The sequence below is a fragment of the Streptomyces sp. NPDC048353 genome (genome assembly GCF_055587165.1).
In genome coordinates this window covers 1,057,760-1,115,430 of the sequence record NZ_JBVJGU010000003.1, presented here as the reverse complement: position 1 = coordinate 1,115,430, position 57,671 = coordinate 1,057,760, and the positions used below count along the sequence as shown (strand labels likewise).

Genomic DNA, 57,671 nt, shown 5'->3' with positions numbered 1-57,671 from the left:
GCTTCTGCGGGAGTTTCGGCGGGTGATGCGCCTGATCATCAGGGTGATCGCGGCCCAGGTGATGAGCGATTCCGAGTGCTGGATGAAGCTCTTCCGCGGTTCGGGGCAGGTTTCGCAGCCCTTCGTACACCCGATACTCGGCTGCCCTGTACTGCGCCTGCAACCCTTCCCACCACGGCGCGCCAGGATGGCACGGTCCCAGGAATTCATGGAGGTCTCGTTGCCGCCGGTCTTCCTCGTCGCCGGTGTCCGTGGCGATGAGATTCCCCACCGACGGCCAGTCAGTGGGGAGCTATCTGGCCGTCAGGGATGACGCATAGTGATCGCCACGTGTCTGGCGACGAGCTGACTGTGCTGCTGGGATAGGCGTGGTGGCAGGCCGCCGATTGACCGGGCGGTGGGCCGGGCGTTGCGGGATCACTCCGGTGCCGCAGCTGACTGTGTCTGGGCGTTGAACACCAGCTCCCACAGGTGCCCGTCAGGGTCGGTGAAGTAGCCCATGTAGGCCCCGTCATAGGTGCCCGCGGCCTCGGGCACCGCCCCACCTGCCGTGCCGACTCGGGCGAGGATGTCGTCGACCTCCGCCCTGCTGCCGATGGCGCAGGAGATGACGCACGCGCCCGGCACGGCAGCGTGGGGAGTGGCAACGCCGGCACGGTCGAGGTACGTCGCGTACTCCCCGCGCTGGATCAGGAACAGCGACAGGTTCGGCAGCTCGAAGAGGATGGCGTCATCATCGACGGCTGCCGTGGACAGCCCCAGTCCATCCCGGTAGAAACCCAGGGAGCTGTCCAGGTCGGCGACCGGAAGCGAGACGACGACGGTTTTCGGCTTCATGGCTTCTCCTGGCGTCGCGGTGAAAGATGCCTATCTGGCGGATATGCAGAGTAACGGCGCATCTGACCGTACACGGGGAATCCGAGGTGGCCGCTGTCAGGCCGGCAACTGGGCCACCCAGCTGATGTCCCGGCGGGCCGTCTCCCTTGCCTGACAGTCACGAAGGGGCGTCCGGGATGAACGGTGAGGTTGAAACCCGGCCCGGAGGTCCGCGGATCACCGTCGCTCTGGTACTTGTGTGGCGGTGGCCAAGGCGGTCGGTCGACAGGTCTGGGAGGCGTGGGGCGGCCGGTACGGCGTCGAGATCGAACACCACCACATCGACCAGCCCGTCCTGTCATCCTCCGCCGCCTCCGTCTGACCCGTACGAGCCGGCGCGCCCTGGACGTGCTCGCCGCCGATGCGGGGGGTGCGCGTCCGTCGGCTCACCGCCCCCGCCACGTCCCGCTCGCGGTACCGGGCGGGGTGCGGGTGATCGAGCGGTTCCGGTGGAGGTGCGGGTGGTCTGCGCGTCACCCTCGGCCGGCCTGCCGGTCCGCGCCGAGGATGTCGACGGCGATGTCGGAGGGCCCGGTCCGTCACGGCGTCCCCTACGCCGCCCCGGGGGAGGCGTGCTCGTGCGCGCGGCAGGCCCTTAGGCCGTCGTAGGTGGCTGCGCCGATGTTGGCAGGCTGGCTACGGAGGTGTGAGCGGGGAGGTGTCCGCTGTCCGGCGGCTGGTGTATGAACCGCCGGACAGCGCCTGAAGCCGGGCTGATTGTGAGGTCAGCCGTTGGCCTTGTCTACGGCAGGCTTGATCTTGTTGGCCTGGTCGACCATGTCCTGCGTGATCGTCCCGCCCGCACCCGCGCTGGTGATGCCGCGAACGAGGCTGCCGATGGAGCCCACGACGCCGCCAAGGCTATCTCCGACGGTGTCACCGAGGCCGCCGGGGAGGTCGCTAGGGGACATGACCATTCCTTTCGCTGTCTTAGTACGTGCGCCTCGAATGAGGCGGCACGGTCGATCAATCCCGGCCTACCCCGCAATCCGCATCCGCCTGCAAGGAGGAAACCGAAGCCACCCATCTGGCCAAGCGCACACCGGAGCACACCCGCGCCCCGTGGCAGGGCACTCCTGAGCGCGCTCGCCGCCGGCTCCGACCCGGTCGCCATCTCCGGCCCAGCGGCGCCAGTCTCGCCACCCTGCGGCGGATCCGGCCTGGCAGGAACATCACCGTCTCCCGGCCCGACGAGTACGGGCAGCGGATCAAGTACAACATCGGTGGTGCTCTTCGCGCAGGCGGAGGTGGGTCGGTCGCGCACCACGCCTGCCAGTCGCTCGACGCGTGCTCTTCGCGCAGGCGGAGGGAACGCCCGGACCGGCTGGAGGCCGCGCTCGCCCCGGAGAAGGTGCACCGACGGTCGGCTGACCCGTGTTCTGGGGCCGCAGGGTCTCATGTGGGGGCGTGCAGTCGATATGCGGTGCACGGTTGATGCATGTCGCTGTTCTGGGAGTACTTGCTGCCTCGATGAACTGGCGGGGCGCGGTGCTGGGGGCCGCGGACCCGGCAAGGTCCGGAGGGACGCCCTACGCGGGGCCGGTAACGGTGCGGGGGTGGACCCAGCCCGGGAGCAGGTCCCAGGAGTCGCGGCCGAGCCACTGCGCGAAGGTGGCTGGTTGGCTGGCGTTCACGGGGTCGAGGCAGAGCGGGACGATGAGGTCGCAAGAGGCGCGTCCGCTCTTGCCTACCTTTCCGACCTGCCGGACGCCGAACTGCACCTGTTCGACACCGGTCACTTCGCCCTGGAGGACCACTTGCCCGAAATCGCCCCGCTGATTGCCGACTTCCTCACCCGCACCTGGGCCTGACTGTCGTTTGCACTCGTCGAACCGCGGCAGCCGCGGCAGTGCGGCCGGCGCTACGGGCCGATACCGATGCTCAGCCGGGCCAACTCAAAATACGCACGGGCTGACCCCGACGCTCAGTCACAGGTGGAGGCGGTGCGGAGGGGCGCGGCCACCGTTGATCATCGTAGTTGTGTGGACTGGCGAAGAGACGGTAGCCGCAGGTCACCACATAGGTCCCGCCCGATGGCGGGAAGCGTCCGAGGTCGCCATCGGCCGAATCGCGGGCCGGTTCGCCCGGTCGAGCCTCGCCTGCGGGCCGGGCAGCTGGTGCTAGGTCGTGTCCGGAAAGTCCCGCCTGGCCCGCGTCGCCTGGCACGCCCTCCCCCGTAGCCCTTCGGGCACGGGAGGTGCCCCCACGCTGCGTTGTCGGGATCACCCGAGTACGCCCCGTACGAGGGCGCCCCTCCGCCTTGCGATCGCACGCACCAGACGCCGCGGGCCCTGCCCTGCGGGCAGACGGCGCTACTTTCCGGACACGACCTAGGCCTGCTGTCGGACCTGCCACGCAAGAACCTGCTGGACGATCGCCGAGCGGTCCGGAGAGGCCACCCCGCACGGCATGCAGCACCCGCTGTGCCGGGCGCCGGAATCAGCTACGCGCTCTTGGTCAGCAGACCGGCGTCGATGACCTCAGCGATAAGGGTGGCGCCGCGGCTGTTCTGGTGGATCTGGTCGGTCGTGAGCACGAGACCTCGCCGCCGCGAGATCGTGTCGAGGCTGCGGCGCAGCACTGCGTGCTGGACGAGGACGCCGATGACTGCTGCGGGCGTCACCTCGCGGTAGGGAGTCGGCAGCGGGTCCGCTTGGCGCAGTTCCTCGATTTGGCGTTCGTGGAGCGGGAGGTAGGCCACCTCGTTGGTGGCGGCGACCTCGGCGATCATCCGGCTGTACGCCTGCGATGCCTGTGCCGCTGCCCCGTCGAGTTGTTGGCCGAGTACCGGGAGCGACAGCAGACCGATCCTCGCGTCGGTCTCCGCTCGCAGCCGTGCGACGACGGTTCCCAGGCACTGTTGGAACCAGCCGGCCGACGGGCGATCGGGGAGCTGTTTGCGCTTCATGGCCTGCTCGACGGGGTAGTCGGCAAGGCTCGCTCGGGCGTCGTTGGTCCCGATCAGCACGGTGATCACATCGGGCGGGTTCTCGACGACAGCATCGAGACGCTGCAAGAGGTTGTAGGCGAAGTCGCCGTTGGCGCCGAAACGGGCAAGCTGCAGGTCACCGGGAGGGTGGCGTCGTCCGAGAAGATCCAGGTAGTCGACGCTGAACTGCGCGCGGGTGAGGCTGTCGCCGAGGCACGCGATGCGTGTCGTCACGGCGCTTCCTCCGGGCCGGGTGTGTCGACGCGTTCGGTGGGGCGGGTGTCGGCCCGAGGACGGTGGTCAGTGCCGAGGGTCGCAGTGATGGCCAGGATGGACGTCGGCCCCTCCGTGTCGACCACGTGCCATACCCCGGCCGGGTTGATGGTGGCCTCGCCCGGCCCGAGCAGAACACGGTCGGGCACCCCGTCCACGTCGCGGGTGACCGTCACGGATCCACTGAGGCAAACGATCAGTTCGTCGCCGGCAGGGTGGCTCTCCCAATGGTCGCCGAGCCCGTCGCCGTCGAAGATCATCACCATCCGGCCCTCGGCGCCGTCTGCCGCGACCGCAGCGCTGTAGGCCTGGAGCACTTCCGGGTCCCAGGTGAAACCCTCGACGGGTTTCGCTCTCGATCCCAGTCCGAGGTGCACGGGGGTGGTCCGCAGGTCCGTGGCGTCGCGTTCGTTGTTGACGAGTCTCATGCCGACGATCGTCCATGGCGGGGTTCGGGCGGTCTTGAAGAAAAGGGAAGAGAAGCCGAAGCGAAGGGCAGACGGTCGGCGTCCTACCCGGCTCCGAGGAGGACTTCGCTGCGACGCCAGGCCGTCGGCGATCGGCCCGTGAACTCGCGCCAGTCCCGGACGAGATGGGCCTGGTCGGCATAGCCGGAGGCGGCGGCCACGTCGCCCCACGGGAGCGGGTTCTGCGCCGTCGCCAGTTCGTGCGCGTGCTCGAAGCGCAAGACTCGGGCGAAGGTCTTCGGCGACAGGCCCACCTCACCGCGAAACCGCTCGGTGAGGTACCGACGGCTCCAGCCGAGTTCCGCGGCGACCGCACCAACCTGGACGCAACCCCGCGCGGCGACGAGGCGGCGCCATGCCTCGGCTACCTCGGGGCGCACCCCACGCACGTGGTCGTCGCAGGCGTCACGGCCGACAGCTCGAAGGAGTAGTTCGTCCAGCGCGGTGAACCGCGCCGCCCATGTTGTCGCCGATCGGAGCCGGTCGACCAGCTCGACGGCAAGCGCTCCGAGAAGCTCGTCGAGTGGAATCAGCCGGTGGGCGAGCTCGGCGGACGGCATGCCGTAGATGGCCCGGGCCCCGAGCGGTGTCAGCGATATCTGAACACCTTGCTGGCGTCCGTCGTGGTGAATCGCGACGGACCGGCACATCAGACCGCCGGCCACGCTGCCGAATCGGGTGGCCGGTGACTCGTCGTCAATGCCCGCCGCTACCTCCAAAGGATCTGACAGGCTGATTACCGTAGTGAGCGCGCGGCTCGGCGGGCCGCAGTGCACCCCGGTGGGGAGCCCGCGGAGGTCGAAGCCGACATACGAGGCGACGTACTCCCGCAAGGCGGGCGCCGGACGTGCACCGATCCCGGTGGGCGTGGGGTCCTCCATTTTCGTCAGTGTACGAGCCGCCTAGCCCAGGAAGATCACCATCCGAGGGTTGATCACCGCCGTCTGCGGCTGGTGACGCGGTTCATATCGGCACTCCGTCACGGCGCTAGTAGTCCGATGCAGGTTCGACCGGTGGGAGCGCCTCCCTCATGCGGAGGAGGAGGGCCTTGGCTGCCGGAGTGGTGGGACCGTCCGTAGGCCATGCGAGAGCAATCCGGCCGCTGAGGCGGGGGGAGGTCAGTGGGAGGGTGCGCAGGCCGAGAGCGGCTGCGGCCTCTGGCGGAATCTCGGGGAGGATGGCAACTCCGAGGCCGCGGGCCGCGAAACGGGTCAGCAGGCTCGGCGCGGCTGCCTCGAAGGCGATGTGTGGCTGGAAACCGGCCTGTCGGCAGGCGCGTTCGAGTGCGCCGCGTATGCCGGTGCCGCGTGGAAGGCTGATGAGTGGGCGGTCGGCGAGCGCGGCCAGTGGGAGTGCTGTGCGGCCGACGGGCAGGAGCAGTGGATCCTTTGGGGTCATGGCGGCGATCAGTGGAGTGTCGATCACGACCTGGAGACTGGTGCCCGGCAGGGGATCGTCGTCGGTGACGCCGACGACAGCAAGGTCAAGTTCACCGCGACGCAGCGCGGTGAGCATGCGTGCTGAAGTGTCCTCGGTGAGGGAGATCTCCACCTGCGGGTGCTCGTCGTGGAAGTCGGCGAGCAAGGCGGCCAGGTCGTACGCGTCGGTGGCGGCCCCTGAGACGACTCCGATGGTGACATGTCCTCGGACCAGACCGGTGAACTCGTCTACCGTCTGCCGCATCCCCTCGATGGCCGCAAGTGCTGCCCGCGCATAGGGAAGGACAGCCTCGCCCGCTTCGGTGGTGGTCACCCTTCGACCGGACCGGTCGAGCAGGGGTTGTCCCAGTTCCCTTTCCATCTGCCGGATCTGGGCACTCACCCCCGGTTGCGCGACATGCAGGCGGGCCGCGGCGCGGGTGAAGTTGGCTTCTTCGACGACAGCGAGGAAATACTGCAGCTGGCGGAGTTCCATAAGCAGAGATGCTAGTTGCGAGCACGACTGTCTCTTGGACTTCTGGCCCAGCGCGCGAAATGCTGGTGATCATGAAGAGTGCAGCGGTGGACGTCCGTGCCGAGATCGCGGCCGAGCGGCGTGATCTGGCGGATGTGCTGGACGGACTGACCGATCACCAGTGGAATGCGCCGACCTTGTGCAGCGGGTGGCGGGTGCGAGAGGTCGCCGCACACATGAGCATGGGATTCAGGTACTCGTTCGGCAGGACGGTGCTGGAGCTGGCTCGGTCGGGAGGCAACCTGCACCGGATGACCGACCGCGTCGCGCGCCGCGACGCCGCTGTCCTCACACCCCATGACCTCGCCGCAGCACTGCGGGACAATGCCCATCACCCCTGGAGGCCGCCGGTGGGCGGCCCGGCTGCGGCACTCGGGCACGACGTCATTCACGGACTGGACATCACCGTCGCGCTCGGGATCGGGCGACAACTCCCCAGGGACCGCTTGCGTATCGTGCTGAAGACCGTCAAACCGAGCACGCTCCGCTTCTTTCGGGCAAACCTCGACGATGTCGAACTGCGGGCCACCGACCTGGAGTGGTCGTACGGCACGGGCACCCAGGTGGCGCGCCCCGCTCAGGAGCTCCTGCTGCTTGCCTACGGGCGCACGCTCCCAGCGGTGCGCGCAGACGACTGACGCCGAAGCGGTCCCACGAGAGCTGAACCGCAGTCGAGATCGACAGTTGCTGATGACCAAGGTGAGCCGAGGTGGCGTCCGGCTGTCCACGTGGCGTGGCCGCTCGGACGGCGCGGTGGGCGAACTGGCAGAGGGAAGGTGGCGTGATGGAGTACTCGCACGACGACGAAGAGCTGGTGAACCAGCCGATCGGGTACTGGACGTGGGCCGCGAACAAGACGCTTACGGCGTACGTCAGGGGGCGGCTGGCGGCCATCGGAATCACACAGCCTCAGTGGTGGGTGCTGCATCAGGTACTGCACAGCGAGACCGGGGCCACGCGGGACGAGGTGATCAGTGCCCAGCAGAGCAACCTGGACGTGGGCGCCGGCCTTGCTCCCGACATCGACCTTCTGGTGGAGCGGAAGCTGCTCGTGCTGGACAGGACCGGCCGACTCCAGATCACCGACGATGGCAGGATGCTGCACCGGCGCGCCGCCGAGACTCAGCGCGCCAGCCGGACACAGGTGCACACGGGTATCCCGGACGAGGAGTACCTGATCACCCTGAAGGTACTGCAACGCATGATGTGCAACGCGGGTGGAGACGTGACCCCGGCGCGATGACCTGCGCCGATGAGGGCCGCCGAGCATGCCGGAGTAAGTCCTGCCCTTGAGCGTCTCAACGGTGACGACGACGTTCGCCATGCCCGGCAGGGAGACGATCGCGGTGCCCGAGTCGGCGGCCGCGTTGCCGGTGGCGCAATCAGGAGGGTGCCGTCCAAGTCGCTGTCTGCGGAGACCCGTCGGCACACAGTTGGTGCGTCAGGGGTTCGCCCGCAGCGCCCATAGTGCACGTAATGCACTCGGACTTGAGTCCCTTTTGTGCCTCGCGAGCCGGTGACCTGCGGATTCCCTAAACCTGCTTGGGCCCCACATGTTCGTTATGGCGCATCACGTGGAGTGCGTGGCGATCCTGGAGCCGGTGAAGAAGGCCGCCTGACCTGGGGCCTTCTCCACGGTCGAAAGGTCTGAACCAACCGGAATCAGGCCGCGACGAGTTCCTGTTCGCGGTCCGGCGTCTTGACCCGGGGCCTTTTGTTCGGCAGCGAGAGCCGGAAGACCTTGTGCCACGCGGAGAACACCTGCTTGGGCAGCGGGCCGGTGACGTACTCCAGCTCGTACTTCTCGAACAGGGCGCGCACCTTCACCGCGACCTCGGCGTACCGGTTGCTCGGCAGGTCGGGGAACAGGTGGTGTTCGATCTGGTGCGACAGGTTGCCGGTCATGAAATGCATGGCCTTGCTGCCGCTGATGTTCGCCGAGCCCATCATCTGGCGCAGGTACCACTGGCCGCGCGTCTCGCCGTTGATCGACCGGCGCTCGAAGACCTGCACGCCCTCGGGGAAGTGCCCGCACATGATCACCGAGTGGGTCCAGATGTTGCGGGCCAGGTTCGCGGTGAACGTGGCGGCGAGCGTCGGGAGGAACGACGGGCCCGACAGCAGCGGGTGGATCACGTAGTCCTTGAGCACCTGCTTGCGGATCTTGCGGCCCACGGCCCTGGCCCGCGCGCGGAACTCCGGGTTCTTGCGGCGGTGCTTGGGCAGGTTCTTGCCGAGTTCCAGGTCGTAGGCGGCGATGCCGTACTCGAAGAAGCAGGCGTTGATGAAGTTCCACAGCGGCTGGCCGAGGTGGAACGGGTGCCACTTCTGGTCTTCGTCCACGCGCATGATGCCGTAGCCGAGGTCGTTGTCCTTGCCGATCACGTTGGTGTACGTGTGGTGCAGCTCATTGTGCGAGTGCTTCCACTGCTCGGCCGGCGAGACGTGGTCCCAGTCCCAGGTGGTGGAGTGGATCTTCGGGTCCCGCATCCAGTCCCACTGGCCGTGCAGGATGTTGTGGCCGATCTCCATGTTGTCCATGATCTTCGCCACGGACAGACCGGCGGTGCCGATCAGCCACGCGGGCGGGAAGATCGAGAACAGCAGCACGCCCCTGCTGGCCAGCTCGAGCTTGCGCTGCGCCGCGATGACCTTGCGGATGTAGGCGGCGTCCTTCTCGCCCCGGCCGGCGATCACCTCCTCGCGGATCGCGTCCAGCTCGCGGCCGAGTTCCTCGATCTGCTCCGCGGTCAGGTGGGCGGTGGGGTCGATGGCGGTCAATGTGCTCCTACCGTTCGATGTCACAGGGGCCCGCAGCGGCGGACACGCAGGTCTGGATGAGGACGCCCGGCTCGGCCTCGGTGATCTCACCGGTGCGCAAGTCGCGTACGGCGCCCGCCTTGAGCGGCGTGACGCAGCCGAAGCAGATGCCCATGCGGCACCCCGACGGCATGAGCACGCCGGCCTCCTCGCCGACGTCCAGCAGCGGCGTGGCGCCGTCCGCGTCGACGGTCCTGCCGGTGGTGCTGAACGTGACCTCGCCACCGTCGCCGGCGACGACGAGGCCGGGGCGGAAGCGTTCGGTGTGCAGGCGCTCCTGGACGCCGTGCTCGCGCCAGTGATCTTCGGCGGCGTCGAGCAGGCCCGCGGGCCCGCAAGCCCAGGTCTCGCGCTCGGCCCAGTCGGGCACGAGTTCGCCGAGACGGGCGATGTCGAGCACGCCGTCCGTGTCGGTGTGCAGCTCGGTGAGCCGCAGCTTCCGGTCCGCGACCAGGTCGTGCAGAGCACTGCGGAAGATCACGTCGTGCGGCCGTGGCGCGGAGTGGACCATGACGACGTCGTCGAGCTCGACGCTGCGCAGCATGCCCATCACCGGCGTGATGCCGCTGCCGGCCGTCAGGTAGAGCACCTTGGCGGGCTTGGCCTCCGGCAGCACGAAGTCGCCGGTCGCCTGGTCCAGCTGGATCAGCGTGCCCGGTTGCGCCCTGCGGACCAGGTGGTTGCTGACCTTGCCGTCGGGGATCGCCTTCACGGTGATCGTGATCCGGCCGTCCTGGCGGTCCGTCGGCGAGGTGACCGAGTAGGCACGCCACAGGCGCACCCCGTCGACATCGACCCCGACCCGCACGTACTGACCGGCTGTGTGGCCGCGCCAACCCCGTCCCGGCCTGATCACGATGGTCGCGGCGTCACCCGTCTCGGGGTGCACGGCCTCGATGCGCCCGCGCAGGTCGGCACCCGCACGCAGCGGGCTGACCAGGTCGAGGTAGTCCGACGGCAGTAGCGGCGTCGTGACCATCTCCAGCATCTTCCACGCCCTACTGCGGAGGGCTGCACTCGTCATGACCCCAGCTTGGTGTGCTCAGGGGGTAAAGTCCTGTCCGTAAGATGTGAATTTGATCGGGTGGATTGTTCGCAGGGAACAAGAACGTGAGCTACGCAGTCCGGAGGGCCAGCGAACTGGTCCTGGATGAGACGACGGTCACCGCGCTTCGGGCCGCGCTGAGGACCACCGCCGACGAGGTCGTCCAGGCGATCATCGACGAGGTCCCGCCCTACGCCAACGCCCTTTCGGGCCGCATGGGCGTCACCATCCGCCGAGCCGTCCGCACCGCGCTGGGCCTGTATCTGGACCTCGCGAGCGGGAAGGCCACGGGCGGCGACGCCGGCGACGCGGCCTACGAGCTGGGCCGCGGCGAGGTCCGCGACGGCCGTTCGATGGACGCCCTGCTCAGCGCCTACCGGGTCGGCGCCCGCGTGGCCTGGCGAGGCCTGGCCGCAGGTGCCGTACCCGCAGGGCTGCCCGCCGCCGAGGTCGCCAAGTTCGCCGAGCTGACCTTCGCCTACATCGACGAGCTCTCCGCCGCGAGCGCCGCGGGCCACGCCGACGAACTGGCCGCCCGGGGCCGGGCCCACGAGCGCCACCTGGAACAACTGGCCCGCGACCTCCTCTCCGGCGCGAGCCCGGACGTGCTCCTCGCCGCTGCCGGGCGGGCCGCGTGGCAGCCGCCGGTTTCGCTGACGGCGGTCCTGCTGCCCGCCGCCCAGGCCCGGCCGGCCTACCGCGCGCTCGACCCGGGCACCCTCGTCCTCGACGATCTGCCGGACGGCTCCGGCGTGCTGCTCGTCCCCGATGCCGACCGAGCACATCTCCTGAGACAGCTGCCTGACCGCACCGCCGTGGTCGGCCCGGCCCGGCCTTGGACGCGTGCGTCCGCCTCGCACGCACGCGCCGTACGCGCCCGTTCCCTCTCCTGCGATATTCGCGACACCGAGGACCACCTGCCCGAGCTGGTACTGAGCGCCGATCCGGACGCGTTCGCAGACTTGCGTGCCCGAGCCCTCGCACCGTTGCGGACCTTGTCTGCCGCGGCCGCGCGGCGGCTTGAGGAGACGTTGCGGGCGTGGCTGCTGCACCAGGGCAGGCGGAACGACATGGCGGCGGCGTTGTTCGTCCATCCCCAGACCGTCCGGTACCGGATGTCGCAACTGCGGGAGCTGTTTCCGGATCTCGGGTCGCCGCACCGGGTCCTCGAACTGACGCTCGCGGTCGGCCTTCGGGCCGACTGACGCGTTCTTCGACCGTCCACGACCGCGTACGCGAGCAGGGCGGTGGCACCTTCCGGCACTATCTGGCTCGTCCGCGCCTGGTACTCCAGCCGCTCGTCCGCTACGGAAGCGGGTGCCGACGCGCCACGATGACACGAGGCGTCGCCACCGCAGCGTACGGATTCATTGACATGCGCCTGTCCTGCGTGGTGATGTGGCTGAGCCACTCATCCACTCAGCCACTGACGGATCGCATCAGGGAAGGCCCATGAACACACTGCCCCGCGAGACCATCGTCGACCTCCTGGAGAGCCGTCTCCGGGAGGACATCCTCACGGGGAAGCACCCCGTCGGCGGCTATCTGCCTCCTGAGCGGGAACTCGCCGACGGGTACGGAGTCACCCGCACGAGCCTCAAGCACGCTTTCGGCCGCCTCTTGCAGGCGGGACTGCTGGAGACCCGGCACGGGGTCGGGACCCGTGTCCGTGACTACGCCCGGTTCGGCGGGGCGGATCTGCTGCCCATGCTCGTACGTCACAGCTCCGACTGGATCGAGGAAGTCTTCGAAGTGCGGCGCGGAGTCGGCACGCTCATCGCCGAGCGTGCCGCGGACCGAGCCACGCGGCGCGACCGCGACACGTTGGCCGATCTGCTCGATGCCGTGCGGGTGGCCGCGGATGTGGACGCCGTGCAGCTCGCCGACGCCGAGGTGCACCGAGCACTGGCCCGAGCCACCGGCAACCGGGTGTACGTCCTGCTCACCAACACGCTGTTCAACGCGTACCTGCCCGTCCGATCGGCCTTGGCCGGCGCCTTCACCGATCCGGCCGCGGCGCACGATCGGCTGGCCCCCCTGGTAGGGGCTGTCCTTGCCGGGGACCGCGAAGGTGCGCGGGCGGCCGCCGACGCGTATCTCACCGCCACCGCACGGATCATGCTGGAAGACCTCGCATGACGGCGCGCGGCACCTCGTTCACCGAGACGCTGCTCGGTACCGTCCGACTGGACGGGGAGGACCGTGACCGGCCGGTGCGACTGGACCTGGCCGTCACGGCCGACACCCTGGTACGGCCGGCCACCACCACCCGGGCCTCCCTGTCCGGGCGGGTGAGGGTCCAGGGATGGGCAGACGACAAGGGCGCTGAGGGCGAGCTGGAGATATCCCCGCTCGCTCGCCGCCGCATCCGCTACCAGCTCGAGTTCACCACCGCCGCGGGCCGGAAGCTCTCCCTGGACGGCTGGAAGTCCCTCACCGCACTGCGGCCGCTGCGTTCCATGACCGTCATGCCCTTCACCCTCTACGAGGACGACGGTTCACGGGCCGGCGTCGGGACCCTGCGCTTCCCGCTCGCCACGGGGCTGCTCCCCTTCCTGCGGAGCGTCCGCTTCCCGAGGGCCGGGGCTCCCGCCCACCCGCACGCCCCGCGCTGGGCCGGCGAGCCGGGCCGCACCGAGGTCTGGTACACGTCCGTCAGCGACCCCGCGACCGGTACAGGGCTGTGGCTGCACCACGAACTCGTCTCACCTGCCGACGGCTCCGCGGCCTACGTCCACGGCTGGATAGCCGCCTTTCCGGCCGCAGGCCCCGTGTCACACGCCAGGTTCGGACCGGAGCCATGGCAGGGCAGCACCGACGGTTTCACCTCTCGTGATGTGGTCGCACGAGGAGGCCGACTGGCCGGCCAGGTGGGGGACTTCGCCTGGGAGATACGCGAACGTGCCGTGGACGGCGCGATGTTCACCTTTCCGCAGTGGTCGTGGCGACGGCAGGTGCTCCCGGCGGCCCACATGCTGCCGGCCGCGCGCTCCACGTACGAGGGGACCGTCACCTATCCCGGCGGCACCGTCCAACTCGCCGGTGCTCCCGGCGCGACCGCCCGGATCTATGGTCGCGGGAACGCACGCCGCTGGGCCTGGCTGCATGCCGAACTCGAAGGCGGCGGGGTGCTGGAGATCATTGCCGCGGTGTCCACCCGGCCCGTCCTGCGCCGGCTGCCGCCCCTGGTGTTCCTACGGCTGCGCCAGGGCTCTCGGACCTGGCCCCGGCGTGCCGAGCGGTCGGCGTTCGGCTGGGTCGGCGTCGGCAGGTTCCGCGCCGACATCGGAACACCGGAGTGGACCGTGCGCGGGAGGTCCGGAACGCGACGCATCCGGGTGCGGGTCACACAACCCCCGGACCGGACCCTGACCCTCGAGTACCAGGACCCGGACGGCAGTACGAACGTGTGCCGCAACAGCGAACACGCCGACGCGGAGATCACCGTCGAACGCTGGTGGGGCAGGTGGCGCAACGAGCGGACATGGGTCCTGACCGGAACAGCACATGCCGAGGTGGGTGGCCGGTGATCGCCTCCGGACTCGTGGCAGCCTTGCTGGGGACCGACGAGCGTGACTCGGGATGGGCGGACAAGGTGCCGCACCGCCTGCACACCCTCCTGGCGGCGATGCCCGGGCCGGCGCGGGCCGGCCTGCACGTGGGGGCCGCGGCGGTCGAGGCGTACGCCTTCGCCCGTACCGGTCGCAGTCTCGGCGCGCTGGATGCCGGCAGCCGTGAGGAGGTGATGCGCGCCCTGACCGGCCGGCCGGCCGTCGCGGCCCTGCTCGACCTCCTCAAGGTGCCCGTCCTGCTGGCCGCGGGCACCGAACGAATGCTGTGGCCCGCAGCGGATCCGGGGCCGCTCGACGCAGCCGGCGATCCACCGCTGGACTGCGTACCGGCCACCGAGTGGCCCACGCGGACGACGGCGGACGCGGTCGTCATCGGTTCCGGGGCGGGCGGCGCCGTCGCCGCGCGCACGCTGGCCCGAGCCGGCCTGCGGACGATCATCGTGGAGGAGGGGGAGCACCACACCACCGCCTCGTTCGGACGACGCACACCACTCGACCGGTTCGGCGCTCTCTACCGCGACGGCGGAGCCACCGCCGCCTTCGGCCGTCAGCCCCTCCTGCTCCCCACCGGCCGAGCCGTCGGAGGAACCACGGTGGTGAACTCCGGTACGTGCTACCGCACTCCCGCCCACGTGGTCCAGCGATGGCAGCGCCGGTATGGCTGCTCTCTCGCGGAAGGTTTCGCCGAGCACCTCGACGAGGTCGAGCGCACCCTCCGCGTCGCGACCCAGCCCCTTGACGTACTCGGCAACAACGGCATGCTCGCGTTGGCCGGTGCGCGGGAGCTCGGCTGGAAGGCCGCTCCACTACGCCGCAACGCGCCGGGGTGCAAGGGCTCCTGCCAGTGCGTCGTGGGCTGTCCGACCGGCGCCAAGCAGAGCGTGCAGCTCTCCGTGCTCCCTGACGCGTGCGCGGCGGGCGCACCGATCGTGACCAGTGCCCGCGTACGACGGATTCTCGTGGACCAGGACCGCCCGGGCGGCTGTGCGGCCGCCGGTGTGGTGGTGCGCCGGGCCGACGGCAGCGAACTGGAAATCCTCAGCCCTCTCGTGGTGGTGGCAGCCGGAACGCTGCAGAGCCCACCACTGCTGCGGCGATCGGGGCTGGGCTCCCACCCGGGAACCGGCGCCAACCTCAGCGTCCATCCGGCGACCAGTGTCGCGGGCAGGTTTCCGCGACAGGTGACCGCGTGGCAGGGGGTGCTGCAGAGTGTCGGAGTCGAGGAACTGCACAGCAGTGGTGTCCTGATCGAGGCCACCGCGACCCCGCCGGGTATGAGCAGCTTCGTCCTTCCGGGCGTGGGCCGACAACTGAGGGGCGAACTGGAGGACGCCGGGCGGCTCGCCACGCTGGGAGCCATGATCGCGGACCGTCCTTCCGGAAGAGTCCTGGGCCGCGACCGCACCCTGATTCGCTACGACGTCCATCCCCGGGACGCGGGACGCCTGATGGCCGCCGTCCGGGCCATGGGGCAGGTCCTGTTCGCCGCCGGCGCCGAGGAGGTCTTGACGGGGATCGCGTCCGCGCCACGCGTACGGAACCTCGCCGCCCTCGACGAGGCGCTGGCGGGAGGGACGGTACGCGGGCTCCACCTGTCGGCCTTCCACCCCACCGGCACCGTCGCGGCGGGCGCGGACCCGGACCGTTTCCCCGCCGACGGCGCCGGCCGACTGCGCGGGGTCCGCGGGATGCTGATCGCCGACGGATCCGTTCTGCCGAGCTGCCCGGAGGTGAACCCCCAGCTCAGCATCATGGCGGCCGCACTGGCCGTGACCGAGCGGTGGGTCCAGGAGGCGGGGGGCGAGAGGGCGGCCCGCGAAGCGGGGTAGCGCATGCGGTGGGGACAGGGGATCAACTTGCGGGCCTCCCAGTCCCAAGGTCGTCCACGAGCGAGGCGTTCCCACTGTTGCGTTGTCCGTTTAACTTCCCGTCCTGCACAGACGGCCGATGAAGGCGATTTCGGCTTCGATGAGTTGATGGAGGGTCGGATGGGTTCGGTCGCCGAGGCTCAGCGGGTTCGGCTGATCATCCTGCTGGGGGTCATTCTGCTCGACCATGCCGGCCGGGCCCGTCCGGTCGGGGTCTTGAGCCATAGCGGCGAGATAGGTTGTGTACTCCTCACGTGTGATGACGCGATCGTTGTCCAGATCCATGGCATCGCACATGGCGTTCCACAGTGCCCGGTAGGCCATTTCGGCGCGATATTGCAGGCTGGCGTCGGCGGTCGCCGGGTCAGTGGCGAGACGGTGAAGCAGAACCGTGAAATCCCGCCAGGTGATCGTCCCGTCGCCGTCGACGTCGAGGAGATCGAATCCGGTGTCCAGTGATCGGGGCGGCCTGGGGTGCGGGATGGCGGGCCGATTCGCGGGCGTCGGTTCATCGGTGCTGCTGGGCGGCTCGATTGGTGTCAGGGCTCGGGCCAGGTCCTGGCGCTCGGTGCGTGTGCGGCGGCCTAGAGCCTCTACGGTCAGCAGAACGAGCGCGATCCCCGTCAGGACGGTCACCGCGGCGACGGCCGGCAGGCCGCTCAGTGCCGGGATCGCGGCGAGAGCGGCTGCCGCCCCCATCAGGCCGACGGCATGCGGTCTGCGTCCCAACAAGGCCCACATGACGGTGATCGCCAGCGTGTACACAGCCAGTCCGGCACCGAGTGCGATGGCCAGGAGTGGCGTCAGCGGCGCTCCGAAGGATTCCGTATGGGGTTGGGTAAGGCCGTGGGCGATCGCGCGCATGCCCAACCCGACGGAGACCATTCCGGTCAGTACGGCGAGGTGCATCAGGTTGTAGAGGCCGTAGGCCAGCCGGTTGTGGGCTTGACGTTGCCGGCCATGGTATTCCGAGCCGGTCAGGCGATGTTCCGCATAGCGGCTCAGCAGGTCGAAGTACAGCCACCACATCACCGTGCAGAGCGTCAGCGCGAGCCCGATCATCAGCAGCTGCTCGGTCCCCATCGGTTCGTCCCGCATCTGCAGGGCCATCCCGGCCAATGACATGTCCAGACCGATGATCACGATGAAGGCGAAGCGTTCGGCCAGGTGCCCCGGCGCCGATACCCACCAGCGCCGGGTGAAGGCGGTCGCCGCCAGTGCTTCGCAGGCCAGTCCGGCCAGCCAGAATCCGATGCGGGTTTGTTGGGATACCTGGGTGGAGGCGCCGATCAGCGCCGCGGTGGCCAGCGAGGCGGCCACGACCAACAGCGGCCGGTACCCGGCCGTGCGTCCTCTGATCACCCACAAGGCGGCGGCCGAGGCGAACCGGGTCAGCAGGTAGGCGGCCAGGAACACCAGCACCCGGTCGTTGAGGCCCGGCTCGATGAACGCCCGTGGCATCGTCATGCCGATGAACACCAGCCCGGCAAGAGCGGTGACATGCAGGGTCCGAATGGTTCCGACATCGGCGTCCGCAGTGTTGGCCGCCCACACGAAGGTCATCCAGCACCCCCACAAGGCGACCAGGACCAGCAATCCGCGCAGCGCCCCCTCGGGAGTCTGGTCCCAGAGGACCAGGACATCGGTCTGCGAGAACGCGAATGCCGCCATCACATCGAACATGAGCTCAAAGCCGGAGAGTTCATGTGCCCGGCTGGTGAACTTGATCATCGGTCGAACACGCCGCCACCGCCGGCGCCTGGAAGGTTCCGTTGGCACGGTCGCCACCCTCGGCACGAGAGTTCGGGCCATGGCGGCCAGGCGCGCGAGCCCGGCGTGCTGGCGCTGAAGGCGAGCAGCCGAGGCGCGTCGGCGTTCCAGGCACAGCAGACCGGCGCAGAAGCCGAGCAGGACGAGGATCGCCACGAGGAGGGGGCGCCCGACCAGCAGCGGGATCAGCGCCAGCAGTGCTACAGGTGCCAGGAATCGCGACCCGTCCAGCTTCCAGCATGTGGTGGATGAGAAGAGCGCCTGCCCGACCAGGCACGAGGCGACACCGCCGTACAGCTCCACCAGGTGAGTCATGGCGATCGGCGGTCCGAGCTCACCGGAAGCATCGGCGAGGGCTCCGAACATGGCCTGCAAAGCGCCGGCGGTCACGGCCAAGCCGCCGCACATCAGGCTGTGGCTGAGAAAGTAACTGAAGATCTGGGCTTGCGCCTGACCGACGGTCACACCGCCGTGACTGGGGTCCAGCCGCCGGTAGGCGGGATCGATCATCGGAGCGTACAGCTGGTAAAGCATATAGGCGATCAGCAGCGCCGCAACGACCAGCATCACCAATCCTGGAGAGATCCTCGTCAGCTGCCCGGCCTGCTCCAACAGCTCCAGGCTCAGGCAGCAGGCCACCGTATAAGACGCGGCATACCGCTCACCGAACGCTCTGAGGCCGAACTGATGCCACTCCGTGGTCTGGCCGACTCCAAACCAGTGATAGATCGGCATGTTGGTAAACGATGCCGAACCATAGAACGCCAAAAGCCCCAGGAAAACCCACCCAGGCTTGGCTGCACCGTGTGCGGAAACGGAACACCAGGCCGCTACCGCCATCAGGACGTACCCGAGCTGTACCACCAGGACGTTGCGGTACAGCGACGGATAGCCGGCCGCGACCAGGGCCCACTGCACCAAGCCGCAGATGACGTTCAGGGTGATCATCACCGCGAAGACGACCGGCCCGTTCACACCGCCTGGTCGGTCGGTGAATGCTTCCGGCAACGAGACCGCGAGCCCGAGGAACAGCCCGGTCTGCGCGATCATCAGCAGCTTGCACAGCCGGCCCTTGACCGAAATGATCGTCACAACGGTGACGCTGTACTGCCAGAGGGCAACCACCGTAAGCAACACGGAGATCGACTGAATCACACCCGACGATCCCGGAGCCATCTGCATGAGGCTGGAGCCCATCGACAGGGCCAAGACGTACGTGATATCGACGAGCAATTCGACTGGATCGGACTTGTCGCGCGCATCACGCCGCGTCATCCGAGTGAACCTGATTCGCATGGCTCCCCTCATCCGCCTTCTCCACGTCGAGTCACGTCAGCGGTTAACGGCATCACGCGGCCCCGTACGGGCTTGCCTGAATGGCCGACGCCGGTGCCGAATTCCGCGGTGCCGCAGTCGTTGTCTGGCGCAGGGTCTTTTCACTGGGGATGCGGTGGCGGCCGCTCGGCGGGTGGGGACCATGCCGGGCCCTGCGCCGCAGGCCCTCGCCGGCAGTGGCGTGGGCGTGCGGTACCGGGCCGCTTGCGGGGTCGTCAGCCGGTGATCCTGCCGAACAGGTGGTTGGCAGGGGCGTCCGGGTCGTTGCCGTAGAAGAACTCCGAGACCGCCTGGTGGAATTCGGTGCGGTCCAGCGCACCGGAGCCGTCCCGGTCCAGGGCGGCGAAGACCGCGGCGCAGTCCTCGCCGGGAACGCCGGAGATCGCGTCGAACATCAGCTGGAATTCCACTTGCTCGATCTTGCCGTCGCCGTTGAGGTCGACGAGGTCGAAGAAGCAGTCGGTGACCGGCTCGATCTGTTCCGGGAACTGGGCGGGGTCGGTCATGGCGCGCTTGAAGCCTTCGGTCATCTCCCGCAGGTCGACCTTCCCGTCACCGTCCTGGTCCATCGGGGCGATCACGTGCGTCCAGAACGTCTCCATCCCGTCGGTGAGCCGGCGGGCGGTCGTGGAGTCGGGCGCGGTGCCGCGGGCGGCGATGTAGCGCTCGCTCATCATGCGGACGTCATTCTGGGTGATGAGCCCGTCACCGTCGACATCGGCGCCCCGGAACCACTGGCCGTACTTGAGGTCTTGAAGTGCAGTCACAGCCACGCACCGTAGTCAACCCGTTACATAGCCGCAAACGGGTGAGTGGAGAGCCGCTCCCTGCCAGGACCAGCCTCCACGCGCTTGACGATGGCGGACGCGGAAACATGGCCCGTCGGCAGGAAGCTCTCGTGTCAATGTTCGAGGGGTGGTGGCGTGAAGGCGAGCACCTCGGGGAGGGGACCGCCGTAAGGCTCGACGTCAACCAGCGCACTGTGCGCACTCGGTCCCTGGGACAGGCGCGAACATGGCCGGTCCGCTGTGAGGACGTTCGGATTGCCGTGGCGGTCCAAGGTTCCGCTCAGGCCGGGCTGGACCGGATCCCACCACGCTCCGGTGGACAGTTGTACGACGCCTGGCATGACGTCGTCCGACAGGACCGCGCCCGCCAGGCACCTGCCCCGGTCGTTGTGGACGCGCACGATCATGCCGTTCTCGATGCCGCGCGACGCAGCGTCCAACGGATTGAGCGTCACGGGCTCGCGGCCGCGGATCTTCGACTGGAGGCTGTGACCGCCGTTGTCGTACTGGCTGTGCAGGCGTGAGGCGGGCTGGTTCGAGATCAGATGCAGCGGAAACCGTTCCGACGCCTCGGCACCGAGCCACTCCACGGGTTCGAACCAGGCCGGGTGTCCGGCGCAGTCGTCGTAGCCGAACGAGTCGATCTCCTGGGAGAAGATCTCGATCCGGCCCGACGGCGTCGACAGAGGGAACTGCTGCGGATCCGAGCGCAGTGCCTCGAAGCTGCCGGGAAACGGTCCGCTCAACGCCGGCAGCTCAGCGGTGGAGCTTCGCCAGAAGTCCTCGAAGCCCGGTAAGGCGGCATCGTCGCCGAGGCCGGCCTTCGTCTGCTCGTAGAGGTGTCGGACCCATTCGAGCTCGGAGCGATCCTGCGTGAACTCCTTCTCGTATCCGAGCCGGGCGGCCAGGGCGGCGAAGATGTGGTGGTCGGTGCGTGACTCGCCCTCCGGCTCGCGGACTTTCGGCATGGCGACGAGGTGGGGGTCGGAGAACCCGGCGGCGAAGTCGTCGCGTTCCAAGGTGGTCGCGACGGGGAGGACGATGTCGGCGAACTTGGCCGTGGTGTTCCACCAGGCTTCGTGCACCACCACCGTGTCAGGCGTCTGCCAGGCCCGGGTCAGCCGGTGCAGGTCTTGATGGTGGTGGAACGGGTTGCCTCCGCACCAGTAGATCAGGCGCAGCTCGGGCAGCGTGAGGCGTCGGCCGTCGTAGTCGATGGTCGTGCCCGGATGAGCAGGGTGTCGGCGATCCTCGCGACCGGGATGAAGTCCGGCACGGGATTGGAAACCGCGGGGATCGACGCCACGGAGGGGCGGCCCGGGGCGACGCCGGTCGCGTCCATCGTCGCGTAGCCCGCGCCCCAGCCGCAGCCGGGGCGGCCCATGGAGCCCGCCATGGCTGCCAGCACGACGGACATCCAGATGGGTTGTTCGCCGTGGTCCGCCCGCTGCACCGCGTAGTTGACCATGACGAGAGAACGTTGCGTGGTGAGGCGACGGGCGAGGTCGGTGATCGTGTCGCGGCTGATGCCGGTGATGCCGGCGGCCCAGGCAGTGTCCTTGGGGACACCGTCGAGTTCGCCGGTCAGGTAGGAGGCGAAGCGGTCGAAGCCGACACAGCAGCGGCGCAGGAAGTCCTCGTCGTGCCAGCCGTTGACCAGCATCGTGTGAGCGATGCCGAGCATCGCGGCGGTGTCGGTGTTGGGGGTGACGGGCAGCCACTCGGCGTCGAGGAAGCCGGCGGTGTCGCTGCGGATGGGGCTGACGTTGACGAACCGCACCCCGGCCTCACGGCACTTCCGCTGCAGGTCCTGCGTCTGGTGCCGGGCCAGCCCGCCAGGGTTGATCTGGCTGTTCTTGAGGGCCAACCCGCCAAACGCCACCACCAGCTCACAGTTCTCGGCGATCTCGTCCCACATCGGCATCCGGGACTGGTAACTCCACGGAGCCCCGCCGATCACATGGGGAAGGATGACCTCCAACGCCGCGGTGCTGTACGTGTTGCGCGAGTCGGTGTAGCCCCCGCCCAACGCGAGGAACCGGTGGAGCTGCCCCTGCGCGTGGTGAAACGCCCCCGCACTCGCCCAGCCGTACGATCCGCCGAACACCGCGCTGTCCCCATGCTGCGACCGCACTCGCCGCAGTTCATCGCTCACCAGCGTGATCGCGTCGTCCCAGCTCACCTCCACGAAGGCGTCCGTGCCTCTGGCCGTGTCGCGGGCGCGCGGCAGACCGTTCAACCAGCCTTTGCGCACCGCGGGGCGCAACACGCGAGCGCCGTCGTCGGCGGCTGTCACCATCCCGGGGCCGATAGGCGACGGCGCGGGGTCATCGCCCCTCGGCTCGATGCGCACCAGCCGACCGGAATCGACCACCGCGACGAAACTGCCCCAGTGCGTCGCAACCGACATGCGCCGTTCCACCATGCACCCACACCACCCCTGGAGGCTTCCCTGCTCTCGGGCAGCGGTTGCTCATGCCACGGGGGCACTCCACTTCAGTCGACGGTCCGCGGGACAGACACTTCCCCTACGGCCCGTTGCCCAACCCCGCCGGTGCCCGCGACTGCCAACGGCCGCACAGAAGTCCGGGCTGCATCGACTCGGCTCTGTCAACGCCGCAGCGAAGTCCCCTTGAGCGAGATTCTCGGCGCCCTCCGGTCGGATCCGGCCAGCGGGCTCCTCACGGGACGGCCAGGCTGCCTCAGGTGAAGCGGACCCGGGTGTTCTGGGCTAGCCGACGGTGGGTTGCGCAGGATCCCCCTCCGGCCCCGTCCCCGCCGCCGGACCCGGTGTCCGCCCGCCGAACGGGTCAGAGCCAGCCTCTGTGAGCCGCCTGGACGCCGGCCTGGAAACGTGTCTCGACGCCCAGTTCGGCCATCAGCTCGGTGAGCCGGCGTCCCACCGTCCGCTCGGTCACGCCGAGCGTGCGGGCGATGGTGCGGTCCTTCATGCCGGAGGCCATCAGTGACAGCAGCTCCCGGTCCCTCTCGGACGGGCCACGCGGCGCCGCGGTCGCGCCGATGGGAGTGGCGCGTGCCCAGAGGCTCTCGAAGCAGCAGACGAGGGCGTCGACGAGGGCCGACTCGTGCACCAGCAGCCGGATGCTGGGGTCCTGATCGGTGTAGGAGACGGGCAGCATCGCGGTGGTCCGGTCGACGATGAACATCTTCAGGGTGACGTCGGGAAGTATTCTCGCCTGTTCGCCGGCGTCGATGCAGCGGTGCATGGCCGCCATGTGCTCGGGCGACGCCAGGGCTTCACGGGCGTAGACGAAACGGTACGCGACGCCGTCCTCGAGCCGGCGCAGTTCGAGGTCGTTCGGGTTGCTCTGCCCGCCGATGTACGGCGGGGCGTCGATGGCGACGATCTCCTCGCGCGCCTCCAGCTGGAGCCGGGACACCGCGGCCAGTACGGCGTCCTCGCCCTCCAGCAACTCGACGACCTGAGTTCCCCGGTGCGGCCGGGCACGCAGCCGGTCGGCCAGTTCCTCGACCTGCATCTGCATCTGGGCCAGATCGCCGCGTCGGCGGCTGATCAGCGCGGGCAGGGCCTCGTCGGGGGCGATGAGGGCGTACAGCGGGGGAGTGAAGCCGATCTGCTGGACCAGCCCGTGGTCGAGGAGGCGGCGGACAGCGGGGCGCAGTTCGGCCGGGGAACAGCCGGTGCTCTCCGCGAGCCCTTCTGTCGTGGCCCGCTTCAGGTCGAGCAGGGCGAGGTAGGCGTCGTTCTCGAGCTGCCCGAGACCGACGGGCTCCAGCGAGAACACGTCTACCTCCCATGCCAACGGTGGGGTCGTTGGGGTGGTGGGGACTGTAGGTCGCGCTCCGATTGGACGTCAAGGTCTCCTGGCAGCGCGGAGAAAGGACATGTTTCGCGGCGAATGCGGCCTCTGTTGCGTTTCATCCCTCCCCTCCCTGCTGAACAGGACATTGTCCGGAACCGGAAGTGCACAGCGATTTACAGGCGGTTGCGGGCGCCCCAATCCTGGTCCCAGTTCCGCCGCCGCTGTTCACCCCTTCAGCGTCGTGCGGCGGAGCTTCCCATGCCGTCCCACCCCACGGTGGCCGACCCCGGCCACGGGGACGGCATGCCTGGACAAGGAGCATCGATGCGCCACAGACCTGCAGTGCCTGCACGCAAGATATTCGGGACGGCGCTCGCCGCCGGACTGGCCGCCACAGTGCTGGCGATCGTGCCGGGGACGGCGGGCGCCGTCGAGGGAAGCGTCCCCGGAGCCGGTGCGCCCCTTCCCGCATCGGGAGCGTCGCAGACGGGCGCCGCGGCGCCGGTGACCGACGGGCCCGTCGAGCGCCTCATCGTCGGCTACACGTCCGGGGCCACGGAGGCCAGGTCCGACGACGCGGCGGCCAGGGACGCCGAGGCCAAGGGCAAGAAGGCCGGTGAGTCCCTCGGCTTCGAGCGCCGCCTGGGCACCGGAGCCGCGCTGGTCGACCTCGGCGCCGAACTCGGCCAGAAGGACGCGGCCGACGTCATGGCCGCCTTCCGTGCCGACCCCGACGTTGCGTACGCCGTCCCGGATCGCCGTGTGTACGCCACGGCCGCCGCGCCGAACGACACCTACTACGACCGCCAGTGGGACCTGTTCGAGGCCGCGGCCGGCATGAACGTCCCCGGCGCCTGGGACAAGGCGACCGGTGAAGGCGTCAAGGTCGCCGTCATCGACACCGGCTACGTCGCCCACTCCGATCTCACCGCCAACGTGATCACCGGGTACGACTTCATCACGGACACACGGATGTCCCGCGACGGCGACGGCCGCGACAACAACGCCGCTGACAACGGCGACTGGATGAACAGGGGCGACTGCGGCGTCGACGAGCTCGGCCGGCCGGTCCCCGACAGCGACAGGAACAACTCCTGGCACGGCACCCACGTGGCCGGCACCATCGCCGCCACCACCGGCAACGGCAAGGGTGTCGCCGGCATCGCACACGACGCGACCGTCCAGCCCGTCCGCGTACTCGGGTGGTGCGGCGGCACGGACGCCGACATCATCGACGCCATCACCTGGGCGTCCGGCGGTCCGGTGCAGGGTGTGCCCGCCAACCCGCACCCGGCCGACGTCATCAACATGAGCCTCGGCGGTGCCGGTGTCTGCAACCCCGGCACCCAGAACGCCATCAACGGCGCGGTGGGCCGTGGCACGACCGTCGTCGTGGCGGCCGGCAACAGCAACATGAACGCAACCGGCTTCCAACCGGCCAACTGCAACAACGTCATCACCGTCGCCGCCTCCGACCGTGAGGGCAACCGCGCCGCCTACTCCAACTACGGCAACATCGTCGACGTCACCGCCCCCGGCGGAGAGACCGCCCTCGGTTCCGCGACCGGCATCTGGTCCACGGTGAACGCCGGCCTTCGCAACACCGGCAACGAGACGTACGCGGCATACCAGGGCACCAGCATGGCCGCCCCGCACATCGCGGGCCTCGCCGCGCTGATGAACCAGGCGAGCCCGTCCATGACGCCCGCCCAGATCGAGTCCGCGATCAAGGCCAACGCCCGCACACTGCCCGGCACCTGCTCCGGAGGCTGCGGCGCCGGACTCGCCGACGCGGCCCGGACGCTCGGCGCGTCCGGCGGGACCGGCTCGCAGCCCGCCGGCACGGTGTTCACCAACGCGGCCAACGTGAACATCCCTGACACCAACACCCCGATCACCTCCTCCCTCGCGGTGACGGGCATCAGCGGCAACGCGCCGACAGCTCTCAAAGTGGCCGTCGACATCAAGCACACCTACCGCGGTGACCTGCGCATCGAGCTCGTCGCCCCGAACGGCGGCACCACTCAGCTCAAGACCCCCAGCTCCGGCGACAGCGCGGCCGACGTCATCACCACCTTCACCGTCAACGGCTCCGGCGCGGCCGCCGGCGGCACCTGGAAGCTGCGGGTGACGGACGTCTACAGCGGTGACACCGGCTACATCGACTCCTGGAGCCTCACCTTCTGACAGCTCCACCCCTCCTGCCCGAACCAGGGGCCTGCCGATGCCGAGGAGGGCATCGGCAGGCCTCAGGTCCCCCCGTGACAGGAACTACAGGACCGCGCGTTGCGCGGCGGAGCTTCCCATGCCCTCCCACCCAGTGTGGCTACCCCCGGCCACAGCGACCGGCATGCCCGAACAAGGAGCATCGATGCACCGGAGAACCGCACTGCCCGCACGGAAGATACTCGGGACGGCGCTCGCCGCCGGTCTGGCCGCCACCGCACTGGTGGCCGTGCCGGGGACGGCTGCCGCCGCCGAAGGAAGCATTCTGGGAGCCGGCGCGCGCAACGCCGTCAAGGACAGTTACCTCGTCGTCCTCAAGGACGGTAGCGCGACGGCGAAGGGTGTGGAGCAGAGCAAGGCCGACCTGACCCTGCGCTACGGCGGCAAGGTCGGGCACACCTACACCTCCGCGCTCAAGGGCTTCTCCGTCAGGATGACCGAGAAGCGGGCCAAGCGGCTCGCCGCCGACCCGGCGGTCGCCTACGTCGAGCAGGACGCCAAGGGCTCCCTGCAGGCGGTTTCCTCCTGGGGCCTGGACCGTGTCGACCAGAGGGTTCTGCCGCTCAACGGCGCTTACACGGCACCCAACACCGCGGCGGGCGTCACCGCGTACGTCATCGACTCCGGCATCCGCACCTCGCACAACGACTTCGGTGGACGCGCGTCCTGGGGCACGAACACCATCGACAGCAACAACACCGACTGTCACGGGCACGGCACCCATGTCGCCGGCACCCTCGGCGGCGCGTCCTATGGTGTGGCCAAGGGGGTCAGGCTGGTCGGGGTCAAGGTCGCCGACTGCGCCGGCAACCTGAGTTCGACGAATATCGCCGCCGGCATCGACTGGGTCGCGCGCAATGCCGTGAAGCCCGCGGTGGCCAACTTGAGCTTGGAGTACCCCAGCCAGGCCGTGGCGACGGCCGTGAAGAACTCCGTGGCCTCCGGCATCGTCAACGTCGTCGCGGCCGGCAACGACTACGGCTCCGACGCCTGCTACGTCACGCCCGCGAAGGTGCCCGAGGCCATCACCGTCGGTGCGAGCGCCCGCAACGACAGCAGGTGGATCCGCTCCAACATCGGCCCCTGCATCGACCTCTTCGCGCCTGGCGATGCCATCGTCTCGGCCGGCATCACGAGCAACACCGCCTCCGCGACGATGTCCGGTACGTCGATGGCCGCCCCGCACGTGGCGGGCGCCGCCGCGCTCTACCTCTCGGCCAACCGGACGGCCACACCCGCCCAGGTGCAGTCCGCCCTCAAGAACAACGCCACCAAGGGCAAGCTGACCGGCATCGGAGCCGGATCACCCGACAACCTTCTCTACACCGGCTTCATCGGCCACTGACGGCCTGGCCCCTACGACAGCCTGTCCGGCCGGACCCCCCACTTCTCAGCCCGCCGGCCGGACAGGCCTGGGGCTCCCCCCCATACGCCGAACGAGGTTCCCGTGCGAACGAAGGTCGCCCACTGGCTCGCCGCAGCCGGCAGCGGCACCGACCGGCAACCACGGCCACACCGGCACTGATCTCCCCGAGCGGCCGCGGCCGCTCGGGCGCCTGACACGAGGAGACCTCCATTCATGAAGCCGAAGAGCCTGGGCCTCGCAGCGGCGGCTGTGGCGTTACTGCTGCTCGGAGGGTGCCACGCGCTGGCGGCCATGGAACCGGAACCCGAGCCGATCGTCATCGGGACGGCCAGTGGCTTGTCAGGTTTCGACCCGGCGGGAACATACGACAGCGGGTCGCTTGCCGTGTACAACAACATCTACCAAGCCCTGCTCACCTTCGATGCGGGGTCGCCGGTACCCCGAGCTGATGCGGCCAAGGAGTGCGGTTTCACCGACTCCGCACTCACCACCTATCGATGCGAGCTCCGTGATGACCTCGTCTTCTCCCATGGTCGTCCGGTCACCGCCATGGCAGTGAAGCATTCCTTCGAACGCATCCTGCGCATCAGCCATCCCCTGGGGCCGCGCACGCTGTTCGGAAATCTGCGCTCGGTCGAGGCCCGCGACTCGCTCGTGACATTTCACCTCAGTGCGCCGGATGCCACATGGCCCCACAAGATCGCCACAGGAGCCGGTTCGATCGTCGATCCGGCCGAGTTCCCTCTTGATCGGCTGCGCACGGACGGGAAAACGGTCGGATCCGGTCCCTATGTGGTCTCCGCCCATACGGAGGGCAAGGCTGTCGACCTTGAACCGAATCCGACGTACAAGGGGGCGGTGAAACGGCAGGGCATACCGATTCGCGTGCGTTTCTACCCGACGGCACAAGACGTCGAGACGGCCTGGACGGCGAGGACCATCGACGTCGCCTACAGCGGACTGCCGTCCGCGTCCCTTGCCGAGATCGATCCCGCCGACCCGGAACTCCGCCTCTCCATCGGGGAGGGCACACACGCGCGCTACCTCGCCATCAACCTGCGCTCCCCGAGCAGCCCCTTGACGAAGCTCGCCGTCCGCCGAGCCGTCGCCGCCCTCGTGGACCGCGGGAGACTGGCCGCAGAGGTGTTCGCATACACGGTGACGCCGCTGTACTCCCTCGTTCCCCAAGGCATCACCGGTCATGACACCGCGTTCCTGGACGAATACCCCGAGGCGGATTCCCGGTACGCGGCACAGCGTCTCCGTTCCGCCCGCATCGCCCTTCCGGTACCCATCACCCTGGGCCATCAGAACGGCCCCGCCGCCATGGAAGCGAAGGAACTGAAACGGCAATTGGAGAAGAATCACCTGTTCAAAGTGGAGCTCGTCGAAGAAGCCGACTGGAACACCTACCAAAAGCGTTGCGAGCGCGGCGAGTTCGACGCCTTCACCACCGCGTGGGCTCCCGACTTCCTCGACCCCGACACCTTCGTGCAACCGCTGGTGGGTACACGCAATACGCTGCACAACGGATACACCTCGGCCGAGGTCGACAGGGCGATCCAGGACACACAGCGGCACGCCGACCGCGGGGAGACCATTCCGCAGTTCCTGGCGATCCAGCGAACCGTCGCACGGGACGTCCCCCTCATCCCCCTATGGCAGAAGAAGAACTACGTGGTAACCCGCGCTACCGTCACCGGGGGCCACCACTTGGCCGAGGGCAACGGAATCTGGCGCCTGTGGGAACTGGGACGGCTCTGAAGCCGCTGAGCGCAGACCACCAGGACCGCCCGATGCTGCGCAGGCCGTGCGAGCGCGCTGCGGTTCTCCCGGGCTTCTCCGTAGGCCAGGGCGGGGTCCGCTCCGGTGTGATCCCCGGCCGTCCCCTCGACCGTGTGGGTCAGACAGTCGGCCGGGCGTCGATCTCGGCGATGAGGCCCTCGATGAGTGCCTTGATCTCGTCCCGGATGGGGCGGACGGCCTCCACGCCCTGTCCGGCAGGGTCGTCCAGCCGCCAGTCCAGGTACGTCCTGCCGGGGAAGTACGGGCAGGCGTCGCCGCAGCCCATGGTGATGACGTAGTCGGAGGTCCGGACGGCCTCGGGGGTCAGCACCTTGGGCCGCTGCGCGGAGATGTCGATGCCCAGCTCGGCCATGGCGGCCACCGCGGAGGGGTTGATCCGGTCGCCGGGCAGGGAGCCGGCGGAACGGACCTCGACGCGGTCTCCGGCGAGGTGGCGCAGGAACCCGGCGGCCATCTGGGAGCGGCCGGCGTTGTGGACGCAGACGAAGAGGACGGACGCGGCAGGGATGGAGGGCATCGTTCTTCCTTGCGGATCGTGGGTCAGGCGACGCCTCGACGGATGTGACAGTATCAGCCCATGCTGACATCAGTCGACACTGATCTGATCCGGGTGCTGGCCGACCCTCTCAGGCTCCGGATCGTGACTCTGCTCGCCCGGGAGACGCTCTGCACCACCCATCTCGTGGAGGAGACGGGGGCGAGGCAGACGAACCTCTCCAATCACCTGAAGGTGCTGCGAGAGGCCGGCGTCGTCGATACGGAGCCGTGCGGCAGGTACACCTACTACCGGCTGCGCCCGGAGGTCGTCGAGACCCTCGCCGGGCACTTCACCGACCTCGCCCGCGCCGCGCGTGCCACCGCTGACGCGGGCCTCAAGCGGTCGTGTCCGTAAGCCTTCTTGTTCGCTGCTCGCATGTCGTGCCCCACCTGCCCGAGGAGACCCTGACGTGACCGCCACCGAGCCCGCCGAGAAGGGCGCCATAGCCCGCGAGGTGTCGCCGGCGCCCGTGCCCGGCGCGACCCCGCCCCGCCCTCCGCTGCCGGCCCGGGCGGCCGCCGAGTTCGTCGGCACCGCCGCCCTGGTCGCGGTCGTGGTCGGCTCCGGCATCCAGGCCACCCGGCTCACCGACGACGTCGCGCTGCGGCTGCTGGCCAACTCCACCGCCACCGTCTTCGGCCTCGGCGTTCTCATCGCGCTTCTCGGACCGGTCTCCGGCGCCCATTTCAACCCGGCCGTCACCCTGGCCGAGTGGTGGACGACCCGCCGTCGTGGCGGCGCGGGTGTCGACGCTCGCGAGTCGGCGGTGTACGTGTCCTCCCAGATCGTCGGTGCGATCGCGGGCGCCATTCTGGCGGACGCGATGTTCGGCGAGCCGCTGGTGCAGTGGTCCACCCACGACCGCTCGGCCGGGAACCTCCTCCTCGGGGAGGTCGTCGCCACGGCCGGGCTGATCCTGCTGATCTTCGGCCTGGCGAGGACGGGCCGCCTGCGCTTCGCGCCCGTCGCGGTGGCCGCGTACATCGGCGCCGCGTACTGGTTCACGTCGTCGACCTCCTTCGCCAACCCGGCCGTCACCATCGGCCGTGCCTTCACGGACACGTTCGCGGGCATCGCTCCGGCGTCGGTCCCGGCCTTCGTCGGCATGCAGCTCGTGGGTGCCGTGGTGGGGCTGGCCCTGGTGTCCGTCGTCTTCGCGCGCGGCAAGGCCGTGTACGAGCAGGACGTGTACGAACAGGACGCATAGGGTCGGGACACATGTGACCAGGCCACATGTGACCGGGCCGCATGTCACCGGGCCGCATGTGTCCGGCGCGTGGTGTGCGTCAGTGCCTGGGAAAGGCGCTCACACGCTGCCCGGCCGGGTCAACAGCTGCCCCATGGCCGCCAGTACGGCCGGCTCGACGCGGTAGTAGACCCAGGTGCCGCGACGCTCGGACGACAGCAGCCCCGCCTCTTTGAGCTTCTTCAGGTGGTGGGAGACGGTCGGCTGGGAGACGCCGACGTCCGAGATGTCACACACGCAGGCTTCGCCGCCCTCGTGCGAGGCCACCAGCGAGAACAGGCGCAGGCGCACCGGGTCGCCCAGCGCCTTGAACATCACGGCGCTCCGCTCGGCCTCTTCGGCCGTCAAGGGGCGTTCGGTCAACGGCGGGCAGCAGGGCGCGGGGGCGTCCGGCTCGAGCAGGGGAAGCGCCTTCGTAGCGGACATGGCTCCATCATCCGCATAAATTCGATGAATGTCTATGTTGACGAATGTCGATCCAGGGACCACTCTGGGAGGGTCGTTACATCGACACTCGTCGAATCAGCGGGAGTCCGTCGTGGCCACGTCCAGCGCACCCTTGCCCGTCGTCGTCATCGGGGCCGGTCCCACCGGTCTCGCGGCCGCCGCCCACCTCCGCGCACGCGGGCTGCAGCCCCTCGTCCTGGAGGCCGGTCCCGCTGCCGGCGCGGCGGTCCGGGAGTGGGCGCACGTACGGCTGTTCTCCTCCTGGGGCGAGGTCGTCGACCCCACCGCCGAGAAGCTCCTCGCCCCGACCGGCTGGGTCATGCCGGAGCCGGGCGCCTACCCCTCCGGAGGGGAGTGGGCCGAGCTCTACCTCCAGCCCCTCGCCGACGCCCTCGGCGAGCAGGTCCGCTACGGCGCCCGCGTCACCGGCGTCTCCCGCACCGGCCGCGACCGCGTCGTCGACGCCGAGCGCGCGTCGCAGCCCTTCGTCGTGCAGTACGAGACCACCGACGGGCGGGAGCGGCGCACCCTGGCCCGTGCCGTCATCGACGCCTCCGGCACCTGGGCCACCCCCGGCCCGGCCGGCGGCAGCGGGCTGCCCGCCCTCGGTGAGAAGGCCGCCGCCGACCGGATCACCTACCGCGTCCCGGACCTGAAGGACCCGACCGTCCGGGCTCGCTACGCGGGCCGGCGCACCGCCGTCATCGGCTCCGGCGCCTCCGCCTTCACCGCACTCGCCCACCTCGCCGCCCTCGCCGAGGCGGAGGACGGCGCGGGCACCCACACCACCTGGATCCTGCGCCGCTCCCTCGCCGGGTCCACGTTCGGCGGCGGCGAAGCGGACCGGCTTCCCGCCCGCGGCGCCCTCGGCCTCGCCGCGAAGGCCGCGGTCGACGCCGGACACGCCGACGCCGTCACCGGCTTCCGCACCGAGGCCGTCGAACGCGCCGGGGACGGTCGCCTGACCCTGGTGGGGGAGGACGGCCGCCGCCTCGATCCGGTCGACGAGGTCATCGTCCTGACCGGCTTCCGCCCCGACCTCACGTTCCTCGACGAACTCCGCCTCGGCCTCGACGAGCGACTCCAGGCACCGGCCGGGCTGGCCCCCCTGATCGACCCGAACCAGCACTCCTGCGGCACCGTCCCGCCGCACGGCGTGCGCGAACTCTCCCACCCGGACGAGGGCGTCTACCTCGTCGGCATGAAGTCCTACGGCCGGGCCCCGACCTTCCTCGCGATGACCGGTTACGAACAGGTCCGCTCCGTCGCCGCTGCCCTCGCCGGCGACCACGAGGCCGCCGAGCGCGTCGAACTGACCCTCCCCGAGACCGGCGTCTGCGGAGGAGCGGGCCTCTTCGACGAGCCGGAGGCCGCCGAACCGCCCGGCGGCGGCTGCTGCGCGACGATGCCGGCCACCCTCACCCCCTCCGCCGTGCGATCCACGGCACCAGACGCCGCTCCCTGACCCGGCCTGATCGACAAGACACCCCCTAGAGGCACAACACACGCACCAGAGCCTTCAACGCGGTGTCGTTGAGGGCCGTGCGGTGGGCGAGTTTGTTGCGGGACTGCCAGAGGGTGCGCAGGTGGTCGGCCTCCGTCTGGGTGAGCCGTGCGTGGCCCTGGAGATAGGCGCGCCACATCGGACCGAGTTCCATTTCGCCTCGCCGGCCGTAGAGCGCGGCGAACTCGGCTTGCGGCAGGCGCGATCCGGCGCTGATGACTTCGGTGAACTTCTCGCGGGCTTCGTCCAGCAGGGGCAACAAGGCGTGGTTCTGGGCGAGCCAGATCCGGGTGCGCACGGCGTGGTCGTGTTCGGCTCCGCCGTCGGGGAGGCGGCGCAGTCGCCCGTCCCATCTTTCGAGCGTGCCCCGGTCCCATTCGGGACGCAACGACGCGCTGGGATGGAGCGGGGCCGCGGTCGGTTCCGTACGCCGACCCCTCGGTGCGGGGATCCCGTCAGGTATCGATCCGACCGTGAGCTGCCGGAGTTGCGCCGGAAGGCTGTCCGGAAGTCCGTCCCACGCGACCGCCAGCCGTGCCGCCAGCTCGAGGAACGGGCCGCACACTTCGACCACGGTGGCCTGTGCGACCGCTTCGAGGAGCTGGTGCCGGGCGGCCGGGCCGGCCGGGCGGGGTCTGGCCATGGCGACGACGGTGGCGGTGTCCAGACGGCCCAGGGCGCCCCACCACCAGTGCACGCCGATGTCCTCGCGGGCGATCTGTTCCGGCAGTTCCACGGGCAGGCCCGCCGAGGTGGCCAGCACCAGCAGCCGTGGGCGCCGTTCCGGAGGCAGGCCGGCCGCTTTGACCGTGGCGGACAACCGCCGCAGCAGGTCGGTCGCATCGGGCGGCGCGGGCTCCTGCCAGCCGCGCACGACGATCACCCGTGTCGCGTGGGGGTCGCCGGCGGTGGTGAGGCGTTCGAGGAGTCCTTCGACCCCGGTCCGCCTCCAGTCCTGGTCGCCGGCCGAGCCGCCCAGTTCCTTTTCGATCCGGTCGGGCAGGCCGGGGTAGCCGGGCTCCTCGTCCTGGACGTGGGGCGCCGGAGCCGTGCGCGCCGGCGGAACCGCCGCGATCTGCGTGCGCACGGTCGAGAACGCGGACAGCCCGTCGTCGTAGTCCAGGATCGGTTCCGTGCCGCCCCACGGGTCCCCGTGCACGGCAGGCGGCGGGGCCGGGACGCGGGCCCCGGGCGCCGCACCGCCACCGGGCGCGGGGACCAGGACGAAATCCGCCAGTTCGTGCAGCAGCTCGTCGATCAGGGCCTCGGCGGCGGCCGGGGTGCCGGACACCTGTGCCTCGGGGAACAGGCACAGGCAGCTCTTCCCCGACCGCAGGTCGCCCAGCAGCCGGCGCGTCCACAGTCGGACTCCGGGCAGCAGGGTCAGCTCGATCCCGGAGGGCGCAGGGGACAAGGGAGTCACGCCGGTTCCGAGAGGACCTGAAGCGCCCGGAACGTGATCCGGTCCAGCGAACAGCCTTCCGGCCCGTCGTCCAGCACACCGTGGTCGAGCAGCCGGCCCACGAGCGCCCCGACGTCCTCGATCCGCAACCCGGTGACCGACGCGATATCGGCGTAGGCACACTTCTCGCCCGGTTTCAGGTACTGACTCCACTCGGTCAGCACCTCCGTCAGACGGGTGTCGAGCCCGACCTGCTGCAGGTGTCTGCGGGCGAAATCGGGCCGCCCGATGAAGTGCCGCACGTCCTCCAGGGCTGCTTCGAGCGTGGACCCCTCCCGAGTGATGCGGTGTACGGTCCGCTCCAGCAGGTGGGGCCATCCACCGGTGAGCTCCACCACCCGCCGCCGCTTGTCCGGGGTGTCGAACGGACACTCGGGCCAGGCGCGCAGACTGTCCGCGGTCCACCGTTCGGGACGCACCACGCAGGTGATGAGTTCATCCTTCCGGCCGAGCTCGGCCGGGCCCACCAGCAGGACCGCGGTCAGGTGAGGCGCTCCGTTCTCCGGCCGGGAGGCATCGGCGAGCAGGGCCGTGGTCCAGTCGGTGACCTCGGCCGATCCGCTGCCCCGGACGTCGGCCAGGATCAGGCACGGCCGACCGCCCGCGCTCGCGCCCCGGCCCTCTGTCAGAGCGCGCGGCGATTCGCCGGGGACGGCTTCCCGGAAGTCCAGTCCCCGTGCCGTGGAGTACGACTCCACCGCACGCTTGACGAGCCCCGGCCCGTGCGCATCGGTCAGACACACCGCGGCCACCCCGGGGGCCGTCACCAGGTTCAGCTGGTGCTCCGTGAGCGGACTGTAGCGAGCGACGCCCCCGCCGTCGGCCCCCGCGAAGCGCCGTGAAAAGCGCGGGTTGTAGTCGTAAGGAAGGTCGAATTCGGTCTGCCTCAGCTCCAGTTCGAGGTCTTCCCGGGTCCCCAACATGCTGACCACGTTCGGGCTGCGCACGGCGTACAGACGCGGGTCCGCCAACTGGATGAGCAGGCCCAGGCCCACCATCTCGTCCAAGTAGATCTTCACATCGCTCGCGGTGAGCGAACTGAACCCGTCCCGCCAGCGCTCCCTGGCCGCCCTCAGGAGCTCGTCGGCGTCGTAGCCGTACCGGTAGCGGTCCTTCTGGCTGCGCAACGCGATCACGAGGGCGAGGACCCGGTAGCGGTCCTCGAGGTTGATGGTGATCCGCAGCCGCTCGGCGATGTGCCGGTGCACTTGGGCCGATCCCGTCACCGACCGGACGTCCTCCTCCGACACGGAGAGCGGCCATGTGGCCGAGGCGAGTGACTTCGCACGGAGGACCGCGACGAGCCGCTCACAGAAGATCTGGACCAGACACGCCTGGTAGTTCGTCGCGGCGAGTACCCGCCAGACCAGCTCGGGCCGCTCGAAGCGGTATCCGAAGGCCGCCATCGGTTCGACCACCAGGCGTTGCGCCTCGGTCGGTTTCAGCGTGCTGATCAGTACATCGGGACCGCCGTGCGTCAGTGGCACGTTGGACAGATGGCTGAACCTCTGGACCTGATGGAGACCCGCGAAGACGATCTTGAAGCGGCGGTCGGTACGGTCCATCAGCCCCTTGAGCCGCAGCACGTTGGAGAAGGTGGCTTCCCCGCCCCGGCCGCGTACCGCCTTGGAGTCCGCCGTCAGGAAGGCATCGGCCTCGTCGGCGAGTACCAGAACGCGCCTGTCGTGACTTTCTTCCAGCCACTTCTCGACCCTCGCGAGCATGTCGTCCGGCGTGTGGGCGACATCCGACTTCCCACTCAGGACGCCCACGCGCTTCAGCTCGTCTTCGAGGACCGCCCAGATGCGTTCGGCCGGCTCGGCCTCGCCCACACCGCGCGCCTTGAGGTCGACGTAGATCGCCTTGCGCCCGGGCGTACCCGGGAACGACGCCTGCACCTTGCGCAGGAGGGCGGACTTCCCCAACTGGCGCCCGCCGTAGAGGAACAGGGCTCCGAGCGGGTCCGTGACAGCGGCGATCTCCTCCTGCCGGCCGTAGAAGACCTCCGGCGGCACGAGCCCGGCCACGAACGGGGTGTACGGGTTGTACGCCGTCCAGGGGAGGGTCACCCGCTGAGTGGCGCGGAAGGACCGCGGAGAGCGGGCCGCCACCCAGCCGAACACGGCAGGGTCCACCACCAGCGCCTGTTGGGAGGAGGCCGCCCGCGCACGGGCGGCCATCTCCCGGCGGCCGTTCAGTCGCAGCGGAAACAGGTAGAGGATCAGGCAGGCCCCGGAGTCGCGGCTGTCGAGCAGTTCCAGCGGGCTGCGACCGCGCTGCTCGTCGGAGACCACGAGGATCGTGTACGAGGACGCGGCCGAGCCCAGCGCGGCCACGTAACCGGGGGCCGATTCGCTCGCCCGTGCCCGGGCGGTGAGCCGCATGACACCGCGCACCTCGTGCCGCTGGTCCCGGGCGGGCGTCTGCGAGCATTCCAGACCCAGCACGCGCAGGACCGACGGGATGTGGCGCTGCCACTCCGAGCCCCGGGTCGCCGGGCGGCACAGGGCGTCCCAGGAGTCCAGCCCGCTCCGCGCCCCCTCGGTGAGGGGCTCGCCGTCCAGGTAGAAGTCGGCCCAGGACCGGGCGGAGTACCCCTGGGCGCCGGACTTGCGCACCCCGGACCGCTCGATGCCGGCGGTGAAGCGCTCCAGCTCCGCGCCCGAGTCCGTACTGCTCCAGTCGGGGAGGGGCTTGCCCTCGCGCAGCAGGGCGAGGCACTCCTCGGCGGTGACCGTGTCCCCGGCATCGAGCAGCGAGGTGAGGCGCTGCTGTTCCTCGGCCGGCGGATGCAGCGTGGCGAGGCTTTCGCGGAGGTGCTCCACGTACTCCCGGATCTTCGCCCGCATCTCGCCCTCGAGGGCGGCAATGCCGGCGCAGGCCCGTCCGAAGGCGCCTTCCGGTTCGGGTCGGCCAAGCTCTTCGAGACGGCCGACGAGCTCCCGTTCGGTCTGTATGTCGAGCTGCTGCGTGCGCAGTTCGGCGAGGAGGGCGCCGGCCGCGGCGTGCGCCTTCCGGTGCACGTGGCTCCATCGCGACCACTCCGGATCGCGCAACTGACGCCAGTCGCGCGGTACGGCGTCGAGGCCGGTAGGGAGGGCGGGGACGAGGTCCTGTTCCAGCGCCGCGACGAGGGCGTCGGCGAGATGCAGGTCGCCCCGCTCGAAGTACCTCCGGAGCACCGCGCGCGCGTCCACCGTCTCCAACAGCGTGAGGACCGTCTCCCCGAAGCCCTCCTCGTCGGGCAGGGGTGCCCCGTCGGCCGACCGGGGCAGCTCCGGGGCGGCGAGCAGGGACTCCGCCCGCGGCTGGTCCACGGCGTGTACGGCGTCGAGGTCCCGTGCCGGGACGGCGGCGCCGGAGGATCGGTCGCCCTCGAGCAGCCACGAGCGCAGCCGCAGCAGCGCGGCGCCTTCGACCCCCGGCGGGGGTTCTTCGTGACGTACCTGGTCCAGAGCGTGGCGAAGGCCGGTGGTGTTGTCCGCGCGTTCGTCGACGACGGGAGCGGCCAGGGCCCGGGCACGCGTCAGGAGGTCGGAAACCTGCTCGATGCTCCGCAGCAGAGCCCGCTTGGCAGCGGCCTCGATCGGTTCCTTCGCCTGCTTCGGGGTGCGGATCTCGGCGTCCGCTTCCTCGATCATCCGTTCCGCCGAGCCGCGCTTGCGGAAGAGCTCCCATATCCGGTCGAGGTCGCCGGGACCGGCGGCGCCGGCCGCCCAGGCACTGACTCCGTCCAGTGCCTTCCCCAAGGGCTGGTCCGAGTCGATGAGACGGGTCCTGACCTGGGTCGCACGGGTGTAACCGATGCGCTGGCGCCGCAGGGCGTCCCGCAGCTCGGCGGCCTCGGAGGAGAGCTGATCCGCGGTAAGTCCCGTCACGCTGGCGGTGGTCAGGCGCGTCGCACTGAGGTCGAGCCGGTGGTAGCGCCGTAGCGCGTCGACGGCTCGCGCGAGGAGCTTGCCCCAGTTCCCGGGGACCGTCGAGGAGAGGTCCGTCTGGATCAGGAGGTCGTTGGGCCACCCCGCCAGCAGGCCGGCCCGCAACGACGCCACGGCGGCCAGCACCAGGGCCGGCCGGTCGGCTTGGAGCTGCTGGATCTCCGGGTCGAAGCCGGTCATGACGGCCACGGCCTCCGCTTCGTCGCCGCATGCGAAGGCGGCCTCGGCGAAGGCGAGGCAGTCGGCGCGGTGCGGAAGCTCCGCCGAGCCGACCGTCGTCCAGTAGGCCTCTTGAAAACGGCCCTGGCCGATGAGCGTGGCCACGGCGGCCTCGCCGTCCCCCCTCGCCACCGGGTTCCAGGGCAGGAACTGCGGCTTCGGCGGGGCCGCCGGGCCGGCGGCCGCGGACGCCGTGCCCGTCGGGGCATCCGAGCCGTCCGTACGGGCACGGTCCGACGGCGGGGCTTGATCGGCTGCCGCGCGCGGTCCGGGGGTGAACGCCGGGCTCGGCTGGGGGACGCGCTCGACGGGCGGTGTCGGGGCCTTCGCCGCCGCCGGTGGGGCGGGCGGCGTGAGCGCGGCGGCCGTGGGCCGGGGGGTGTTGGCCGGGGCGGGCGCCGGGACCGTGGCGGGTACGTGGTGCTGCTCCGGGTCCGGGCCGGCCTCAGGCTCCGGGGCCGGGGCTGGGGTCGGCTCGGGAGCCGGGGTCGGCTTGGGTTCCAGGGTCGGCTTGGGTTCCGGGGTCGGCTCGGGTTCCAGGGCCGGAGCCTCAGGCTCCGGGTCTGGTGCTGCCGCCTTGGGCACCGGGGCCGGCTCTGACACGGTCTCCGGCTCCGACTCGGTCTCCGGCTCCGGTGTCGTTGCCCTCGCAGGCTCGGGGACTTCCTCGGGCTCAAGGGCGCGGGCCGGCCCGGGCGTGGGGAGGAGATCGTTCGGCGGCGCGCCGACGGGGGAGACCGCCGCCGCGAGTTCGCCGATGCGCGCTTCCAGCACGGTCAGCGACTCCTGCAGCGGGATGCGGTGCGGTGCGTCGGACGCGGTCCTGGCCAGGAGCGCGCGGAGGCCCTCGCGGTCCGCGCCCAGCATGCGCAGCTCTTCGGCGCGCTGGGCCGCGGTCTCGCGCAGCTCCCTGACGATCTCGTCGAGTTCGGCGAATCCCGCTTCACCGGGCCAGGCCCGGCCGTTGCCGGCGAGCCTGTCCGCGATCCGGGACCGAGCCTGCCGCCATTCGTCCAGCCGCACGTCCAGCCGGCCCGAAACGGCCCGGCCCTCTTGGACCAGGGCGCGTGCCTCTTCCAACGCCCGGCTCAGTTCCGCCGACATTTCGCCGAGCGCCTCGCGCGACGCGAGCAGCTCGCCCTCGGTGACGTCCAGGGTCAACAGGTCGCTCTCTTCCCCTTGCACGACATGTGCCATGTCTGCTTCCGCCTCGGCGTCCGAACCAGCTGATCCCTCGGCCGCGCCCTCGGCCTCGGCCTCGTCGAGCGGACGGCACGGCCCTGCGTCCTGCTCGCACCGGCACGGGGTCCCGGCGGTCGAGGCGGCCGCCCACAGGTCGTCCCAGTGGTCCCCGACGGAACCGCCGTCGCTCAGGGGGCAGTCGAAGAGGCCGTACAGAGTGACGTGCGCGAGCACCGGGTCGATCTCGCACAGCCTCCGCCGCAGATGCTCCGGGTCAAGTGTCGACAGCTGCTCTGCCGGATGTCCGTAACACCGCTCCCAGCGGTGCATCGCCCAGCCGGCCGCGTGTTGCGCGATCGACGTGAGGCCGCCCGCGCTCGTGCGACTCAACCAGGTTCGTGCCGCCGTGACCTCGCGACGCCGCAAGCGCGGCGGCACTCCGTTCGCCGTCGTGACCAGCCCCGGGACGAGCGTCAACATTCCCGGGATACACAGCAGTTCACGGAGTGCGCGATCGTCCAGCTCGGTCACCCAGGCACGGAACCCGTCCCCCTTGGTGTTCATGGACGGATCTTGCCAGAAGCGCGAGCGGGCGCAGGGGGTTTCCGCAGGATCTGGGACCGCTGCCCGCCGCGAACCAGCCAGGTGTGGTCGGGTCCTACGAAGAGGCGGCGCAGGCCCGCGACGACCGGCCGCGAGCGCCTTCTCCACCGCATCTGACCGGCCCGACCGCGGTGAACGCCCGCCGTGTTTGGATGGGGAGCGACTGTTGCTGACGGATGTGACGCGCGCACTCGACGGTGACTGCGGTGGACCGCGGTGGTGCGTGAGGGAAGGACGAGCATGCGAGGCCAGCGGAAGGTCACCGTCGTCACCGGCGGGAGCCGGGGGATCGGTGCCGCGATCTGTCGACGGCTGGCGGCGGAGGGGCACGACGTCGTCGTCGGGTACCGGACGGACGAGGCGGCCGCCCGGGGCGTCGTGGCCGAGGTCGAGGCGGCCGGGGGCCGCGGGCTCGCCGTGGCCGTCGACACCGCCGTCGAGACCGCTGTCAACCGGCTCTTCGGCGCCGCGACCGACGCGTTGGGGCCGGTGACCGGCCTGGTGAACAACGCGGGCGTGAGCGGCCCCAACGGCCGGCTCGCCGACGCGGACGCCGAGGGGATGCGTACGGCCCTCGAGGTCAACGTGCTCGGCTACCTCCTGTGCGCGCGGCAGGCCGTCCGCGATATGACCGCGACCGGCGGCGGAGCGATCGTCAACATCTCCTCGGCCGCGGCGACCCTCGGCAGCCCCGGCCAGTACGTGCACTACGCCGCCACCAAGGCCGCGGTCGACGCCCTTACGGTCGGCCTGGCCAAGGAGGTCGCCGCCGACGGCATCCGCGTCAACTGCGTGGCCCCCGGCACCGTGTGGACCGATTTCCACGAGGACCCGCAGCGGCCGGCCCGGATCGCGCCGAACATCCCGATGGGCCGGTCGGGCCGGCCGGAGGAGATCTCCGGCGCCGTCGCGTGGCTGCTGTCGGACGACGCCTCCTACACCACCGGCGCGGTGCTGCGGGTGTCCGGGGGCCTGTGACCGGCCTCGAACAGCCCGCCCTTCCGACCGGCCGCGGCCTGCGGCTCTCTCACACGACCCGCAGGGCGCGGACGGGGCGGCCCGGCCGGACGGCCGGCGGGCGCGGGGCCGCGAGGACCGTGGGAGCCGGCGGTGCCGGGTCGAGGGTGACCACGGACGCGCCGACCGGCTCGCACAGCCCGCGCAAGACCGATTCCGACAGCCGGATGTACGGCTGGGCTTCTCCCAGGACCGCGGTCAGCCGGTCCGTGGTCGTGAAGGCGACGGCGGTCCGTGCGCCGAGCGGCGTCCGGAACAGCCGGATCACGGTCTCCGGGCCGGTTCCCGACCGGACGGGTACGTACAACGGCCCGGTCGGGGCCGGTTTCTCGGGCTCGGGATCGTCGTCGTACCGGAACAGACACATGGGCTCTCCCTGGGAGCGGTGCACGGTGGGAGCGGCCCCGGTCGTCGCCGTGACGCCGGCCGGGCCCGTCCGTCACCGGAGCCTTTCCCGCCGTCCGCCCTCCCGACGCGGCTCTGACGCCGTCCTGACGGCGCGTGGCCGATTTCGTACGCCTCACTGACGCGGGAGTACCGACCGACCGGCCCCGCGCCGCACCTGTCAGCCGTGGCTTCGGGTACGCCCGAGGAGCCCAGGGGAGGGGTCAGCCGACGAACGCCTTGACCTGACCGTAGACAGTGGCGTCGGTGTGCACCTGGGAGTGCCCCAGGCACGCCGTCTTGGTGTTGACGGCACCGGTCAGCGGCACGCTGCTGTCGGGGTTGACCACGCTGTCACACGGAGACCACCAGGTGGCGTACCGCGAAGCGCCCGGAGTCTCGTCGCCGGAGTTGAGGGTGGTCAGGAAGGCCGACCCGGGACGCATCTCGACGCAGGAGGCGCCTCCGCAGAAGTAGGCGAGGTCCGTGCCGTGGTTGGGGCCGGCGAGCGAGACCCACGCGTCGACCTTGGCGTCGCCGCCGAGGTTCTTCGTGTAGTAGCGGGAGGAGAGGCCCCCCATGGAGTGGGTGACGACGTCGACCTTCGCCGCTCCCGTGGCGGCGAGAACGCGGTCGATCTCCTGGGCGAGCTGCGAAGCGGTGGTGGCGTTGGACTGGTTGGTGTTGTAACTCCACTGGTCGAGGCGGCTGGTCGGCCACCCGTCGGCGGCGAAGCGGTCGGCCATGGTCTTCCAGGTGGAGCCGTCGGAGTTCCAGCCGTGCACGAACACGATCGGATCGGGGGCGGCGCTCGCGCCGGGCTCGGCCCCGACCGACGGTGCGGTGACGGTGAGCCCGAGGACGGCTCCGAGTGCGAGGCTGCCGACGGCGAGGCGGCGCGGAACGCGCATGGTGGTACTCCAGTACGTGGGGGCTGACTGAGGGGGAAGGGGTGCGGCGACCTGGAGCCCGGTGAGAAGGCGCACGGGTGGGGCCGCTTGCCGGAGATCACAACGACGGTCGGCCGCTCAGGTTGTCGTGGCGTACGCCGCCCGGGTGCCAGAGGGGCGCCGCCCGGACGAGGGCGGGCGGGGCGCGCAGCTTCCGCGCCCCGCCCACCCGGCGTCGGGTGGCAACGGAGCCGTCCGGGGTCAGAAGCGGGTGAAGAGGAGCTTGTTCGGCGAGCCGGGTCCTACGTCCTCGATCCGGCCGCGGGTGGCGTTCCCGACGAGCGCGTTCCGCACCTCGGCGGGCGTCGCCGTCGGGTGGGTGTGCAGATAGAGGGCGGCGGCGCCCGCGGTGTGCGGGGACGCCATGGAGGTGCCGCTGATGGTGTTCGTGGCGGTGTCGTCGTCGATCCACGCGCTGGTGATGTCGACGCCGGGGGCGAACAGGTCCAGGCACCTTCCGTAGTTGGAGAAGGAGGCTCGCCGGTCGGAGTCGTCGGTGGCGCCGACGGTGATGGCTTCCCGGACCCTCGCGGGTGAGATGTCGCAGGCGTCCTCGGGCCGTCCCAGGTAGTCGCCGTTGCCGGCCGCGACGGCGTAGGTGACGCCGGAGGCGATGGAGTTCCGCACGGCCTCGTCGAGTGTGGGATCGACGCCGCCTCCGAGGCTCATGTTCGCCACCGCCGGTTTGACGGCGTTCTCGGTGACCCAGTCGACTCCCGCGATGACGCCCGAGAGGGATCCCGATCCCTCGCAGTCCAGGACGCGCACACCGATGACCTGGGCTCGTTTCGCGACACCGAAGACGGTGCCGGCGGCGGTGGCCGCCACATGGGTGCCGTGCCCCTGGCAGTCGATGCCGTTCTGGCCGTCGTCGATGGTGTCGATGCCGATGGAGGCGCGTCCCTCGAAGTCACGGTGCGAGGTGAGCAGGCCGGTGTCGATGACGTACAGCCGCACGCTCCGCGCCCCGTTGGCCCAGGTGTACGTGTAGTTCAGGGGCAGGCGCCGCTGGTCGATGCGGTCGAGGCCCCAGGGCGGGTCCGTCTGCTCCCCGGAGACGGTGACCTTCGCGTCCTGCTCGACGCGGGCGACCCGCGGGTCCGCGGCCAGCTGGCGTGCCTGCGCCTGTGTCATCTCGGCGGCGAAGCCGTGGAGTGCGGTGCGGTAGACGTGGACGAGGCGACCGTCGGCGCGGCGGGTCAGTTCGCCGGCGAGCCCTTCGGTGGACGCGGTGCCCGGCTTGAGGGTGACGATCCAGCTGTCGGTGATCGCGCGCTCGGCGGAAACCAGCCGGACGTCCCCGGCGCCGGCCGCACCGAGAGCGGGGGAGCCGACGAGCTGTATGCCCACGCAGAGCAGAACCGCGGTGAGAAGAGCGCTCGTTCGGCGTGTGAGGCGGAGCATGCGGTGCATGGGAACCTTTCGTCGGCCGGATGACCCGGTGGCCGGGTGGCCCGCCGACCGGTCGGCCGGCGCGGGTCATGCGCGGTGGTACGGCTGAAGTGCCCCACCGGGGGCAGGGGGACGTGTGGAGTGCGTGCGGGCACGGCGCGCCGCAGCGCGCCCCGACGCGGGCACGGGTCAGGAGAGGGATGGGTTCGGATGAGGAGCTGTGCGGAGCGGGGCCGAGGGCGTGGCCCCCACACGGCCGCGACGCTCCGGGCCGCCGGTGACACCGGCGCCACGGCGGACAACAGGACGTTCGGCGACGGTTGTCCGCCTGCATGAAAGTCTGCTCGCGCCGCCCACGGAGCGTCAAGAGGCGTGTACGGAGCGTTAGGGGTTGTGCGCGTGATCCGCTATGCGTCGACGGACACCGTCGCCGGTGTTTGACTCGAAGATCGCCTCCAAGGTGGTCAAGGCCACGATTCCGGGGGCCGGATCCGTACGGGTGGTGGCCGAGTCGTGACGTGTCGCTGTTGGGCCGAACGAGTGAGGGACGCGAGGATGGGTGCATGAGTAGGTACGAGAGGTACGACGTCACCGACGAGCAGTGGGAGGGCCTGGCCCAGGTCGTGCCCCTGAGAGGCCGTGACGAATGGCCGTCCAGGGTGGATCACCGCGCGTTTCCCGAGCAGTACGAGACCGCCGAACAGCGCCGCATGATCGTCCTGCGCGTGCAGGTGTTCGCCGACGCCCGAGAGGTCGCCGAATACCTCATCGCCCAGATCCCCGTCCTGCTGGACCTGACCGGCGCGGACGCCGATGTCGCCAAGCGCATCCTCGACTTCAGCAGCGGCGTCGTCTTCGGTCTCGGCAGCGGCATGCACCGTGTCGACCGCAACGTCTTCCTGCTGGCCCCCGCCGGCACCGAGGTGGAGGGCACGGCCGAGGCCACGTCGGAAGACGACGAGGTGGGGGCCGGTGTCCCCCGATCGTAGGAAGGTCATCACGGCGTAACGGTTCGTCATACAACGGGCTGCGTACCGTCCGATCATGGACTTCTCCGGCAGCCCCACGCCTGACTCCGCCACTCCCGCGTCCCCACCGCCCTCCTCCGCTTCCCGCGTCCCCGCCCCCGCCGGGTCCCGAGCCGCGGTCTCCACCCCTGCCACGGCCACCACGCGTGACGTGGCGCGGAACGTCCCCGGGGGCTCCCCCCGGCGGCCCGCCCGCCCCGCCGTCACCGAACTCCGTCTCTCCGCCTTCGCCTCCCACCGCGGCGCCGTCTATCCGCTCGGACCCGTGACGCTGTTCACGGGAGCGAGCGGGAGCGGAAAGTCGAGTGCCCTGCGGGCCTTCGAGGCGCTGGCCCGGCTCGGGGCGGGCGAGGACCTCGCCTCCGCCTTCCCCGACGCGGTCGGCTGCGTCCCCGAACGGGCCCGCTCCGACGCGCAGGGGAGGCGGGGGTTCCGGATCGGCTGCACCGTCGACGGGCCGGCCGGGCCCGTCCATCTCGATGTCGCCGTGCAGGCCGAGCCCCAACTCCGCATCGTCGGCGAGCGGCTCACCTGGCGCGGCCGGACGCTGCTCACCACCGCCCTCCGCGACCCCGGCCGCAGCACCGTCCAGGCCGAATGGCACACCGCCGGGGCCACCCCCGTCACCCGCGCACCCCTCCCGGACGACCTGCTGGGCACCGCCCTGCTACCGCTGCGCGTGGCCGGCAAGACGAAGGGGCAACTGGAGGTGCTGGCGGCCGCCGAGCAGGTGGTGGTCGCGCTCCGCTCGGTCTTCGCCTGCGACCCGCAGCCGCGCCGGATGCGGGCACCCGTCCCGACGGGGGAGGGGCGGCTGCACCGCGGCTGTGGCAATCTCGCCGAGGTCCTTCATCGCACCCGCACCGGCTGCCCGCGCCGCCACGCGAGGCTGGCCGCGATCGCGAGCGCCGGCTGCGCCGGGCCGGTGACCGGGCTCGGCGTCGAGGAGCTGCCCGACGACACCGTACGAGCCGTACTGGAACGGGCGGCCAGGACCGCGGACTTCCAGCGGACAGAGGGGGCGGCGCCGACGGAAGAGAGGGGAGGGGCGGAGGGCTCACCGGAGGCGGCGCGGCTCCAGGCCGCGACTCCGCTGGGCAGGCTCGGCGACGGCGAACTGCGCTATCTGGCCCTCGCGCTCGTCCTGCTCACCGGTCCCGGCGTGCTCGCCATGGACCAACTCGCCGAGGTTCCCGACGCGATGAAGACCCTGTCCGTTCTCGTCGACGGCTTCGACCGAGGCCTCGACCGGCGCCAGGTGCGCGCGCTGCTCGGACTCGCCGCCGACATCTGCGCCGACGGCCACATCCGGCTCGTCGGAACGATCGGGGAGGCGGCCGCGGCGGAAGCCCGGGAGACGCCCGGGGTGTCGGTGGTAGACCTGGAGCCGTGAGTGAACTGGATGTAGCGGGATTGCAGCGCAGGCTGGCCGAGTTCGCCGCGTCGCGGGAGTGGCAGCCGTTCCACAAGCCGAAGAACCTGGCGGCGGCGCTGAGCGTGGAGGCGGCCGAACTGCTGGAGATCTTCCAGTGGTTGACTCCCGAGGAGGCGGACCGGGTGATGGAGGACCCGGAGTCGGCGCACCGGGTCGCCGACGAGGTCGCGGACGTACTGGCGTATCTGCTCCAGTTCTGCGGCTCCCTCGGCGTCGATCCGCTCGCCGCGCTGGCGGCCAAGATCGACCGCAACGAACTCCGTTTCCCCGTCGGCCGACCGCCGGGACGGGCCGGGCGCGCCGTCGAAGAGGGTGATCGTCACTCTTCGGAGTGATCGGCTTCGCCCTGCCGAGCTTCCTGTCCACAGATTTCCGAATTCCTCTGGAGTTTGGGCTCAGGGTCATTCACTCTGGGTAATGAATGAGTGGGCAGTAAGTCGTACGAACGGGGGCCGCGGACATGGAAGCGGAGCGACTCATCGCGACCGGCAGGCACGCGCTGGCGCAGAGCCGGACGGCGTTGGACATCGTGGCGGAGGCCTGGCAGACCCAGGCCCTCGCCCAGGCGATAGGGAGCCATCTCGCGCTCTGCGGACCGCTGGAGTTGCGGGGCGAGGCGCGCGGACTCAGTGAGATCGGCGGGGTGCGCGGGACGGTCGACCATCCCGTGCTGCGGGCGGGCGGCCTCAGAGCCGCCCAGCTCACCGAAGTCGGCAACGCCTGCGCGGCGTTGACGGCGCTGAGCGCCCTGCTCGGAGAAGTGGGGATCGCCCTCGTCGGGGTGGCCTGTGCCACGGACGAGGAGGGCCTGTACTGGCAGTGCATCGAGGCGATCGACGCCGCCGACGAGTCGAACGACCGGGTCTGCGGGATGCTGCGCCGGATCGCCGTGCGCGACCGGGACCGGCCGCCCGACCCGGCCCGCGGCCGGACGGGACCGATGGCGGGCTCGCCGTGAACGCGGGGCGCCGGAGAGGGGTGTGCAGGGACGCGGCAGGGGGCGACCGGGGTCGCGAGAGCGGCGGTCCTTCCCGGAGAGGTCGGGCGCGGGAGCGTCGCGACGGCCACGGCCACCGTTGTCCGGGCGGGCGGCGACGCCCCGCCGGGTCAGGGGCGACCGGAGCGCCGTCAGGCAGGCCGGCCCGGTCGGATGGACGGGGACGGGGACCGGGCGGGGTGGAACGAGCGCGTCGGTACGGCGGGCCGGAGGTGAGGGAGGGGTCAGAAGGAGAGGCCGCCGGCCCGAGGGGGCGCGGCGGGTCCGTCGGCCGGGCCGTCCGCGGGATTCCGCGTCTCTTGGGCGCCTCGCCGGCTCTCCGGACTCTCCTGTCCTTCTTGGCGGTCCGCGGAGGACTGCAGGTCGGCGTCCAGTCGAGAGAGGTCGGCGGTCAGTGCAGCCATCAGCTCCTCCATCTGCTGGAGCAGGCCCTTGGGGGCGCCGGTGCCCTTCTGCTCGGGGACGGACGGGTGCGCCGACTGCTCGGGCGTCGTCCGTTCGGGAGCGGATTCCTGGGACATGGCGGCCTCCTCGGCCCAGGCCCCTCCGGCAAGGAGGGACCACACGTGAGAACGACGCGCCGACAGGGGCCGCCGGCGCGCGGGCCGGGCGGTCCGGCTCCGCCCGGGCAACGACGGGTGCCGGGCCACGGTCACTGGCCCGGTGGGCCGTGGCAGGCCGGAAAGGGGATATTCACCCGCCCGGGCACGTGGAGACCGCCTGCTGACGTACCGGTTGACAGGCCACCCGAAGGTGCAGGATGGAGGCATGGATCTTCGAATCTTCACCGAGCCCCAGCAAGGGGCCGACTACGACACCCTGCTCACCGTCGCCAAGGCGACCGAGGACCTCGGCTTCGACGCCTTCTTCCGCTCGGACCACTACGTCAGCATGGGCTCCGGCGACGGTCTCCCCGGGCCGACCGACGCCTGGATCACCCTGGCCGGCCTGGCCCGGGAGACCCGGCGGATCCGCCTCGGCACCCTGATGACCGCGGGCACCTTCCGGCTTCCGGGAGTCCTGGCCATCCAGGTCGCCCAGGTCGACCAGATGTCCGGCGGCCGAATCGAACTGGGCCTGGGCGCGGGCTGGTTCGAGGAAGAGCACCGGGCCTACGGAATCCCGTACCCCAAGGAGAAGTTTGGCCGGCTCGAGGAGCAGCTGGCGATCGTCACCGGGCTCTGGGGCACGGAGGTCGGCAAGAAGTTCTCGTACGAAGGGGAGTACTACCAGCTCACCGATTCACCGGCGCTGCCGAAGCCGGCGCAGTCCAAGGTTCCGGTGCTCATCGGCGGACACGGTGCGACCCGCACCCCGCGGCTGGCCGCGCGGTACGCCGACGAGTTCAACATCCCGTTCGCCTCGCTGGAGGACAGCGACCGGCAGTTCGGCCGCGTCCGCGCCGCGGCCGAGGCGGCCGGCCGTCCCGCCGACGACCTCGTGTACTCCAACGCGCTGGTGGTGTGTGTCGGCAAGGACGACGCCGAGGTCGCCCGCCGGGCCGCGGCCATCGGGCGCGAGGTGGAGGAACTCAAGGCCAACGGCCTGGCCGGCTCTCCCGCCGAGGTCGTCGACAAGATCGGCCGGTACGGCGCGATCGGGGCGTCCCGGATTTACCTCCAGGTCCTCGACCTGGACGACCTGGACCACCTGGAGCTGATCTCCTCCCAGGTCCAGTCGCAGCTCACCGACCGGAAGGAGTAAACGAAGAGGGGGAAGCAACAGCAGGGACGTGACCGTAGGGGGAGGACGGCAGGGAGGACACCGTCATGACCGCCACGCCAGAGCCGGACCCGTACCCGTACCCGAGGCTGGAACCAGAGCCGGGGCCGGGCCCGGGGCTGGGCCGCTCACTGGCCGAAGCGCTGGCCGCGGAGGTGCTCGTCCTCGACGGGGGCCTCTCCAACCAGCTCCAGGCGCAGGGCTGCGACCTCTCCGACGCACTGTGGTCGGCACGGCTGCTCGCCGACGGACCCGAGCAGATCGAGGCCGCGCACACGTCGTACGTCCGCGCCGGTGCCCGGGTGCTGATCACCTCCAGCTACCAGGCCACCTTCGAGGGCTTCGCCCGGCGCGGCATCGACCGGGCGGGAGCGGCGCGGCTCTTCGCCCGGAGCGTGGAGCTGGCGCGGGAGGCCGCCGACGCTGCCCAGGCGGCGGAGGCGAGCGGGGCGGCCGCGGGGGTACGGCGACGGCAGGTGTGGGTCGCCGGGTCCGTGGGGCCGTACGGGGCGATGCTCGCCGACGGCAGTGAGTACCGGGGACGGTACGGGTTGTCGGTCCGGGAGCTGGAGCGGTTCCACCGGCCGCGGGTCGAGGCGCTCGTGGCGGCCGGACCCGACGTGCTGGCGGTGGAGACGGTGCCCGACACCGACGAGGCCGAAGCGCTGCTGCGGGCGGTCGAGGGGTGCGGGGTGCCGGTGTGGCTCTCGTACACCATCGACGGAGAGCGGACCCGGGCCGGGCAGGGGCTGACGGAGGCGTTCGCGCTCGCGGCCGGCAACGACCAGGTGGTCGCGGTGGGGGTCAACTGCTGCGAGCCGGAGGACGCCGCCCGGGCCGTTCCGGTCGCCGCGGCGACCGGGAAGCCGGTGGTCGTCTACCCCAACAGCGGGGAGCGGTGGGACGCGCGGGCGCGGGGCTGGCGCGGGCCCGTCACCTTCGACGCCGAGTCGATGCGGGAGTGGCCGGCGGCCGGGGCGCGGCTCCTGGGTGGCTGCTGCCGCGTCGGGCCCGACCGGATCGCCGGGCTGGCCGCCGCCGTGGCGCCCCGGCCCTGAGGAAAATGCCTGGTCGCGGGGGCGGTGGCGGACCATACTCGGACGTGTGTTCCTGACGATCAGTACCACCGGCACCCATGAACGTCCCGCGACCGATCTGGGCTTTCTGCTGCACAAGCATCCCGACCACGCGCAGACGTTCTCGACCTCGCACGGCACGGCTCACGTCCTCTACCCCGAGGCGTCCGTCGAACGGTGCACCGCCGCCCTCCTCCTCGAGGTGGACCCGGTGGCGCTGGTGCGGCGCGGCAAGGGCAAGGGCCGGGGCGGTGCCCCCGACTCGGCGCTCGCGCAGTATGTGAACGACCGGCCCTATGCCGCGTCCTCGCTGCTCGCGGTCGCGCTCGCCACGGTCTTCAAGAGCGCCCTGCGCGGGGCGTGCAAGGCGATGCCCGAGCGGGCCGCCGAGCCGCTGCCGCTGCGCATCGAGATCCCGGCCCTCCCGGCTCGTGGGGGAGGCGCCGAACTGGTCCGCAAGCTGTTCCGCCCGGCCGTCGAGGGCGGGGGCGGGGGCGGGGCGCCGCGCTGGGACACGGTCGAGGCGGAGCCGGTACGGCTCGACACCGCGTTCCCCGAGTGGGGCGATTCGCGCTATGTGCGGCTCGTCCTCGAAGGGGAGATGCGGCTCGCCGACGCGCTCAACCAGCTCTATGTCCTGCTGCCGGTGCTCGATGACGCCAAGCACTACTGGGTGGCGCCGGACGAGGTCGACAAGCTGCTGCGCGCCGGTGACGGCTGGCTCGCCGAGCACCCCGAGCAGAAGCTGATCACCAGCCGTTATCTCTCCCGCCGCTGGAGCCTGACCCGTGAGGCGATGGAGCGTCTGGAGCTGGTGCGGCTGGCCGAGAGCGAGGGCGTGGACGTCGACGAGGTCGACAACGCCGTCGACGAGACGACGGACACCGACGAGCGGCCGGTGCCGCTCGCCGAGCAGCGGCGCGAGGCGATCCTCGCCGCGCTGCGGTCCGCCGACGCGGCCCGGGTCCTCGACCTCGGCTGCGGGCAGGGCCAGTTGGTGCAGGCGCTCCTCAAGGACGTGCGCTTCACCGACATCGTCGGCGTCGACGTGTCCGTACGGGCGCTGACGATCGCCGGGCGCCGGCTCAGGCTGGAGCGGCTCGGCGAGCGGCAGGCCGGCCGGGTGAAGCTGATCCAGGGCTCGCTCGCGTACACCGACAAGCGGCTGACGGGCTATGACGCGGCGGTGCTGAGCGAGGTCATCGAGCACCTCGACCTGCCGCGGCTGCCGGCGCTGGAGTACGCCGTGTTCGGCTCGGCCCGGCCCCGCACGGTCATCGTGACCACCCCCAACGTCGAGTACAACGTCCGCTGGGAAACGCTGCCCGCAGGACACGTCCGGCACGGCGACCACCGCTTCGAATGGACCCGGAAGGAGTTCCGCGACTGGGCGGCCGGCGTGGCGGAACAGTACGGCTACACCGTCGAGTTCAGCCCGGTCGGACCGGACGACCCGGAGGTCGGTCCGCCCACCCAGATGGCCGTCTTCTCGCAGGAGACGAACGACACCCGGACGGCCGGCCGGGGCGTCAGGACCGACGCCGACGACAAGACCGACCCCGACGGCAAGGCCGAAAGCGACCGCACGACGGACGGCGGCCGCACGGCCGAATCCGACGGCAAGACCGACCCCAACGGCAAGACCGACCATGACAGCCGGAACGCCCGGACCATCACGAAGGAGGACACGGCATGACCGACACCGTCCGCACGCTGCCCGTCACCGACCTGTCCCTCGTGGTCCTGATCGGTGCCAGCGGCTCCGGCAAGTCGACCTTCGCCCGGCGCCACTTCAAGCCGACCGAGGTCGTCTCCTCCGACTTCTGCCGCGGGCTCGTCGCCGACGACGAGAACGACCAGAGCGCCAGCCGCGACGCCTTCGACGTCCTGCACTACATCGCGGGCAAGCGACTGGAAGCCGGCCGGCTGACCGTCGTCGACGCCACCAACGTGCAGCAGGAGTCCCGGCGCCAGCTCGTCCAGCTGGCCCGCCAGTACGACGTCCTGCCGATCGCGATCGTGCTCGACGTCCCCGAGGAGGTGTGCCAGGCGCGCAACGCGGCCCGCCCCGACCGGGCGGATATGGGACGCCACGTCGTCCAGCGCCACCGCCGCGAACTGCGCCGTTCGCTGCGCGGTCTGGAGCGCGAGGGCTTCCGCAAGGTCCATGTGCTGCGCAGCGTCGAGGAGGTGGAGGCGGCCGAGGTCGTCCGGGAGAAGCGGTTCAACGACCTGCGGCACCTCGCCGGCCCCTTCGACATCATCGGCGACATCCACGGCTGCCGCTCCGAGCTGGAGACCCTGCTCGCCAAGCTCGGCTATGTGGACGGCCACCACCCCGAGGGACGGACGGCCGTCTTCGTCGGCGACCTCGTCGACCGGGGTCCCGACAGCCCGGGCGTCCTGCGCCGCGTCATGGGCATGGTCGCGGCCGGCGACGCGCTCTGCGTGCCCGGAAACCACGAGAACAAGCTCGGTCGCTGGCTCAAGGGCCGCAAGGTCCAGGAGACCCACGGCCTCGCCGAGACCATCGAGCAGCTCGGACACGAGAGCGAGGAGTTCCGCACGGAGGTCGGCCGGTTCATCGACGGACTCGTCAGCCACTACGTCCTCGACGAGGGCCGGCTGGTCGTCTGCCACGCCGGTCTGCCGGAGAAGTACCACGGCCGTACCTCCGGCCGGGTGCGTTCGCACGCGCTGTACGGGGACACCACCGGCGAGACCGACGAGTTCGGGCTGCCCGTGCGCTACCCGTGGGCGGAGGAGTACCGCGGCCGGGCGACCGTCGTCTACGGCCACACCCCCGTGCCGAACACCTCCTGGATCAACAACACCATCTGCCTCGACACGGGCGCCGTCTTCGGCGGGAAGATGACCGCGCTGCGCTGGCCGGAGCGCGAACTCGTGGACGTACCGGCGGAGAAGGTCTGGTACGAGCCGGCCAGGCCGCTGGCGACCGAGGCGCCCGGCGGGCACCAGGGCCGTCCGCTCGACCTGGCCGACGTGCACGGCCGCAGGGTCGTGGAGACCCGGCGGATGGGCAACGTCTCCGTGCGGGAGGAGAACGCCGCGGCGGCCCTTGAGGTCATGAGCCGGTTCGCCGTCGACCCTCGGCTGCTCGCCTACCTCCCGCCGACGATGGCGCCGACCGCGACCTCGAAGGCGGAGGGTTATCTGGAGCACCCGGCGGAGGCGTTCGCGCAGTACGCCGCCGACAAGGTCGAGCGGGTCGTGTGCGAGGAGAAGCACATGGGCTCGCGGGCCGTCGCGCTCGTCTGCCGGGACGCGGAGGCCGCACGGGAGCGGTTCGGCGTGGAGGGGGCGACCGGCTCGCTGCACACCCGCACCGGACGGCCGTTCTTCGACGATCCCGCGGTGACCGAGCAGGTCCTGGACCGGCTGCGGACCGCCGTCTCGGCCGCCGGACTCTGGGACGAGTTCGACACGGACTGGCTGCTCCTCGACGGCGAACTGATGCCGTGGTCGCTGAAGTCGGCCGGGCTGCTGCGCTCGCAGTACGCGGCCGTCGGCGCCGCCTCGCGCGCCGTCTTCCCCAGCGCGCTCGGCGCGCTGGAGCGGGCCGTGGCGCGGGGCATCGGCGGCGAGACCGAGGCGCTCCTGGCCAAGCAGCGGGAACGGGCGGCGGACGCGGAGGCGTTCACCGAGGCGTACCGCCGCTACTGCTGGCCGACCGAAGGGCTCGACGGGGTGCGTTTCGCGCCGTTCCAGGTCCTCGCCGTGCGGGGCCGCTCGCTGGCGGCCGTGCCGCACGACGAGCAGCTCGGGTGGCTGGACCGGCTGGTCGAGCACGACCCGACCGGCCTGCTCCAGGTCACGCGCCGGCTGATCGTCGACACGGGCGACGAGGAGTCGGTGCGGGCCGGTGTCGACTGGTGGCTGGAGATGACGGCGGCCGGCGGCGAGGGCATGGTCGTCAAGCCGCTGGCGGCGCTGGTCCGGGGCGGCGACGGCCGGCTGGTCCAGCCGGGCGTGAAGGTCAGGGGACGGGAGTACCTGCGGATCATCTACGGCCCGGAGTACACCCGCCCGGAGAACCTGGAGCGCCTGCGCAACCGCTTCCTCGGCCACAAGCGCTCGCTGGCCCTGCGCGAGTACGCCCTCGGGCTCGAGGCGCTGGATCGGCTGGCGGAAGGGGAGCCGCTGTGGCGGGTGCACGAGGCCGTGTTCGCCGTGCTCGCGCTGGAATCGGAGCCGGTGGATCCGCGGTTGTGAACCGGGCGCGGAGGCGGGGCGGAGGCGGGCCGGCGGCCCAGGGACGACGAGTCGGCCCCGCCTCCGCCCCGGTCACCGGTCACCGGTGACCGCCACCGGTGACCGGCCCCGCCGTCCCTGGACCGCCGGCCGCCCCCGCCCCCAGGAGCGGGTATTCGCCGGTATCTCGTCGCGGAGACGGCGTAGGGCGGTTCGCTCCGTCAGGATGGGGGAATGGGATTCCATGTCGACTCCGAGACCGGGCGGCTGCGCCGCGTCATCCTGCACCGGCCCGATCTGGAACTGAAGCGGCTCACACCCACCAATCGGGACGCCCTCCTCTTCGACGACGTGTTGTGGGTGCGGCGGGCCCGCCATGAGCACGACGGTTTCGCGGACGTCCTCCGTGACCGCGGGGTCGAGGTGCACCTCTTCGGCGATCTGCTGCGGGAGGCGCTGGAGCTGCCCGAGGCCCGTTCGCTCGTACTGGACCGGGTGTTCCACGAGAAGGAGTACGGACCGGCCGCCGCCGACCATCTGCGCACCGCCTTCGACGCTCTCCCACCGGCCGCGCTCGCCGAAGCGCTCGTCGGCGGGATGACGAAGCGTGAGTTCCTGGCCGCGCACCGGGAACCGACCTCGGTGCGGTTCCACGTCATGGACCTGGACGACTTCATCCTCGGGCCGCTGCCGAACCACATCTTCACCCGCGACACCTCCGCCTGGATCTACGACGGCGTCTCCATCAACGCCATGCGCTGGCCCGCCCGCCAGCGCGAGACGGTCCACTTCGAGGCGATCTACAAGCACCACCCGCTGTTCACCGGCCCCGCGGCCGGGGCGTTCCACCACTGGTCGGAGGGGCAGGCCGACTACCCCTCGACGATCGAGGGCGGCGACGTCCTGGTCATCGGCAACGGCGCGGTCCTGATCGGCATGAGCGAGCGGACCACTCCGCAGGCGGTCGAGATGCTGGCCCGAGGCCTGTTCGCCGCCGGCTCGGCGCGGACGATCGTCGCGCTCGACATGCCGAAGCGGCGCGCGTTCATGCACCTCGACACCGTGATGACGATGGTCGACCACGACACCTTCACGCAGTACGCGGGGCTCGGCATGCTCCGCTCGTACACGATCGAGCCGGGCGACGAGGGCCAGTCGCTCCGGGTCACCGACCACCCGCCGGAGCAGATGCACAGCGCGATCGCGGCGGCGCTCGGTCTGCAGGACATCCGGGTCCTCACGGCGACCCAGGACGTCCACGCGGCGGAGCGCGAGCAGTGGGACGACGGCTGCAACGTCCTCGCGGTGGAGCCGGGGGTGGTGGTGGCGTACGAGCGGAACGTCACCACCAACACCCATCTGCGCAAGCAGGGCATCGAGGTGATCGAGATCCCGGGCAGCGAGCTGGGGCGGGGGAGGGGCGGCCCCCGCTGCATGAGCTGCCCGGTGGAGCGGGACGCCGTGTGACGGCGGGCCGCGACGGCATGCCGTGACGCTGCGGGACGCCGTGTGGGGGCGGGCCCTGGCGGCGTACCGTGACGCTGTGTGACGGCGGGCCCGGGCGGCATACCGACGGCCCCGGGCCGACGGAGTCAGGTGGGAGGGGAGCCGGTTCAGTGGCCCGCATCACTGTATAGGAATACTGGCCTACGTATAGACTTCCATCGTCAACCGTCGCCGTCCCCGTTCGCGAATACAGGAGCGCCCCCATGGCCACTGACCTCATCGGCCGCCACTTCCTCAAGGAGCTGGACTTCACCGCCGAGGAGTTCCGCGGTCTGATCGCCCTGGCCGCCGAGCTGAAGGCGGCGAAGAAGGCGGGCGCCGAGGTCCAGCGGCTGCGCGGCAGGAACATCGCCCTGATCTTCGAGAAGACCTCGACCAGGACCCGGTGCGCCTTCGAGGTCGCCGCCGCCGACCAAGGGGCCTCCACCACCTACCTCGACCCGTCGGGATCGCAGATCGGGCACAAGGAGTCGGTGCGGGACACCGCCCGTGTCCTCGGCCGGATGTTCGACGCCATCGAGTACCGGGGCGACAGTCAGGCGAACGTCGAGGAGCTGGCCGTCTCGGCGGGCGTCCCCGTCTACAACGGCCTGACGGACGACTGGCACCCCACCCAGATGCTCGCCGACGTCCTCACCATGACCGAGCACGCGGACAAGCCGCTGGACGCGATGGCCTTCGCCTACCTCGGCGACGCCCGCTTCAACATGGGCAACTCCTACCTGATCACCGGAGCCCTGCTCGGCATGGACGTCCGTATCGTCGCCCCCGCGAGCTACTGGCCGGCCGACGAGGTCGTCGCCCGCGCCCGCAAGCTCGCCGAGACGAGCGGCGCCACGATCACCCTGACCGAGGACGTCGCCGAGGGGGTGCGCGGCGCCGACTTCGTCGCCACCGACGTGTGGGTGTCCATGGGTGAGCCCAAGGAGGTCTGGGACGAGCGGATCGCCGCCCTCTCCCCGTACGCGGTCACGATGGACGTCCTGCGCGCCACCGGAAACCCGGCCGTGAAGTTCCTGCACTGCCTGCCCGCCTTCCACGACCTCGGCACGGTCGTCGGGCGGGACATCTACGCCCGGCACGGTCTGACCGAGCTGGAGGTGTCCGACGAGGTCTTCGAGTCCGAGCACTCCGTGGTCTTCGACGAGGCCGAGAACCGCATGCACACCATCAAGGCCGTCCTGGTCGCCACGCTGGCGGGCTCCGGCAGCGGTCGTTAGCCGGCATCGGCGGGGCGCCGCCGAGCCGGCCGCGCGCCGATCGCCGAGCGCCCCCGCCGTGCCTCGGCGGTGTCCGGGCCACGGGTTCGGCGGTGTCCGGGCCGTGCCTGGGCGGTGTCCGGGCCACGGGTTCGCGGTGTCCGGGTCGTGCCTCGGCGGTCTCTCGGCCGCACCTCGGCGTACCTCACCCCATCGCCTCCGCATATGCCGCACGATCTTCGTGCACACCTCTGTTCCGCCGGGGGCGTCGAATGGCAGGGTGTCGGTAGGCGGTTCTCCGCTCTCCCCTCCTCGGGAGACGGGCCGCGCCGGCCCTCCTTCGCGTCGCTCGCGGGAGTGAGCCGCACCGCACCTCCCGGCTCCCCACGGGAGGCACGGTGCATGCCCGCACCACTTCCCGTACGTACGCTCACCCCTCCTCGGGGCGGCGCTGCCGCGGCAGCGCCGGAAGCGTGAACCAGACCGCCTTCCCCTCGGGCGTCGGGCGGTGCCCGCAGTCACTGCTCAAGGCGCGGATCAGCAGCAGACCCCGGCCGTGCTCCTGCCAGGGATCCTGCTCCTCGCCCGGCCCCGGACAGGCCAGTTCTCCGGGCCCCATCGGGCGCCGGTCGTGCACCTCGACCTGGCAGCCGCCGGGCAGCAGCTCCACGACCAGCTCGATGGGGTCCTCGTCGTCCGTGTGCTCGACGGCGTTCGCCACCAGTTCGGCGGTCA

Annotated in this window: 47 protein-coding genes (1 of these 47 cut by a window edge); 25 read left to right on the top strand and 22 right to left on the bottom strand. The window is 70.7% G+C overall.

The window, feature by feature from the left end:
• Nucleotides 1-417: 417 nt before the first annotated feature.
• Nucleotides 418-837: a VOC family protein gene (locus ACZ6RC_RS15180; RefSeq protein ID WP_469582763.1), complete on the bottom strand. Its 420-nt coding sequence runs from the start codon at nt 835-837 to the stop codon at nt 418-420.
• 238 nt (nt 838-1,075) lie between these two features.
• On the opposite strand from ACZ6RC_RS15180, the gene ACZ6RC_RS15175 reads away from it, so the two are divergent.
• On the top strand, nt 1,076-1,198 hold the full coding sequence (locus tag ACZ6RC_RS15175) for a hypothetical protein (protein WP_469582759.1): 123 nt from the start codon (nt 1,076-1,078) through the stop codon (nt 1,196-1,198).
• Between the two features lie 403 nt (nt 1,199-1,601).
• On the opposite strand, the gene ACZ6RC_RS15170 is transcribed toward ACZ6RC_RS15175, so the two are convergent.
• On the bottom strand, nt 1,602-1,787 hold the full coding sequence (locus ACZ6RC_RS15170) for a hypothetical protein (protein ID WP_469582757.1): 186 nt from the start codon (nt 1,785-1,787) through the stop codon (nt 1,602-1,604).
• Nucleotides 1,788-2,495: 708 nt separating this feature from the next.
• Between ACZ6RC_RS15170 and ACZ6RC_RS15165 the strand changes: the two genes are divergently transcribed.
• Nucleotides 2,496-2,687, top strand: coding sequence for an alpha/beta fold hydrolase (locus ACZ6RC_RS15165; RefSeq protein WP_469582754.1), 192 nt, complete (start codon nt 2,496-2,498; stop codon nt 2,685-2,687).
• A gap of 632 nt (nt 2,688-3,319) precedes the next feature.
• Here ACZ6RC_RS15165 and ACZ6RC_RS15160 read toward each other — a convergent pair.
• From ACZ6RC_RS15160 to ACZ6RC_RS15145, 4 genes are all read right to left on the bottom strand, one after another.
• Complete coding sequence (locus ACZ6RC_RS15160) at nt 3,320-4,039, bottom strand: SGNH/GDSL hydrolase family protein (protein WP_469582751.1); 720 nt, start codon at nt 4,037-4,039, stop codon at nt 3,320-3,322.
• The gene (locus tag ACZ6RC_RS15155) at nt 4,036-4,506 is read right to left on the bottom strand and encodes a cupin domain-containing protein (protein ID WP_469582748.1); all 471 of its coding nucleotides are present in this window, start codon (nt 4,504-4,506) and stop codon (nt 4,036-4,038) included. The genes ACZ6RC_RS15160 and ACZ6RC_RS15155 overlap by 4 nt, the downstream gene beginning before the upstream one ends.
• 83 nt (nt 4,507-4,589) lie before the next feature.
• The gene (locus tag ACZ6RC_RS15150; RefSeq protein ID WP_469582745.1) at nt 4,590-5,426 is read right to left on the bottom strand and encodes an AraC family transcriptional regulator; all 837 of its coding nucleotides are present in this window, start codon (nt 5,424-5,426) and stop codon (nt 4,590-4,592) included.
• A gap of 106 nt (nt 5,427-5,532) precedes the next feature.
• Nucleotides 5,533-6,459 (bottom strand): LysR family transcriptional regulator, encoded by a 927-nt coding sequence (locus ACZ6RC_RS15145; RefSeq protein ID WP_469582740.1) that lies wholly within the window; start codon nt 6,457-6,459, stop codon nt 5,533-5,535.
• 71 nt (nt 6,460-6,530) lie between these two features.
• On the opposite strand from ACZ6RC_RS15145, the gene ACZ6RC_RS15140 reads away from it, so the two are divergent.
• Complete coding sequence (locus tag ACZ6RC_RS15140) at nt 6,531-7,136, top strand: maleylpyruvate isomerase family mycothiol-dependent enzyme (protein ID WP_469582737.1); 606 nt, start codon at nt 6,531-6,533, stop codon at nt 7,134-7,136.
• Nucleotides 7,137-7,282: 146 nt separating this feature from the next.
• Nucleotides 7,283-7,741: a MarR family winged helix-turn-helix transcriptional regulator gene (locus ACZ6RC_RS15135; protein ID WP_469582734.1), complete on the top strand. Its 459-nt coding sequence runs from the start codon at nt 7,283-7,285 to the stop codon at nt 7,739-7,741.
• A 419-nt stretch (nt 7,742-8,160) separates the two neighbouring features.
• Here ACZ6RC_RS15135 and ACZ6RC_RS15130 read toward each other — a convergent pair whose 3' ends face one another.
• The gene (locus tag ACZ6RC_RS15130; protein ID WP_469582731.1) at nt 8,161-9,279 is read right to left on the bottom strand and encodes a fatty acid desaturase family protein; all 1,119 of its coding nucleotides are present in this window, start codon (nt 9,277-9,279) and stop codon (nt 8,161-8,163) included.
• A 7-nt stretch (nt 9,280-9,286) separates the two neighbouring features.
• The gene (locus ACZ6RC_RS15125) at nt 9,287-10,342 is read right to left on the bottom strand and encodes a ferredoxin reductase (RefSeq protein ID WP_469582728.1); all 1,056 of its coding nucleotides are present in this window, start codon (nt 10,340-10,342) and stop codon (nt 9,287-9,289) included.
• Between the two features lie 86 nt (nt 10,343-10,428).
• Here ACZ6RC_RS15125 and ACZ6RC_RS15120 point away from each other — a divergent pair, with 86 nt between their 5' ends.
• The 4 genes from ACZ6RC_RS15120 to ACZ6RC_RS15105 all read left to right on the top strand — a co-directional run bounded on the left by ACZ6RC_RS15120 (nt 10,429) and on the right by ACZ6RC_RS15105 (nt 15,764).
• A complete protein-coding gene (locus ACZ6RC_RS15120) occupies nt 10,429-11,568 on the top strand; it encodes a PucR family transcriptional regulator (protein WP_391141576.1) in 1,140 nt (379 codons plus the stop codon).
• A gap of 247 nt (nt 11,569-11,815) precedes the next feature.
• The gene (locus ACZ6RC_RS15115) at nt 11,816-12,502 is read left to right on the top strand and encodes a FadR/GntR family transcriptional regulator (protein ID WP_469582721.1); all 687 of its coding nucleotides are present in this window, start codon (nt 11,816-11,818) and stop codon (nt 12,500-12,502) included.
• The gene (locus ACZ6RC_RS15110; RefSeq protein ID WP_469582719.1) at nt 12,499-13,893 is read left to right on the top strand and encodes a hypothetical protein; all 1,395 of its coding nucleotides are present in this window, start codon (nt 12,499-12,501) and stop codon (nt 13,891-13,893) included. The genes ACZ6RC_RS15115 and ACZ6RC_RS15110 overlap by 4 nt, the downstream gene beginning before the upstream one ends.
• Before the next feature lie 14 nt (nt 13,894-13,907).
• Nucleotides 13,908-15,764, top strand: coding sequence for a GMC family oxidoreductase (locus ACZ6RC_RS15105; protein WP_469582716.1), 1,857 nt, complete (start codon nt 13,908-13,910; stop codon nt 15,762-15,764).
• Nucleotides 15,765-15,854: 90 nt separating this feature from the next.
• Here ACZ6RC_RS15105 and ACZ6RC_RS15100 read toward each other — a convergent pair whose 3' ends face one another.
• The 5 genes from ACZ6RC_RS15100 to ACZ6RC_RS15080 all read right to left on the bottom strand — a co-directional run bounded on the left by ACZ6RC_RS15100 (nt 15,855) and on the right by ACZ6RC_RS15080 (nt 23,481).
• Nucleotides 15,855-18,848 (bottom strand): low temperature requirement protein A, encoded by a 2,994-nt coding sequence (locus ACZ6RC_RS15100; RefSeq protein WP_469582713.1) that lies wholly within the window; start codon nt 18,846-18,848, stop codon nt 15,855-15,857.
• A gap of 275 nt (nt 18,849-19,123) precedes the next feature.
• Nucleotides 19,124-19,675, bottom strand: coding sequence for an EF-hand domain-containing protein (locus ACZ6RC_RS15095; protein WP_469582710.1), 552 nt, complete (start codon nt 19,673-19,675; stop codon nt 19,124-19,126).
• Between the two features lie 134 nt (nt 19,676-19,809).
• Nucleotides 19,810-20,826 (bottom strand): molybdopterin dinucleotide binding domain-containing protein, encoded by a 1,017-nt coding sequence (locus tag ACZ6RC_RS15090; RefSeq protein ID WP_469582882.1) that lies wholly within the window; start codon nt 20,824-20,826, stop codon nt 19,810-19,812.
• Between the two features lie 41 nt (nt 20,827-20,867).
• Nucleotides 20,868-22,106: a molybdopterin-dependent oxidoreductase gene (locus ACZ6RC_RS15085; protein WP_469582707.1), complete on the bottom strand. Its 1,239-nt coding sequence runs from the start codon at nt 22,104-22,106 to the stop codon at nt 20,868-20,870.
• A gap of 400 nt (nt 22,107-22,506) precedes the next feature.
• Nucleotides 22,507-23,481, bottom strand: coding sequence for a helix-turn-helix transcriptional regulator (locus tag ACZ6RC_RS15080; RefSeq protein ID WP_469582702.1), 975 nt, complete (start codon nt 23,479-23,481; stop codon nt 22,507-22,509).
• A 324-nt stretch (nt 23,482-23,805) separates the two neighbouring features.
• On the opposite strand from ACZ6RC_RS15080, the gene ACZ6RC_RS15075 reads away from it, so the two are divergent.
• The 3 genes from ACZ6RC_RS15075 to ACZ6RC_RS15065 all read left to right on the top strand — a co-directional run bounded on the left by ACZ6RC_RS15075 (nt 23,806) and on the right by ACZ6RC_RS15065 (nt 28,837).
• Complete coding sequence (locus ACZ6RC_RS15075; RefSeq protein ID WP_469582699.1) at nt 23,806-25,668, top strand: S8 family peptidase; 1,863 nt, start codon at nt 23,806-23,808, stop codon at nt 25,666-25,668.
• Nucleotides 25,669-25,852: 184 nt separating this feature from the next.
• On the top strand, nt 25,853-27,052 hold the full coding sequence (locus tag ACZ6RC_RS15070; protein WP_469582696.1) for a S8 family peptidase: 1,200 nt from the start codon (nt 25,853-25,855) through the stop codon (nt 27,050-27,052).
• Between the two features lie 234 nt (nt 27,053-27,286).
• The gene (locus ACZ6RC_RS15065) at nt 27,287-28,837 is read left to right on the top strand and encodes an ABC transporter substrate-binding protein (RefSeq protein WP_469582693.1); all 1,551 of its coding nucleotides are present in this window, start codon (nt 27,287-27,289) and stop codon (nt 28,835-28,837) included.
• 139 nt (nt 28,838-28,976) lie between these two features.
• On the opposite strand, the gene ACZ6RC_RS15060 is transcribed toward ACZ6RC_RS15065, so the two are convergent.
• Nucleotides 28,977-29,396, bottom strand: a complete 420-nt coding sequence (locus tag ACZ6RC_RS15060) for an arsenate reductase ArsC (protein ID WP_469582691.1) — start codon at nt 29,394-29,396, stop codon at nt 28,977-28,979.
• 60 nt (nt 29,397-29,456) lie between these two features.
• Here ACZ6RC_RS15060 and ACZ6RC_RS15055 point away from each other — a divergent pair, with 60 nt between their 5' ends.
• Together ACZ6RC_RS15055 and ACZ6RC_RS15050 are read left to right on the top strand one after the other, a co-directional pair.
• Nucleotides 29,457-29,771: an ArsR/SmtB family transcription factor gene (locus ACZ6RC_RS15055; protein ID WP_453612231.1), complete on the top strand. Its 315-nt coding sequence runs from the start codon at nt 29,457-29,459 to the stop codon at nt 29,769-29,771.
• Between the two features lie 55 nt (nt 29,772-29,826).
• Entirely contained in the window at nt 29,827-30,624 is a 798-nt protein-coding gene (locus tag ACZ6RC_RS15050) for an aquaporin (RefSeq protein ID WP_469582688.1), read from the top strand.
• A gap of 99 nt (nt 30,625-30,723) precedes the next feature.
• On the opposite strand, the gene ACZ6RC_RS15045 is transcribed toward ACZ6RC_RS15050, so the two are convergent.
• On the bottom strand, nt 30,724-31,089 hold the full coding sequence (locus ACZ6RC_RS15045; protein WP_469582685.1) for an ArsR/SmtB family transcription factor: 366 nt from the start codon (nt 31,087-31,089) through the stop codon (nt 30,724-30,726).
• Between the two features lie 112 nt (nt 31,090-31,201).
• Between ACZ6RC_RS15045 and ACZ6RC_RS15040 the strand changes: the two genes are divergently transcribed.
• A complete protein-coding gene (locus ACZ6RC_RS15040) occupies nt 31,202-32,575 on the top strand; it encodes an FAD-dependent oxidoreductase (protein ID WP_469582681.1) in 1,374 nt (457 codons plus the stop codon).
• 25 nt (nt 32,576-32,600) lie between these two features.
• On the opposite strand, the gene ACZ6RC_RS15035 is transcribed toward ACZ6RC_RS15040, so the two are convergent.
• The gene (locus ACZ6RC_RS15035; protein ID WP_469582678.1) at nt 32,601-34,037 is read right to left on the bottom strand and encodes a hypothetical protein; all 1,437 of its coding nucleotides are present in this window, start codon (nt 34,035-34,037) and stop codon (nt 32,601-32,603) included.
• Nucleotides 34,034-39,805 carry a hypothetical protein gene (locus ACZ6RC_RS15030; RefSeq protein ID WP_469582675.1) on the bottom strand — a complete coding sequence of 1,924 codons (5,772 nt, stop codon included), beginning with the start codon at nt 39,803-39,805 and terminating at the stop codon, nt 34,034-34,036. Before ACZ6RC_RS15030 ends, ACZ6RC_RS15035 begins: the two co-directional genes overlap by 4 nt.
• Before the next feature lie 453 nt (nt 39,806-40,258).
• Here ACZ6RC_RS15030 and ACZ6RC_RS15025 point away from each other — a divergent pair, with 453 nt between their 5' ends.
• Nucleotides 40,259-40,996: an SDR family NAD(P)-dependent oxidoreductase gene (locus tag ACZ6RC_RS15025; protein WP_469582673.1), complete on the top strand. Its 738-nt coding sequence runs from the start codon at nt 40,259-40,261 to the stop codon at nt 40,994-40,996.
• 49 nt (nt 40,997-41,045) lie between these two features.
• On the opposite strand, the gene ACZ6RC_RS15020 is transcribed toward ACZ6RC_RS15025, so the two are convergent.
• From ACZ6RC_RS15020 to ACZ6RC_RS15010, 3 genes are all read right to left on the bottom strand, one after another.
• A complete protein-coding gene (locus ACZ6RC_RS15020) occupies nt 41,046-41,402 on the bottom strand; it encodes an SAV_915 family protein (RefSeq protein ID WP_391141616.1) in 357 nt (118 codons plus the stop codon).
• Nucleotides 41,403-41,643: 241 nt separating this feature from the next.
• Nucleotides 41,644-42,330, bottom strand: coding sequence for an esterase/lipase family protein (locus tag ACZ6RC_RS15015; protein ID WP_469582669.1), 687 nt, complete (start codon nt 42,328-42,330; stop codon nt 41,644-41,646).
• A gap of 240 nt (nt 42,331-42,570) precedes the next feature.
• Nucleotides 42,571-43,782, bottom strand: coding sequence for a S8 family peptidase (locus ACZ6RC_RS15010; RefSeq protein ID WP_469582666.1), 1,212 nt, complete (start codon nt 43,780-43,782; stop codon nt 42,571-42,573).
• 542 nt (nt 43,783-44,324) lie between these two features.
• Here ACZ6RC_RS15010 and ACZ6RC_RS15005 point away from each other — a divergent pair.
• The 4 genes from ACZ6RC_RS15005 to ACZ6RC_RS14990 all read left to right on the top strand — a co-directional run bounded on the left by ACZ6RC_RS15005 (nt 44,325) and on the right by ACZ6RC_RS14990 (nt 47,182).
• Nucleotides 44,325-44,750: a cell division protein SepF gene (locus tag ACZ6RC_RS15005; RefSeq protein ID WP_391141625.1), complete on the top strand. Its 426-nt coding sequence runs from the start codon at nt 44,325-44,327 to the stop codon at nt 44,748-44,750.
• 55 nt (nt 44,751-44,805) lie between these two features.
• Nucleotides 44,806-46,182, top strand: a complete 1,377-nt coding sequence (locus ACZ6RC_RS15000) for an AAA family ATPase (protein WP_469582661.1) — start codon at nt 44,806-44,808, stop codon at nt 46,180-46,182.
• Nucleotides 46,179-46,559 (top strand): nucleotide pyrophosphohydrolase, encoded by a 381-nt coding sequence (locus tag ACZ6RC_RS14995; RefSeq protein ID WP_391141629.1) that lies wholly within the window; start codon nt 46,179-46,181, stop codon nt 46,557-46,559. Before ACZ6RC_RS15000 ends, ACZ6RC_RS14995 begins: the two co-directional genes overlap by 4 nt.
• 125 nt (nt 46,560-46,684) lie before the next feature.
• Nucleotides 46,685-47,182, top strand: a complete 498-nt coding sequence (locus ACZ6RC_RS14990) for a DUF6099 family protein (RefSeq protein WP_453612204.1) — start codon at nt 46,685-46,687, stop codon at nt 47,180-47,182.
• Between the two features lie 263 nt (nt 47,183-47,445).
• Here the strand turns inward: ACZ6RC_RS14990 and ACZ6RC_RS14985 are convergent, their stop codons facing one another.
• A complete protein-coding gene (locus ACZ6RC_RS14985) occupies nt 47,446-47,742 on the bottom strand; it encodes a hypothetical protein (protein ID WP_469582656.1) in 297 nt (98 codons plus the stop codon).
• A 247-nt stretch (nt 47,743-47,989) separates the two neighbouring features.
• Between ACZ6RC_RS14985 and ACZ6RC_RS14980 the strand changes: the two genes are divergently transcribed.
• The 6 genes from ACZ6RC_RS14980 (at nt 47,990) to argF (ending at nt 56,957) form a co-directional block, all read left to right on the top strand.
• The gene (locus ACZ6RC_RS14980) at nt 47,990-48,925 is read left to right on the top strand and encodes an LLM class F420-dependent oxidoreductase (protein WP_453612200.1); all 936 of its coding nucleotides are present in this window, start codon (nt 47,990-47,992) and stop codon (nt 48,923-48,925) included.
• Nucleotides 48,926-48,990: 65 nt separating this feature from the next.
• On the top strand, nt 48,991-50,001 hold the full coding sequence (gene mmuM / locus ACZ6RC_RS14975; RefSeq protein ID WP_469582652.1) for a homocysteine S-methyltransferase: 1,011 nt from the start codon (nt 48,991-48,993) through the stop codon (nt 49,999-50,001).
• Nucleotides 50,002-50,047: 46 nt separating this feature from the next.
• A complete protein-coding gene (locus ACZ6RC_RS14970; protein ID WP_469582648.1) occupies nt 50,048-51,715 on the top strand; it encodes a 3' terminal RNA ribose 2'-O-methyltransferase Hen1 in 1,668 nt (555 codons plus the stop codon).
• The gene (locus ACZ6RC_RS14965) at nt 51,712-54,252 is read left to right on the top strand and encodes a polynucleotide kinase-phosphatase (RefSeq protein WP_469582646.1); all 2,541 of its coding nucleotides are present in this window, start codon (nt 51,712-51,714) and stop codon (nt 54,250-54,252) included. The genes ACZ6RC_RS14970 and ACZ6RC_RS14965 overlap by 4 nt, the downstream gene beginning before the upstream one ends.
• 213 nt (nt 54,253-54,465) lie before the next feature.
• Nucleotides 54,466-55,698, top strand: coding sequence for an arginine deiminase (locus ACZ6RC_RS14960; protein WP_453612191.1), 1,233 nt, complete (start codon nt 54,466-54,468; stop codon nt 55,696-55,698).
• Nucleotides 55,699-55,940: 242 nt separating this feature from the next.
• A complete protein-coding gene (argF, locus tag ACZ6RC_RS14955) occupies nt 55,941-56,957 on the top strand; it encodes an ornithine carbamoyltransferase (protein WP_391141644.1) in 1,017 nt (338 codons plus the stop codon).
• A gap of 409 nt (nt 56,958-57,366) precedes the next feature.
• On the opposite strand, the gene ACZ6RC_RS14950 is transcribed toward argF, so the two are convergent.
• On the bottom strand, nt 57,367-57,671 hold the 3' portion of the coding sequence (locus ACZ6RC_RS14950) for an ATP-binding protein (protein ID WP_469582642.1). The gene runs 145 nt beyond the window's last position; the window shows 305 of its 450 coding nt (coding positions 146-450); its start codon lies off the right edge, out of view — the gene reads right to left on this strand; its stop codon occupies nt 57,367-57,369.

Coding starts and splice junctions, on each gene's coding strand:
- ACZ6RC_RS15180 (WP_469582763.1), bottom strand. CDS start 837: ATGAAGCCGAAAACCGTCGTCGTCTCGCTTCCGGTCGCCGACCTGGAC.
- ACZ6RC_RS15170 (WP_469582757.1), bottom strand. CDS start 1,787: ATGTCCCCTAGCGACCTCCCCGGCGGCCTCGGTGACACCGTCGGAGAT.
- ACZ6RC_RS15155 (WP_469582748.1), bottom strand. CDS start 4,506: ATGAGACTCGTCAACAACGAACGCGACGCCACGGACCTGCGGACCACC.
- ACZ6RC_RS15150 (WP_469582745.1), bottom strand. CDS start 5,426: ATGGAGGACCCCACGCCCACCGGGATCGGTGCACGTCCGGCGCCCGCC.
- ACZ6RC_RS15145 (WP_469582740.1), bottom strand. CDS start 6,459: ATGGAACTCCGCCAGCTGCAGTATTTCCTCGCTGTCGTCGAAGAAGCC.
- ACZ6RC_RS15140 (WP_469582737.1), top strand. CDS start 6,531: ATGAAGAGTGCAGCGGTGGACGTCCGTGCCGAGATCGCGGCCGAGCGG.
- ACZ6RC_RS15135 (WP_469582734.1), top strand. CDS start 7,283: ATGGAGTACTCGCACGACGACGAAGAGCTGGTGAACCAGCCGATCGGG.
- ACZ6RC_RS15125 (WP_469582728.1), bottom strand. CDS start 10,342: ATGACGAGTGCAGCCCTCCGCAGTAGGGCGTGGAAGATGCTGGAGATG.
- ACZ6RC_RS15115 (WP_469582721.1), top strand. CDS start 11,816: ATGAACACACTGCCCCGCGAGACCATCGTCGACCTCCTGGAGAGCCGT.
- ACZ6RC_RS15110 (WP_469582719.1), top strand. CDS start 12,499: ATGACGGCGCGCGGCACCTCGTTCACCGAGACGCTGCTCGGTACCGTC.
- ACZ6RC_RS15100 (WP_469582713.1), bottom strand. CDS start 18,848: ATGACGCGGCGTGATGCGCGCGACAAGTCCGATCCAGTCGAATTGCTC.
- ACZ6RC_RS15085 (WP_469582707.1), bottom strand. CDS start 22,106: ATGTCGGTTGCGACGCACTGGGGCAGTTTCGTCGCGGTGGTCGATTCC.
- ACZ6RC_RS15075 (WP_469582699.1), top strand. CDS start 23,806: ATGCGCCACAGACCTGCAGTGCCTGCACGCAAGATATTCGGGACGGCG.
- ACZ6RC_RS15070 (WP_469582696.1), top strand. CDS start 25,853: ATGCACCGGAGAACCGCACTGCCCGCACGGAAGATACTCGGGACGGCG.
- ACZ6RC_RS15065 (WP_469582693.1), top strand. CDS start 27,287: ATGAAGCCGAAGAGCCTGGGCCTCGCAGCGGCGGCTGTGGCGTTACTG.
- ACZ6RC_RS15060 (WP_469582691.1), bottom strand. CDS start 29,396: ATGCCCTCCATCCCTGCCGCGTCCGTCCTCTTCGTCTGCGTCCACAAC.
- ACZ6RC_RS15055 (WP_453612231.1), top strand. CDS start 29,457: ATGCTGACATCAGTCGACACTGATCTGATCCGGGTGCTGGCCGACCCT.
- ACZ6RC_RS15045 (WP_469582685.1), bottom strand. CDS start 31,089: ATGTCCGCTACGAAGGCGCTTCCCCTGCTCGAGCCGGACGCCCCCGCG.
- ACZ6RC_RS15025 (WP_469582673.1), top strand. CDS start 40,259: ATGCGAGGCCAGCGGAAGGTCACCGTCGTCACCGGCGGGAGCCGGGGG.
- ACZ6RC_RS15020 (WP_391141616.1), bottom strand. CDS start 41,402: ATGTGTCTGTTCCGGTACGACGACGATCCCGAGCCCGAGAAACCGGCC.
- ACZ6RC_RS15015 (WP_469582669.1), bottom strand. CDS start 42,330: ATGCGCGTTCCGCGCCGCCTCGCCGTCGGCAGCCTCGCACTCGGAGCC.
- ACZ6RC_RS15010 (WP_469582666.1), bottom strand. CDS start 43,782: ATGCACCGCATGCTCCGCCTCACACGCCGAACGAGCGCTCTTCTCACC.
- ACZ6RC_RS15005 (WP_391141625.1), top strand. CDS start 44,325: ATGAGTAGGTACGAGAGGTACGACGTCACCGACGAGCAGTGGGAGGGC.
- ACZ6RC_RS15000 (WP_469582661.1), top strand. CDS start 44,806: ATGGACTTCTCCGGCAGCCCCACGCCTGACTCCGCCACTCCCGCGTCC.
- ACZ6RC_RS14990 (WP_453612204.1), top strand. CDS start 46,685: ATGGAAGCGGAGCGACTCATCGCGACCGGCAGGCACGCGCTGGCGCAG.
- ACZ6RC_RS14985 (WP_469582656.1), bottom strand. CDS start 47,742: ATGTCCCAGGAATCCGCTCCCGAACGGACGACGCCCGAGCAGTCGGCG.
- ACZ6RC_RS14980 (WP_453612200.1), top strand. CDS start 47,990: ATGGATCTTCGAATCTTCACCGAGCCCCAGCAAGGGGCCGACTACGAC.
- mmuM (WP_469582652.1), top strand. CDS start 48,991: ATGACCGCCACGCCAGAGCCGGACCCGTACCCGTACCCGAGGCTGGAA.
- ACZ6RC_RS14965 (WP_469582646.1), top strand. CDS start 51,712: ATGACCGACACCGTCCGCACGCTGCCCGTCACCGACCTGTCCCTCGTG.
- ACZ6RC_RS14960 (WP_453612191.1), top strand. CDS start 54,466: ATGGGATTCCATGTCGACTCCGAGACCGGGCGGCTGCGCCGCGTCATC.
- argF (WP_391141644.1), top strand. CDS start 55,941: ATGGCCACTGACCTCATCGGCCGCCACTTCCTCAAGGAGCTGGACTTC.